Source organism: Rariglobus hedericola, assembly GCF_007559335.1.
GTDB classification, from domain to species: Bacteria; Verrucomicrobiota; Verrucomicrobiia; order Opitutales; family Opitutaceae; genus Rariglobus; species Rariglobus hedericola.
The window spans coordinates 1-57,023 of the sequence record NZ_VMBG01000004.1; the positions used below are offsets into that span (position 1 = coordinate 1).

At 62.2% G+C, this 57,023-nt stretch carries 49 protein-coding genes (1 of these 49 running past the window's edge); 25 read left to right on the top strand and 24 right to left on the bottom strand.

The features are described from left to right. Positions 1 to 214: 214 nt before the first annotated feature. The 7 genes from FPL22_RS16590 to argS all read right to left on the bottom strand — a co-directional run bounded on the left by FPL22_RS16590 (position 215) and on the right by argS (position 8,864). Positions 215 to 502 (bottom strand): hypothetical protein, encoded by a 288-nt coding sequence (locus FPL22_RS16590; protein WP_144354157.1) that lies wholly within the window; start codon positions 500 to 502, stop codon positions 215 to 217. 509 nt (positions 503 to 1,011) lie between these two features. Next, positions 1,012 to 2,532, bottom strand: coding sequence for a TolC family protein (locus tag FPL22_RS16595; RefSeq protein WP_144354158.1), 1,521 nt, complete (start codon positions 2,530 to 2,532; stop codon positions 1,012 to 1,014). Positions 2,533 to 2,596: 64 nt separating this feature from the next. Then, complete coding sequence (locus tag FPL22_RS16600) at positions 2,597 to 2,887, bottom strand: FmdB family zinc ribbon protein (protein WP_238991459.1); 291 nt, start codon at positions 2,885 to 2,887, stop codon at positions 2,597 to 2,599. A gap of 124 nt (positions 2,888 to 3,011) precedes the next feature. Further along, positions 3,012 to 4,658: a peptidylprolyl isomerase gene (locus FPL22_RS16605; protein WP_144354159.1), complete on the bottom strand. Its 1,647-nt coding sequence runs from the start codon at positions 4,656 to 4,658 to the stop codon at positions 3,012 to 3,014. A 71-nt stretch (positions 4,659 to 4,729) separates the two neighbouring features. Then, complete coding sequence (locus FPL22_RS16610) at positions 4,730 to 6,211, bottom strand: YihY/virulence factor BrkB family protein (protein WP_144354160.1); 1,482 nt, start codon at positions 6,209 to 6,211, stop codon at positions 4,730 to 4,732. 16 nt (positions 6,212 to 6,227) lie between these two features. Next, a complete protein-coding gene (locus tag FPL22_RS16615) occupies positions 6,228 to 6,980 on the bottom strand; it encodes a GYF domain-containing protein (RefSeq protein WP_144354161.1) in 753 nt (250 codons plus the stop codon). 108 nt (positions 6,981 to 7,088) lie between these two features. After that, positions 7,089 to 8,864 (bottom strand): arginine--tRNA ligase, encoded by a 1,776-nt coding sequence (gene argS / locus FPL22_RS16620; RefSeq protein ID WP_144354162.1) that lies wholly within the window; start codon positions 8,862 to 8,864, stop codon positions 7,089 to 7,091. Between the two features lie 186 nt (positions 8,865 to 9,050). Between argS and FPL22_RS16625 the strand changes: the two genes are divergently transcribed. From FPL22_RS16625 to can, 3 genes are all read left to right on the top strand, one after another. Then, entirely contained in the window at positions 9,051 to 10,394 is a 1,344-nt protein-coding gene (locus FPL22_RS16625; RefSeq protein ID WP_144354163.1) for a thymidine phosphorylase, read from the top strand. A gap of 93 nt (positions 10,395 to 10,487) precedes the next feature. After that, a complete protein-coding gene (locus tag FPL22_RS16630; RefSeq protein WP_144354164.1) occupies positions 10,488 to 10,649 on the top strand; it encodes a PLDc N-terminal domain-containing protein in 162 nt (53 codons plus the stop codon). Positions 10,650 to 10,739: 90 nt separating this feature from the next. After that, entirely contained in the window at positions 10,740 to 11,390 is a 651-nt protein-coding gene (gene can, locus FPL22_RS16635; RefSeq protein WP_144354165.1) for a carbonate dehydratase, read from the top strand. A 71-nt stretch (positions 11,391 to 11,461) separates the two neighbouring features. Here the strand turns inward: can and efp are convergent, their stop codons facing one another. Further along, the gene (efp, locus tag FPL22_RS16640) at positions 11,462 to 12,019 is read right to left on the bottom strand and encodes an elongation factor P (protein ID WP_144354166.1); all 558 of its coding nucleotides are present in this window, start codon (positions 12,017 to 12,019) and stop codon (positions 11,462 to 11,464) included. 147 nt (positions 12,020 to 12,166) lie between these two features. Between efp and FPL22_RS16645 the strand changes: the two genes are divergently transcribed. Beyond that, entirely contained in the window at positions 12,167 to 13,495 is a 1,329-nt protein-coding gene (locus FPL22_RS16645) for a bifunctional UDP-3-O-[3-hydroxymyristoyl] N-acetylglucosamine deacetylase/3-hydroxyacyl-ACP dehydratase (RefSeq protein ID WP_144354167.1), read from the top strand. 8 nt (positions 13,496 to 13,503) lie between these two features. Continuing rightward, positions 13,504 to 14,289: an acyl-ACP--UDP-N-acetylglucosamine O-acyltransferase gene (lpxA, locus tag FPL22_RS16650; protein ID WP_144354168.1), complete on the top strand. Its 786-nt coding sequence runs from the start codon at positions 13,504 to 13,506 to the stop codon at positions 14,287 to 14,289. 8 nt (positions 14,290 to 14,297) lie between these two features. Here the strand turns inward: lpxA and FPL22_RS16655 are convergent, their stop codons facing one another. The 5 genes from FPL22_RS16655 to FPL22_RS16675 all read right to left on the bottom strand — a co-directional run bounded on the left by FPL22_RS16655 (position 14,298) and on the right by FPL22_RS16675 (position 19,983). Continuing rightward, on the bottom strand, positions 14,298 to 15,446 hold the full coding sequence (locus tag FPL22_RS16655) for a hypothetical protein (protein WP_144354169.1): 1,149 nt from the start codon (positions 15,444 to 15,446) through the stop codon (positions 14,298 to 14,300). Then, positions 15,385 to 16,053, bottom strand: coding sequence for an ABC transporter ATP-binding protein (locus tag FPL22_RS16660; protein ID WP_144354170.1), 669 nt, complete (start codon positions 16,051 to 16,053; stop codon positions 15,385 to 15,387). Before FPL22_RS16660 ends, FPL22_RS16655 begins: the two co-directional genes overlap by 62 nt. A 137-nt stretch (positions 16,054 to 16,190) precedes the next feature. Next, positions 16,191 to 17,357, bottom strand: a complete 1,167-nt coding sequence (locus FPL22_RS16665) for a hypothetical protein (protein ID WP_144354171.1) — start codon at positions 17,355 to 17,357, stop codon at positions 16,191 to 16,193. A gap of 2 nt (positions 17,358 to 17,359) precedes the next feature. Continuing rightward, positions 17,360 to 18,682, bottom strand: coding sequence for a TolC family protein (locus FPL22_RS16670; RefSeq protein WP_144354172.1), 1,323 nt, complete (start codon positions 18,680 to 18,682; stop codon positions 17,360 to 17,362). 83 nt (positions 18,683 to 18,765) lie between these two features. Next, entirely contained in the window at positions 18,766 to 19,983 is a 1,218-nt protein-coding gene (locus FPL22_RS16675) for a hypothetical protein (protein WP_144354173.1), read from the bottom strand. A gap of 254 nt (positions 19,984 to 20,237) precedes the next feature. Here FPL22_RS16675 and FPL22_RS16680 point away from each other — a divergent pair, with 254 nt between their 5' ends. Next, positions 20,238 to 22,412 (top strand): sensor histidine kinase, encoded by a 2,175-nt coding sequence (locus FPL22_RS16680; protein WP_144354174.1) that lies wholly within the window; start codon positions 20,238 to 20,240, stop codon positions 22,410 to 22,412. After that, complete coding sequence (locus FPL22_RS16685; protein ID WP_144354175.1) at positions 22,397 to 23,047, top strand: response regulator; 651 nt, start codon at positions 22,397 to 22,399, stop codon at positions 23,045 to 23,047. Before FPL22_RS16680 ends, FPL22_RS16685 begins: the two co-directional genes overlap by 16 nt. 37 nt (positions 23,048 to 23,084) lie before the next feature. On the opposite strand, the gene hisI is transcribed toward FPL22_RS16685, so the two are convergent. Beyond that, positions 23,085 to 23,543, bottom strand: a complete 459-nt coding sequence (hisI, locus tag FPL22_RS16690) for a phosphoribosyl-AMP cyclohydrolase (RefSeq protein WP_144354176.1) — start codon at positions 23,541 to 23,543, stop codon at positions 23,085 to 23,087. Between the two features lie 111 nt (positions 23,544 to 23,654). Continuing rightward, complete coding sequence (locus tag FPL22_RS16695; RefSeq protein ID WP_144354177.1) at positions 23,655 to 23,957, bottom strand: gamma-butyrobetaine hydroxylase-like domain-containing protein; 303 nt, start codon at positions 23,955 to 23,957, stop codon at positions 23,655 to 23,657. Positions 23,958 to 24,050: 93 nt separating this feature from the next. Here FPL22_RS16695 and FPL22_RS16700 point away from each other — a divergent pair, with 93 nt between their 5' ends. After that, positions 24,051 to 24,353 carry a Dabb family protein gene (locus FPL22_RS16700; protein WP_144354178.1) on the top strand — a complete coding sequence of 101 codons (303 nt, stop codon included), beginning with the start codon at positions 24,051 to 24,053 and terminating at the stop codon, positions 24,351 to 24,353. A 61-nt stretch (positions 24,354 to 24,414) separates the two neighbouring features. On the opposite strand, the gene FPL22_RS16705 is transcribed toward FPL22_RS16700, so the two are convergent. After that, complete coding sequence (locus FPL22_RS16705; RefSeq protein ID WP_144354179.1) at positions 24,415 to 26,151, bottom strand: CIA30 family protein; 1,737 nt, start codon at positions 26,149 to 26,151, stop codon at positions 24,415 to 24,417. Between the two features lie 344 nt (positions 26,152 to 26,495). Here FPL22_RS16705 and FPL22_RS16710 point away from each other — a divergent pair, with 344 nt between their 5' ends. Further along, on the top strand, positions 26,496 to 29,402 hold the full coding sequence (locus tag FPL22_RS16710; protein ID WP_162525359.1) for a hypothetical protein: 2,907 nt from the start codon (positions 26,496 to 26,498) through the stop codon (positions 29,400 to 29,402). Continuing rightward, the gene (locus tag FPL22_RS16715; RefSeq protein WP_144354181.1) at positions 29,378 to 30,130 is read left to right on the top strand and encodes a hypothetical protein; all 753 of its coding nucleotides are present in this window, start codon (positions 29,378 to 29,380) and stop codon (positions 30,128 to 30,130) included. Before FPL22_RS16710 ends, FPL22_RS16715 begins: the two co-directional genes overlap by 25 nt. 92 nt (positions 30,131 to 30,222) lie before the next feature. Here the strand turns inward: FPL22_RS16715 and FPL22_RS16720 are convergent, their stop codons facing one another. Both FPL22_RS16720 and FPL22_RS16725 read right to left on the bottom strand, forming a co-directional pair. Beyond that, complete coding sequence (locus tag FPL22_RS16720; RefSeq protein WP_144354182.1) at positions 30,223 to 31,539, bottom strand: hypothetical protein; 1,317 nt, start codon at positions 31,537 to 31,539, stop codon at positions 30,223 to 30,225. Between the two features lie 43 nt (positions 31,540 to 31,582). Next, positions 31,583 to 33,079 carry a beta strand repeat-containing protein gene (locus tag FPL22_RS16725; RefSeq protein ID WP_144354183.1) on the bottom strand — a complete coding sequence of 499 codons (1,497 nt, stop codon included), beginning with the start codon at positions 33,077 to 33,079 and terminating at the stop codon, positions 31,583 to 31,585. A gap of 236 nt (positions 33,080 to 33,315) precedes the next feature. Between FPL22_RS16725 and FPL22_RS16730 the strand changes: the two genes are divergently transcribed. Next, positions 33,316 to 34,446, top strand: coding sequence for a LacI family DNA-binding transcriptional regulator (locus tag FPL22_RS16730; RefSeq protein WP_144354184.1), 1,131 nt, complete (start codon positions 33,316 to 33,318; stop codon positions 34,444 to 34,446). Between the two features lie 24 nt (positions 34,447 to 34,470). On the opposite strand, the gene FPL22_RS16735 is transcribed toward FPL22_RS16730, so the two are convergent. From FPL22_RS16735 to FPL22_RS16755, 5 genes are all read right to left on the bottom strand, one after another. Next, positions 34,471 to 36,357 carry an acyl-CoA dehydrogenase family protein gene (locus FPL22_RS16735; protein WP_144354185.1) on the bottom strand — a complete coding sequence of 629 codons (1,887 nt, stop codon included), beginning with the start codon at positions 36,355 to 36,357 and terminating at the stop codon, positions 34,471 to 34,473. Further along, positions 36,354 to 38,459, bottom strand: a complete 2,106-nt coding sequence (locus tag FPL22_RS16740) for a 3-hydroxyacyl-CoA dehydrogenase NAD-binding domain-containing protein (RefSeq protein ID WP_144354186.1) — start codon at positions 38,457 to 38,459, stop codon at positions 36,354 to 36,356. The genes FPL22_RS16735 and FPL22_RS16740 overlap by 4 nt, the downstream gene beginning before the upstream one ends. Beyond that, the gene (locus FPL22_RS16745) at positions 38,456 to 39,745 is read right to left on the bottom strand and encodes an acetyl-CoA C-acyltransferase (protein ID WP_144354187.1); all 1,290 of its coding nucleotides are present in this window, start codon (positions 39,743 to 39,745) and stop codon (positions 38,456 to 38,458) included. Before FPL22_RS16745 ends, FPL22_RS16740 begins: the two co-directional genes overlap by 4 nt. After that, positions 39,742 to 41,268, bottom strand: a complete 1,527-nt coding sequence (locus tag FPL22_RS16750) for a phenylacetate--CoA ligase family protein (RefSeq protein ID WP_144354188.1) — start codon at positions 41,266 to 41,268, stop codon at positions 39,742 to 39,744. Before FPL22_RS16750 ends, FPL22_RS16745 begins: the two co-directional genes overlap by 4 nt. A gap of 124 nt (positions 41,269 to 41,392) precedes the next feature. Next, positions 41,393 to 42,604: a patatin-like phospholipase family protein gene (locus FPL22_RS16755; RefSeq protein WP_144354189.1), complete on the bottom strand. Its 1,212-nt coding sequence runs from the start codon at positions 42,602 to 42,604 to the stop codon at positions 41,393 to 41,395. A gap of 141 nt (positions 42,605 to 42,745) precedes the next feature. On the opposite strand from FPL22_RS16755, the gene FPL22_RS16760 reads away from it, so the two are divergent. The 4 genes from FPL22_RS16760 to FPL22_RS16775 all read left to right on the top strand — a co-directional run bounded on the left by FPL22_RS16760 (position 42,746) and on the right by FPL22_RS16775 (position 46,420). Beyond that, positions 42,746 to 43,132 (top strand): hypothetical protein, encoded by a 387-nt coding sequence (locus FPL22_RS16760; protein ID WP_144354190.1) that lies wholly within the window; start codon positions 42,746 to 42,748, stop codon positions 43,130 to 43,132. Between the two features lie 112 nt (positions 43,133 to 43,244). Continuing rightward, positions 43,245 to 45,299, top strand: coding sequence for a TonB-dependent receptor family protein (locus FPL22_RS16765; RefSeq protein ID WP_144354191.1), 2,055 nt, complete (start codon positions 43,245 to 43,247; stop codon positions 45,297 to 45,299). A 34-nt stretch (positions 45,300 to 45,333) separates the two neighbouring features. Then, a complete protein-coding gene (locus FPL22_RS16770; protein ID WP_162525360.1) occupies positions 45,334 to 46,044 on the top strand; it encodes a PepSY domain-containing protein in 711 nt (236 codons plus the stop codon). Between the two features lie 19 nt (positions 46,045 to 46,063). After that, complete coding sequence (locus FPL22_RS16775; RefSeq protein WP_144354193.1) at positions 46,064 to 46,420, top strand: copper-binding protein; 357 nt, start codon at positions 46,064 to 46,066, stop codon at positions 46,418 to 46,420. A gap of 21 nt (positions 46,421 to 46,441) precedes the next feature. Here FPL22_RS16775 and FPL22_RS16780 read toward each other — a convergent pair whose 3' ends face one another. Continuing rightward, the gene (locus FPL22_RS16780) at positions 46,442 to 47,428 is read right to left on the bottom strand and encodes a helix-turn-helix transcriptional regulator (RefSeq protein WP_144354194.1); all 987 of its coding nucleotides are present in this window, start codon (positions 47,426 to 47,428) and stop codon (positions 46,442 to 46,444) included. A gap of 68 nt (positions 47,429 to 47,496) precedes the next feature. Between FPL22_RS16780 and FPL22_RS16785 the strand changes: the two genes are divergently transcribed. The 10 genes from FPL22_RS16785 to murD form a co-directional block, all read left to right on the top strand. Continuing rightward, complete coding sequence (locus FPL22_RS16785) at positions 47,497 to 48,150, top strand: hypothetical protein (RefSeq protein WP_144354195.1); 654 nt, start codon at positions 47,497 to 47,499, stop codon at positions 48,148 to 48,150. Between the two features lie 150 nt (positions 48,151 to 48,300). Continuing rightward, positions 48,301 to 48,750: a division/cell wall cluster transcriptional repressor MraZ gene (locus tag FPL22_RS16790; protein WP_144354196.1), complete on the top strand. Its 450-nt coding sequence runs from the start codon at positions 48,301 to 48,303 to the stop codon at positions 48,748 to 48,750. A 3-nt stretch (positions 48,751 to 48,753) separates the two neighbouring features. Beyond that, positions 48,754 to 48,984 (top strand): hypothetical protein, encoded by a 231-nt coding sequence (locus FPL22_RS16795; protein WP_144354197.1) that lies wholly within the window; start codon positions 48,754 to 48,756, stop codon positions 48,982 to 48,984. A gap of 16 nt (positions 48,985 to 49,000) precedes the next feature. Then, positions 49,001 to 49,927, top strand: coding sequence for a 16S rRNA (cytosine(1402)-N(4))-methyltransferase RsmH (rsmH, locus tag FPL22_RS16800; RefSeq protein ID WP_144354198.1), 927 nt, complete (start codon positions 49,001 to 49,003; stop codon positions 49,925 to 49,927). Positions 49,928 to 49,976: 49 nt separating this feature from the next. Next, positions 49,977 to 50,387 carry a hypothetical protein gene (locus FPL22_RS16805; protein WP_144354199.1) on the top strand — a complete coding sequence of 137 codons (411 nt, stop codon included), beginning with the start codon at positions 49,977 to 49,979 and terminating at the stop codon, positions 50,385 to 50,387. Positions 50,388 to 50,417: 30 nt separating this feature from the next. Further along, the gene (locus tag FPL22_RS16810; RefSeq protein WP_144354200.1) at positions 50,418 to 52,274 is read left to right on the top strand and encodes a peptidoglycan D,D-transpeptidase FtsI family protein; all 1,857 of its coding nucleotides are present in this window, start codon (positions 50,418 to 50,420) and stop codon (positions 52,272 to 52,274) included. Then, positions 52,271 to 53,881: a UDP-N-acetylmuramoyl-L-alanyl-D-glutamate--2,6-diaminopimelate ligase gene (locus tag FPL22_RS16815; RefSeq protein WP_144354201.1), complete on the top strand. Its 1,611-nt coding sequence runs from the start codon at positions 52,271 to 52,273 to the stop codon at positions 53,879 to 53,881. Before FPL22_RS16810 ends, FPL22_RS16815 begins: the two co-directional genes overlap by 4 nt. A gap of 6 nt (positions 53,882 to 53,887) precedes the next feature. Next, positions 53,888 to 55,288, top strand: coding sequence for a UDP-N-acetylmuramoyl-tripeptide--D-alanyl-D-alanine ligase (locus tag FPL22_RS16820; RefSeq protein ID WP_144354202.1), 1,401 nt, complete (start codon positions 53,888 to 53,890; stop codon positions 55,286 to 55,288). Between the two features lie 3 nt (positions 55,289 to 55,291). Next, a complete protein-coding gene (gene mraY, locus FPL22_RS16825; protein WP_144354203.1) occupies positions 55,292 to 56,404 on the top strand; it encodes a phospho-N-acetylmuramoyl-pentapeptide-transferase in 1,113 nt (370 codons plus the stop codon). After that, positions 56,404 to 57,023, top strand: partial view of a UDP-N-acetylmuramoyl-L-alanine--D-glutamate ligase gene (gene murD, locus FPL22_RS16830; RefSeq protein WP_144354204.1) — the beginning only. The gene runs 673 nt beyond the window's last position; 620 of the gene's 1,293 nt are visible here — the first part of the coding sequence; the start codon lies at positions 56,404 to 56,406; its stop codon lies off the right edge, out of view. Before mraY ends, murD begins: the two co-directional genes overlap by 1 nt.

Consider the following 57,023-nt stretch of genomic DNA (forward strand, 5'->3'; position numbering starts at 1 on the left):
GTCGGGGTGGACAAGCCAGCCCTGAGGCACGCCACGCGCGTGCATCCACGCACGGAAGCTTGGATACTTCGGCTTTCGACTTTCCTCGGGCTTTGGAAACGGCCACATGTTTTGATTCTGCCTAACGTTCCGGGTCAGACATGCGGACCCTGTGCTATCGCATTTATGGGGAGCGTAAACCGCATTGTCTGTAGCCGCTGGTTGGGCTCCGTTTTCATTTTAGAATAAGGTAGGATATTCCGATTACTGATCCGAGAACTGCTGGAATCGCAACCGCAGGTAAAATCATATAAAGAAAAATAAATACTCCGGAATCTTTCTTTAGAAACCAATATGCGGCCTTGCTGACCGCAAATGCGGAAATAAGACCGAATCCAAGACCTCCGACTGCGAATAATACGATGATGAGAATAGAGGCCTTTTCCGAATTCGCATACGCTGCCGCTATAAATGCGGAAAATGCGACAATCAACAAAGAGGTAAGGCCTGCGAGATTTAGCATTTTATTTTGCCCAACAGTGTTATTAGCCCTTACTGCGTTTTGCGGACGAAAACGGCAGATTATTGCTAAATAGGGGGTTGCTTAAATTCGGGTGCAGTTTTTTGAATTTTGTCATGGGGAGATCAAAAGCACGCTTTAGGATTTCGATTTGCGATAAGCAGACGGGCGATACCATCAAAGTCGAGTTGATTGATTCGCCCGGGCTTTGGGGTGAGCGGCGATACAAAATCCGTATGAATGGGCGCGCAGCCACACAGGTTAGCGAAGCGACTTTGACGGAGGTCTTCAGTCGTCTGCGACGGTGGACGGTGAAGCGGTCGGAGGGAGCTGACAGAGTCTAGAGCTGAGAGCCCAGAGCCCAAGGCCTAGCGCGGAGCTTTTAAAGTCACTCCGGAGCGCGGTCGTGGGGAGGACTGAGCGGCCCGGAAGAGGGGAGGGTGGAATCGCGGCGTAATGCCGCTCCTACGTGTCGGACTGGGCAATTCGTCGGGCAGTGCTTTGACGCCGGGTTACTGCTCTAGCTTCACTTGGTAGCGGTCCAGGGAGGTGCCTTCGAGGCGGGCGAGTTCGGCCAGGGCGATGCGGAGGTTGACGCGGGCGAGGAGTTCGTTGACGCGGGCGGTGTCGAGGTCCTGGCGGGAATCTTCCACAAAGCGGTAGGTGGAGAGGCCGGCTTCGTAGCGGGCTTTTTCGGTTTCGAATTGTTTCTGGCTGAGCTCGGTGGCGAGGGCCGATACGGCGACGGTCTCGCGGTTGGTGTCGACGGCGCGGACGGCGGAGCGGACTTGGACGAGGAGGCTTTGGTCGATCTGTTGGATGAAGGTTTCCTGACGGTTCAGGTTGGTGAGGGCCTGGCGGTAGCGTGCGCGGCCGGCACGGAGTCCCCAGGGGATGGAGAGGGTGACGTCGACCTGCCAGTTGTAGGTGTCACCCGAAGTGGCGCTGTTGAAGGCGCTGCGGGCGGTGTCGCGGTCTTCGCCGTTGTAGCCGACGGCGGCGCCGAGATCGACGGAGGGGAGGCGGTTGTTTTTGGCGACGGCGAGGTCGAGTTTGAGCTGTTCGGCAACGATCTTGTTGGCGGCGTAGTCGGGGGCGTTGGCGAGGGCGAGGGCGTAGGAGCGGTCGAAGGAGACGGTGGGGACGGGCTGGTCGGAGAGGCTGACGAGGCCGGGGCGGGTGGAGAATTCGAAGCGGCCGATGAGGCGGAGGAGGGCGTCTTCGCTGTCGCTGACGGATTGGTCGGCGAGGAGGAGGTCGCGGCGGGCGTTGGCGACGCCGACTTCGGACTGGAGGACCTCGAGGTTGGTGGCGACGCCGGTGTTGAGGCGGGCTTTGTTCTCGTCGAGGAGGGTCTGGGCGACCTCAAGGCTGAACTTGCGGACGGCGAGTTGTTCGCGGGCGAAGGCGAGGGTGTAGTAGGCGGATTCGACGTTGCGGATGACGGCGAGGACGACGGCTTTGAAGTCGTAGTTGGCGCGGGTGACGCCGAGGCGGGCGCGCTGGATGGCGGCGCGGTTGATGGTCACGCCGAAGCCCTGGAGGAGGGGCTGGGTGATGGAGAGCGAGACGTCGCTGTTGTAAACCGGGTTGAAGAGGGGCGGGGCGGTGTAGGGGCGCTCTTTGCTGCGGAAGAGTCCGGTGCTGACGCTGGCGAGCGCGCCGGAGGAGAGGAACTGGCGGACGCCGACGCTGGCGGATTGTTGCTGGGTGGTCGTTTCGGTGCCGGTGGTGTTGTCCTTGCGGCCGGCGAGGGCGGCGGTGGAAAACAGCGTGGGGTCGTAAATGGCGTCGGCGGCGATGATTTCGTCGCGGGCGTTTTGCGTGGAGAACTGCTGGAGCTGGAGGTCGAAATTTTTATCGAGGGCGCGGGCGACGCATTCTTCGAGCGTGAGCGCAGGGACGGCAGGGGTGGGCGTCACGACGACCGGCGCAGGGGTGAGCGGGGTGGGAACGGGGACCGGCGCGGGTTGCGATTGGGCGAAAGCGGAGAGTGGGGCGAGGAGCGCGAGAGGCAAAAGGCGGCGGAACATGAGAGAGGGAGACCGGCGGACGGGGAAAAGAGTGGGAGCGAGACGGCGGGGACGACGGGCCGGCTTATTGACGTTCGAATTCGTTATCGTTGATGCGTTTGAAGACGGTGAAGCCGGCTTGCTTGGCCTTGGAGACGGACGTGGGGGCGAGAAGTTTCGGGGTGTTGACCGGTTGGACGATAACGCGGGAGACGGCCTGGCCGCAGGTGGGGCAGTCGGCGAGCGCGGGGTCGGATGCATCGTGCCGGTGGTCAAAGCCTTCGCCGCAGAGTTTGCAGGGGGACTTGAGCGGGGCGTAGCGGTAAACGGGCATGAAGATTTCAAGCGAAACCATGCGGGTGGATTTGGCCAGCACGGTTTGCGATGGACGCGAAAACGTCGCGGTGCGTCGGGTGTCGGCCGCGTGAAACCCGGACGCAAAAAAAGGCGGACCGGTGAAGGTCCGCCTTTTTTAGGAGAGCGCCGGCCGGGCCGTGATTTTACGGGGTGGCGGGAGCGGTTTTGGCGAGTTCGGCGTCGACGAGGGCGGCGAGGGCGGCTCCGCCGTTGCGCGAGGCGGTGATGGCAGCGAGGCGGGTTTGGGTGTCCTTGAACTTGTCGGAGCTGGCTTCGGCGACGGGGAGTTTTTTATCGGCGGCGTAGATGATCAGGCCCTGATCGGTGCCGGAGACCATCTGGGAGAGCTGGCCCTTCTGGAGACCGTCGATGGCGGTGTAGACGTTGTAATCGAGGTCTTGGGGCGGGTTGGACAAGGTGAAGGCGGGCCAGGACTTGGTGCCGAGCTTGGCGGGGATCACGTTTGCGGAGGCGGCGACGGCTTTGGCCAGAGTGTCGCCGGCCTTCAGGCGGGTTTCGAGGGCGGAGCGGAGGGTGCGGCCAGCTTCGGCAAAGAGGCGGCGCTTCTCGGACTCGGTGAAGTCGGCGGTGACGCGGGCCTTGACGTCGTTGAGGGCGGGCTGGCGGGAGGGAACGGTTTCGTTCCAGACGAGGATGGCGGAGCCGCGACCGGTGGAGACGGGGTCGGAGAAGAGGCGCTCGGGGCCGGTCTTGAGGGCTTCGGTGACCAGCGCGCGATCGGAGCCGAGCTCGGCGGCGGGGGACTCGGCGTTGAAGGGGGCGACCTTCTTGCTGGTGAGTTTACGCGGGGCGAGGAAGGCGTCGAGGGTGGCGGGGGTGACCTTGTTGTCGTAGAGGGCGACGGCGAAGTCACCGGCGGCGTTGGCGGCGAGGGCTTGGGCGCGATCGAGCTTGTAGGCTTCCTCGACCTGCTTGCGGGCGGCGGCGAAACCGGCGTCGGACGGAGCGGCGGGTTTGTCGTCGGCCGACTTGGTGAAGCGCGAGGAGTTGGCGTTGTAGTAAGCGCGGAGGGCTTCGTCGGTGACGGTCACTTGGGAGACGTAGGCGGAGGCGGGGAAATCGATGTAAGAAACGCCGACCTTGGGGCCGACTTCGTAGCGAGGGGCGTTGTATTCAAAATATTTGGACAAGGCCTCGTCGGTGACGGCGACGGACGGCTTGAAGCTCGCCTGGTCGATTGTGACGGCCTCGAGGGACCAGACGGAGTCGGCGAGGTTGAGCTGGTTTTGCACATCGGCGGGGAGGACGTAGCCGGGGCCGGAGAGGAGCTTGAGAACCTGCTGGTAGGTGACGTCGTCCATGAGGACGCGGGTGACGTCGCTCTCGTGGAGCTGGGGGTTGGTCTTCAGGCTGTCGCGGAAATCGGCGTAGCGCTTGGCGTCGAAGCGGCCGCTGGCATCGGTGAAGGCGCGGAGCGTCTGGATGTGGCGTGCGAGGTCCTCATTGGTGGGAGTGGGGAGGTTGAGCTGGCCGGCGAGGTGGAGGGCGGCGTAACGCTGGAGGGCGTATTGCTGGAACTGGCCTTCGCTTCGGATCTGCATGCCGTGAAGCTGGACGCTCAGCGTGGCATCTTTCACCAGAGCCTGGGTATCCTCGGAGGAGCCGAGGTTAATGCCGAAGAACGGCTTGGCCGGGGCTTGTTTGGCGGTGTGACCGAAGCCGGACGACGCGTTCGTGATGAAGACGAACGAGATGATGACGACGGCGAGCAGGATCAGGAACAGCCATTTGAAGTGCTGTTGGAAGGTGCGTTGAATCCAGGAAATCATAGGGGAAAAGGGGAGATGGTGGGTTGCGGACGGGGCGTTTCAAGAGCGAATACGGGCCGCGCCCGACTCGTTCAGGTGGCCGGAACGGGGTGTTCCGCCAGGAGCTCGTCGAGGGTTTTCTTGAAAAACTCCGTGCGGGCGAGTCCTTGGACGGTCTCGTTATAGCGGGTGACGATGGGGTCGAGATCGGCGAGGAGCGGGCCGGATGGATCGCCGCCGAAGTCGTCGTCGAGACGTTTGAATTCGCCGAGGGAAATACGGTTGAGCGGGCGGGCGGGCTGGTAGCGCAAATCGGTCGAGTCGGCCTCGGGTTTGGGCGGGATGGGCGTGACGAGATTCATCAGCACGAGGCGGTTGATGCACTCGTTGAGAATCTGCGTGGGGACTTTCAGGCGGGTGCTGAGTTGCGACGCGGTGAAGGGCGACTGGCAGGCTTGGAAGCGGCGGCTGACGAGCAGGAGAACGATGAGCGAAAGACGTTCGCGCATGGATTCGGCGAGGGTGTTCCAAGCGGCCTGACTGTTGCGGAAATTGACGTTCTGAACGGCGTAGCTGACCTGTCCGCCGAGCAGGACGAAGAACCAGAACACATAGAGGCCGAACATGAGAATCGGCAGGAGCCCGAGCGAACCGTAGAGGCTTTTTTGGAGGACCACGCGCTTCAGGTAGAGGAACGCGAGGAAGTTGTTCATCACGATCAACGCGGCGACCACGAGTGCGCCGGCGAGGGCGGCGCGCCACCAGACATGGGTGTTGGGAATCGTGCGGTAGAAGATTGTGAGCATCGCCACGAGGATCAGCAGCGAACCGGCGGGCAGGAAGAATTTGAGCAGCGCGACGAACTCGCTGCCGAAGGGAATGCGGGTCTCGAACGCGTTGAACATCGCGCCGGCGCCGAGGCCGGTGACGGCGGCGAAGAACAGCACGGCGCCGAGCGTGAGCACCGTCCAGTAAAGCACGATGCGCATGATCCAGGAGCGGCCGCGACGCACGCCCCAGATCTCGTTGAAGGACGTCTCCACGGAGGTGAACAACTGAAGGACGATGACGATGAGCGTGATCGCGCCGACGGCCCCGACGGTGCCGTTGCGCGAGCTGGCGACGAAGCCGTCGAGCATCTGGATCAGCTCGGGGTTATCGGTGGCGGCGGGCGAGCCGGCGGCCTGGGTAGTGGCGGCAACAATACTGGTGGACGTGGCGTCGGGCGTGGCGGGGAGCTGACCGCTGGTTTCGAGCTGGCGGATCTGCGGCGCGATTTTTTCGATGATGTGGCTCAGGGTTTTCGCCGCGAGATTGGGGTCCTGCTTGTCGAGCATGAAGCCGGCGACGAGCATGGCGATGGCGACGAGCGGACCGAGGCCGAGCAGCGAACTGAAGCTTAGCGCGGCGGCGCGGCTGGCGGAATTGGTTTCAGAGATGCCCGTGAACGTGATCGAGACCACGCGCGAGACGGCGTAGAAGCGGCCGCGCAGGGATTTGTCGCCCAGAAAGCGAGGGTCCCAGATCTCTGCGCGGTAGGTTTTGAGGAGCCTTTGCCAGAGAGGAACGGGCATAAAATCGAGGGCCGTTTCAGGTCGTCAGCGCGAAGAATGCGTAGCCGCCCATGCCGACCAGGCCAAGGCCGGCGGCGAGCCCGACGCCGGCGAAATTCACAAACACGGTGCAGAAATAAAGACCGGCCGAGCCGAGCGCGAAGGCGGCGAGGGGCGTGGACTGCGATTGAGTCCACAGGAGAAAACCGACGAGGCCGACGCCCATCGCGGCGCTGAAACGCACGAGCGGATAGGCTTGGGTGACCTGCAGCCCGAGCAGCACGGCGAGCACGGTATTGAAGGCGCCGAGGATCACGAGCGGGTGCTTGAGGAGGACGACCGGATCGAAGTTGGCGAGGATGTCGATGGACGGAAGCATCAGGGCGGCGGCGCTGATCAACAGCAGGACGATGGCCGAGTAGAGACCGATGGCGGCGGCGCGTTCGCGGGCGATGGACGGATCGAGTTTATCCTCGGTTTCGGCGGTGCGGCCCTCGGCGGCGGCGAGCATGTCATCGACCGAAATGGGAGCGGCGGCGGCGTCGGCGACGTTGAGGGTCTTGAGCTTGGTCTTGGACTTGAGCTTGAGGGAGACCTTCTCGGGGAAAATGACGGCGATCAGTTCGGCGTCCTCGGTGATCGGCACCCACTGTTCTTTGGCGGCGTCGTAGTAGAGCGTTTCGCGGGTGATCTGACCGGTCTCGGCCAGCGAGATCAGGTGCTCGTGGGTAAAGGGGCCGCGGGCTTCGGTTTCGGACGCGTTACGAATGTAGAATTCCTGCGTGGCCATAAGGGGAAAAGTGTGGGGAAAGGTGCGACGGGCGAAAACCGGTCGCAAGAGTTGTTTTACGGGTGCCGCACCCGCTGGCGTGAAAACGCCGGCGGTGCGGCGGGGTGATTACATGCGGTTGACCGTGCGCAAACCGAGGAGATCGAGACCTGTTTCGAGCACGAGCAACGTGCGGGCGCACAGGAGCAGACGACGGGCGCGCACGGCGGGATCTTCGACGGCAACCTTGTCCGCGGCGTAGAATGCGCTGAATTCGCCGGCGAGTTCGTAGAGATAGAGACCGAGGAAATGCGGACGCAGGCTGGACGTGGCGAGGGCGACGGCGTCGGAGAACTTCACGAGCTTGCGGGCGAGGGCGAGTTCGGCGGGCGTCTCGATGGCGTTGGCGCCGGCCTCGGTGGTGGCGTCGCCGGGCGTGGCATCGAGCTTGCGGAAGATCGAGCGAACGCGCGCGACGGCGTAGAGCAGGTAGGCGGCGGTGTTGCCCTCGAGGGAGATCATTTTGTCCCACGAGAACAGGTAATCGCTGGAACGATTTTGGGAGAGATCGGCGTATTGCACCGAGCCGATGCCGACGACCTCGGCGATGCGGGCGCGCTCGGCCTCGGGCAAGTCGGAGCTGCGTTCGTCGACGAGGCGGCGGGCGCGCTCGACGGCTTCGCGGAGGAGGTCCTTCAATTTGATGTTTTCACCGCTGCGGGTCTTGAGCGGTTTGCCGTCTTCGCCGAGCACCGTGCCGAAGGAAACGTGCTCGAGATGCGGGACCTTGCGGTTGGTTTTATCGAACCACTTTTGCGCGGTGAGAAACAGCTGCTGGCAATGGTCGCCCTGACGCGAATCGATGACGTAGGCGGTGGCGTCGGCTTTGAAGTGCTCGCTGCGATAGAGAATCGTCGCGAGATCGGTCGAGGCGTAGTTGGCGGCACCGTCGGACTTGCGCACGAGGAACGGCTGCTCTTTGAAGCGCGGATGTTCGGGGTGGAAAACGACGAGCGCGCCCTGGCTCTCGGCGGCGAGTCCGCACTCGGTCAGTTCGCGGTAAACCTGGTCGACCTTGTCGTTATAAAAACTCTCGCCGAGCGTGTAATCGAAACGAATGCCGAGCAGGTCGTAGATCTGCTGAAACGCGGAGAAACTGACCTCGCCGATGCGTTTCCAGATGGCGGTGTTTTCCGGATCGTGGGCCTGCAGCTTGACGAGTTCCTGCTGGGCTTCCTTGAGGACGGCGGGATCGGCGTCGGCGGCGTTGTTGCCGACTTTGTAGAGGCGTTCAAACTCGGCGAGTGGCTCGGCGGCGAGCGCGGCCTCGAGGTCGGCGGGGGCGGTGACGAGGGCTTGTTTGTAGGCCCAGATGATTTTGCCAAACTGCGTGCCCCAGTCACCGATGTGGTTGTCGCGAATGACGCGCGCTCCGCTGAAGGCGAGCAGGCGGCACACGGCCTCGCCGATCACGGCCGAGCGCAGGTGGCCGACGTGCATTTGCTTCGCGGTGTTCGGCGAGCTGTAGTCCACGACCCACGTCTGGCCGGAGTAGGCGACGGCGGCGCCGGCGGTGAGCTGGGCGCGGGTGGAGAACTCGCGCAACCACGCTTGGAGTGCGCCGGGCTTCAGCGTGAAGTTAATGAAGCCGGGGCCGGCGATGACCACATCGGAGCCAGTCAGGACATCGGCGGGGAGGGCGGCGACGAGTTTTTCGGCGAGGGCACGGGGGTTCTGTTTTGTGCGCTTGGCGTAGGGGAGAACGCCGTTGGCCTGAAAGTCGCCGTGCTTGGGATCTGCTGTGCGCACCTCGGGCGAAAAGTCCGCGGCATCGAAGCCGGCGGCGGTCGCGGCAGTCTTGAGGGCCGCGTCAAACGTGGCGGCGAGGTTGAACGAAACGTGCATCCATCACTCAACGAAGCCAGCGCATGCTGGTGCAAGCGTGGAGTTGGCCAGCGTTTGCGAGGCGTGGCGGACACCGATCCCCTAGGTGAGGTGGGTAATTTTGGCTCGACATTCCTAGGGGGGAAGTTCTCTCTCTAAACTTTTCCGGCCAACGGCCAGACCCGATATTTCACATACACCTACTACATGACCAAACGCACGATCCCATCCCGCAGGTTTATCAAGCCGTCGTTCAATTCTCTCATCGAAAAGAAACGCGACGGTCAGGAGTTTACCCAAGAGGAAATTCGCTATATCATTGATTCCACGCTCGATGAGGAGATTCCGAAGCACCAGCTGGCCGCGCTTTTGGTCACGATTTTCTTCCAGCAGATGTCCGCCCAGGAAACCGCCATCCTGACCGAAGAGCTGATGCTTTCCGGCGAAGTCATCGACCTTTCGCACATCGCCAAGCCCAAGATCGACAAATACTCGACCGGCGGCGTAGGCGACAAGACCTCCCTCGTTCTCGTTCCCCTCGCGATGGCGAGCGGCGTGGTGGTTCCCATGATGAGCGGCGTCGAACACGACTACATCATCAGCCCCCTCGAAAAGCTCTCCTCGATCCCCGGCTTCAAGAGCCACCTCTCGATCGACGCTTTCAAATCCCAGCTCGCCAAGATCGGCGGCGCCATCGTCGAACAAGACGAAAAACTCGCTCCGGCCGACGCCAAGTTCTATGAACTGCGCAAGGAAACCGGCACCATCCCGTCCCTCCCGCTCATCACCGGCTCCGTGCTCTCGCGTAAACTCGCCGAGGGTTCCGAAGGCCTCGTGATTGATGTGAAGTGGGGCAACGGTTCCTTCATCAAGGATCTCGAGCAGGCCAAGCAGCTCGCCCGTTCGATGACCCGCGTCGGTCGTTCGCTCAAGCGTCGTTGCGTGGCCCTCGTCACCGACATGAACCAGCCGCTCGGCGACACCGTGGGCACCGCCCTCGAAGTCAAGGAAGCCATCCAGCTCCTCAAGGGCGAAGGTCCCGAGGACATGAAGGAGCTCGTGCTCAAGCTCGGTATGGAAATCGTGCGCCTCGCCGGCGTCGCGGGTTCCACGCTCTCGGCCAAGCAGACCGTGCAGCGCCACCTCACCGACGGTTCGGCCCTCGAGAAGTTCAAGGAGCTCGTCAAAGCCCAGGGCGGCGACGTTGCCTACATCGACAATCCTGACAAATTCCCGGCCGCGAAACACATTCGCAAGCTGCCCGCGCCGAAGCGTGGTTATGTCCACACCATCAACGCGGCGATGATCGCCCGCGGCGTGCACCTCCTCGGTGCCGGTGTCGAGAAGGCTGGTGACAAGGTCGATTACTCCGTCGGCGTTTCTGAGATCAAGAAGGTCGGCACCCAGGTCAAACAGGGTGAGCCGCTCATGATGATCCACTATAACGACGAGTCGAAGCTCGAGACCGCGCTCAATTACTTCAAGGACGCCTACCGCCTCGCGCCCAAGCGCCCCACGCCGCCTCCGCTCGTCGTCGAGCGCGTTGCTTAAGCGTTCGATATCTTGCTTTAGCCCAAGGCCGTCCGGATTTTCCGGACGGCTTTTTTGTGGGAACCGATTTATGCGCCGCGCTACCATTCCGCCATGGTATACAATCTTCTTGGTCTTCTGGTTCTGATTCTCTGGATCTGCGCGCTCGTGGACTGCATCAAAAGCAGCAACCCGAACAAGATCGTTTGGATCATCGTGATCATCCTGGTGCCCCTGCTGGGCTCGATCCTGTATTTCCTGTTAGGCCGCAAATAAACGGCGGTTTAGGCGCGCGAAGCCGGCGCGCCATCCGGGTCAGGAAAAAGCATCGACAACCCTGCGTTCACGCAAAACGTAGCGGCTGCTATGCAATCGCTTGAACACCTGTTTGCCCAAAACAAAGCCTGGGCTGAAAGCATCACCGCGAAGGATCCCCAGTTTTTCAAGAAACTGGCCGCCCAGCAAAATCCCGAATATCTCTGGATCGGCTGTTCCGACAGCCGCGTGCCTGCGAACGAAATCCTGGGTCTTTTGCCCGGTGAAATTTTCGTTCATCGCAATATCGCCAACGTCGTCGTTCACACCGATCTGAACTGCCTTTCGGTGATCCAATTCGCCGTCGATGTGTTGAAGGTGAAACATATCATGGTGGTCGGTCACTACGGCTGCAGCGGCGTGGGTGCCGCGCTCCGCTGCGAACGCGTCGGTCTCGCCGATAACTGGCTGCGCCACGTGCAGGACGTGAAGGAAAAACACGACGCCTGCCTGTGCCAGGTTCCGGACGGCTCGGCCCGCGCCATGAAGCTGTGCGAATTCAACGTGATCGAGCAGGTCGACAACGTCTGCAAGACCTCGATCGTGCGCGATGCGTGGGCCCGCGGACAGGAGCTGCACATCCACGGTTATGTTTACGGCCTGAAGGACGGTTTGCTCCACGACCTGCACTGCACCGCCAGTGATGTGGACGGGGCGTCGGTCAGCTACAAGGCGGCCGTCGCCGAGTTGAATATTCTTTGATGATGGCACGAAAAAACCCGCGACGTGAGTCGCGGGTTTTTTTGTGAGTCGGAAGGTCCGGCTGGTTCGACTCAGGCGCGGCCCATGTAGGAGCCGTCGTCGGTGCTGATGCGGATGATTTCGCCTTCCTTGATGAAAAGGGGAACGTTGACGACCAGGCCGGTCTCGAGGGTGGCAGGCTTCTGCACGTTGGAGGCGGTGTCGCCCTTGATGCCGTCGGAGCTCTCGGTGACCTTGAGGTTCACGGACGAGGGGAGTTCGATGGTGAGAGGCTTCTCGTCGACGAAGAGGACGTCCACTTTGCCGTTGGCGGTGAGATAGTTTTTGGTGTCACCGATCAAGGTGGCGGAGAGCTCGATCGTCTCGAAGGTCTCCGGATCCATGAACGCATAGGAGTCGCGGTCGACGTAGCTGAACTCGAGGCTCTTCTTCTCGGTGGGGAGCACTTCGATGGTGTCGGTCGAGGCGAAACGCTGGTCGAGCGCCTTGCCGTAACGCAGATTGCGCATCTTGACCTGCACGAAAGCGCGAAGGTTGCCCGGGGTGCGGTGCATGGTCTCCATGACGAGGTGGGGCTCGCCATTGAATTTGATTACTTGGCCTTTGCGGATGTCGTTGGCGGAGGGCATGTCGATGTGATGCGTCGAGGGTTTCGAGTTGTAGAAAGGTTAATGGGGTAACGCCGCGCCCGAGGGGGTGTCAAGTGCGCGGGCGAGGGGCCGACTCGGCGCTTGCACTCGCCCGTCCTGCTTTCGACACTGGCCGATTAAACCTCTATGAAACAACGCACGCTCGCGCGCGCCGTGTCCATCCAAGGCACCGGCTTGCACACCGGCAATGCCGTCACCCTGACTTTCAAGCCCGCGCCGATTGACCACGGCGTCGTGTTCAAGCGCATGGACCTCAACGGGCAACCCGAGGTCAAGCCGCGCATCGAGTTGATCGGCGACCTCGTGCGCAACACCACGGTGCAGGACGGCCACACCAAGATCCATCTGGTCGAACACGTGCTCAGCGCCCTGAGCGGCTGCGGCATCGACAACGTGCTCGTGGAAATCGACTCCGCCGAACCGCCGATCATGGACGGTTCCGCGAAACCCTTCGTTAACCTCATCCTCGAGGGCGATCCCATCGAACAGGACAAGGACCGCGAATACTTCATTCTCGAGGAAGCGGTTTCCGTCACACGCGGCAACTCGTCGGTCATCGCGCTGCCGTGCGACGAGCTCAAGATCACCTGCACTTCCGCCGACGACCGCGGCATCCACACGCAGCATCTCACGCTCACGATCGACCCCGACGTTTACATGACGCAGGTCGCCGCCTCGCGCACGTTCACCGTTTACGAAGACATCGAGGAGCTGCTTAAGCTCGGCAAGATCAAGGGCGGTTCGCTCGATTGCGCCGTCGTCATCAAGGGCGACAAGATCCTCTCCAAAGAGGGCCTGCGCTTTAAGGACGAATTCGTCCGCCACAAGATCCTCGATATCATCGGCGACATCGTGCTGCTCGGCATGCCGCTCAAGGCGCACATCATCGCCACGCGTCCCGGCCACGCGATCAACGCCGAGCTCACCAAGCTCCTCTTCGCCAAGCTCGAAGAGAAACGCAAAGGCCCGAAGAAAAAGCCGCGTCCGTCCAAGGTTCTCCCGACCGAGACCGAATTGGATATCCGCCGCATCCTCGACACGCTCCCGCACCGTTATCCGTTTGTGATGATCGACCGCGTGATGGAATTCATCGGCGAGGACGAGCTCGTCGCGATCAAGAACGTCACCATCAACGAGCCGTTTTTCCAAGGTCACTTCCCCGGCAATCCCGTCATGCCCGGCGTGCTTCAGCTGGAGTCGATGGCGCAGGCCGCCGGCATTCTCATGCTTCGTCGCGGCAGCAGCGAAGGGAAGACCTCCCTCTTCATGAGCGCCGACAAGGTCAAGTTCCGCAAGCCCGTGCGCCCCGGCGACCAGATCATCATCAACGCCAAGCTCACCAAGTCCCGCGGCGACAAACTCGCCCAGGCTGCCTGCGTCTGCACCGTGGACGGCTCGGTGGTGTCTTCGGCCGAACTGATGTTCGCGATCCTGAACAGCAGCGAGGTCGATTGATCGAACCCATGTCCGCACGCATCCACCCCACTGCGGTGATTGAAGACGGTGCCGAACTCGGTGCCGACGTTGAGATCGGCGCCTTCGCGTTTGTCGGCGCCGGTGTGCGGCTGGGTGCGCGCACGCGCCTGCACCACCACGCATCGGTCGAGGGCAACACCCACCTCGGCGAGGCGTGTGAGATTTTCCCTTACGCCAATATCGGGGCGAAGACGCAGGACTTGAAATACAAGGGCGGCAACCCCGGCGTGCGCATCGGTGCGCGCAACGTGTTCCGCGAATACGTCACCGTTCATGCCGCGACCAACGATGGCGACATGACCGTCCTGGGGGATGACAACACGATCCTCGCCTACGGCCATATCGCGCACGATTGCGTGCTCGGCAGCCACATCGTGACGAGTAACTCGGTGATGCTCGCGGGTCATGTGATCATCGAGGATCATGTCGTGATCGGCGGCGGCGGCGGCGTGCACCAGTTCTGCCGCGTGGGCGCGCACGCGATGCTCTCGGCCATGGCCAAGCTCGTGCAGGACCTGCCGCCCTTCTTCATTGCCGACGGCATGCCGGCCTTGGTGCGTGCTTACAACAAAGTCGGCCTCGAGCGTCGTGGTTATACCCAGGAGCAACTGGATCGCGTCCGTCACATCTACCGCGTGCTCTATCGCGACGGCCTCAACCGCTCGCAGGCCTTGGAAAAAATGGCCGCTCACCCCGAGGCGCAGACCGAAGAGTTTCAGCGCGTCCTCGCCTTCGCCGCCAAGAGCGAACGCGGCATCGTCCCAGGCGCCTGAACCGACGGTTATTGCAGGATTTTTCCGACCGGCTGACGCAGGGCGAAACTGATCGGCACCACGGACAGCACGGCGCCGATCAGGAGCCAGCGCAACTGGTGCCAGAGCTCGGGCCACAGGTAAGGATCAAGCAGCCTGCGATCCAGCAAACCCGGTTCAAAGCCGGCGAACCCGAAGAGCCAGCCATGGAGGTTGATGGCGATCAGATGTGCGCCGGCTCCCGCCAGGGCGAGCAGGATGACCGCTTCCACGACGTAGCGCAGGAACACGATCACGGCAGGGGCTCCGAAACTGCGCAGCAAGGCGACAATGTATCGGTTTTGTCGATACTCTAGGCCGGCGATGGCGCCGAACACCAGCGCGAGGACCACGCCACCGGCGAGGCCGGCGGCGGCCTGGGTGCGCTCGCGGGTGACATTCAGTTTGTTGATTTCGGCGAGCAATGCTTCGGGGCTTTGCAGCTGGGCGGTGTCACGATGCTCGACCACGAGGAGCGTTCGCACGGCTTCGGCGAGAGCGCCGACGGCCTCGGGTTGGTTGGGGTCGGCCAAAAGCAGGCAGAATTCCAGGTGTCCCTGGCGAAACCAGTGCGCGGCCTGCTCGTCGGGCAGGATCAGCAGAGGATTTAACAGTGGCAGGCGGTCGAGCCAGGCGGGCGGGGCGACCGTGACGACTTCGCGCACCACGCCGTCGAGTTCGATCTCGTGGGTGATGCCGGCCGGCAGATCGCGGGTGACATGGTGGATGCCGGACGGCGGCACGCTTGCCAATGCAGGGGCCAGCGCGGCGTGCGTTGCGCGACCATAGGCGAGCACGAGGCAGTCTCCTCGCAAAGGATCGCGGGCGACCACGAGCAGTTGGCGGAAGGCGAGAAGCTCGGCCCGTGCACCGAGCGGGGCGAGGATTTCGCCGAGCGGTGCACGATCTACGCGGTCGGGGCCGGACACCTCGGTGATGAGCAACGTGCCCGCACCGAGGCGGGCGACGCGCGTTTCGAGCGAGCGTCCGGCCAGGATGAAGCCGGCTTGGGCGAAGAGCAGCAGCGCGGCCAGCAACACGCCCACGAGGAGGCGGGCCAACACGGTGCCGGGATGCTCAAGCCAGCGCGACCAGATGTCTTTCGACAGGTAGAAAGCGATTAAAGTCCAGGCCTTCATGTGGGAGGTCGGAGAGACGTTGATCGTGCGTGGCGACGAGGCACACGCAGGCGGGCGGGAGGTGGCTGCCGAGAAGTTTCATGATGACGCGGCAGTTGAGGTCATCGAGGCCGGAGGTAGGTTCGTCGAGCAGGAGGACGGTGGGTTCTTTGATGAGGGCGCGGGCGATGGCGGCGCGTTGTTGTTGTCCGCCGGATAGCGTGGAGGGCAGCCGGTCGGCGAAAGCGTCGAGCCCGAGCAAGGCCAGGTATTTGTCGGTGCGTGCGTGCACGTCGGTGCGGGACAGGCCGGCGAGGGTGCCGACGAGTTCCAGATTGCGGCGCAGGCTGGCGAGCGGGAGGAGGTTGAGTTGCTGAAAAACGAAGCCGAGCGAATGGCGTTGAAACGCGGAGTCGGGCCGGCCGCCGCCGGGGATGGCCAACGTGCCTGAGGTGGGCGCGAGGTAGCCGGCGATGAGCTTGAGCAACGTGCTTTTCCCGCAACCCGAGAACCCTTTGACCAAGGTAAGACCGGGAGCAAAACGGGCATCAAAATGTTCCAGCACGCGCGTCTTCCCATAGCCAAAGCCAAGGTCACGACAGATAATCTCAGCAGATACTCCGTTCATGAATAAAACGGTTTTTTAGATTTCATAAAATCAACGTGAAAAGAGGGAAAGGCAGGTTTGTAACTTAATAAGTTACAAATTGGGTTGGGTAAAAAAGGGTGTGTGCAGGAGGGAGGGGAAGTGCGGGAGGGGAGTTTTCAGGGGGAGATGGCCAGGTGGGTTTCACCGAGGGCGAGCAGGCGGGCGCCGGGAATGACGGCGGCGACACCGGCTTCCCAGCCGGCGTCGCGGAAGGCGGCGGGGGCGGCGAGGATGAGATCAATCTTGGGTATGATGCGGGCGGGTTCGTTCAGGTTGAGCACGAGCTGCATCATCACCTGGCCACCGGTCAGCGGGCGGGCGGCGGCGCGGTGGATTTCGGGGAATTGGAAGACGTAGACCAGTTCTTCGCGTCCGGAGGTTTCCTGCACGAGACTGCGTTGGAACGAGGAGGTGAGCGGCTTGCGTCCTCGTCCGGCGTAGCGGAGTTGAAGCTGGGATGGATCGATGACACGCCACTCGGTGCGGCGGATAGGCACACGGGCTTGAATCGCGGAGAAGTCCTGGATGAGCGCGAGATCGGCACCGAGGGGAACGCGCAGGGGTTTTCCGTTAGCGGGCGGCGGAGGAATGAGCGACACTTCGCCGTCGAAGGGCAGGGCCAGGCGGAATTCGCCGAGGCGTTGGGCGACTTCGATTTCCTGGGCTTTTAATTTGAGTTCGAGGGCGCGCTGTTCGAGTTCGTTTTCACGCGGAGTGCCGGCGTAGAGCAGCACATCGTCGATCAACGCGAGCTGGGTTCGCAGGCGTGTGGCCAGCGCGGTGATCTCCTGGGTGCCGAGCGCGGATTTGGCGGGCGGTTTTGATTCACCGGGTGCGGTCATCAGAGACTCGCTTGCGTAGAGTTCGGCCAGCGTGGGGTCTTCGGCGATACGGGTGAGCATGCCGGCCTGTCGTTCGAGCTCGGCCCGGCGTTCGGCGAGTTCGGCTGCGGTGCGGGCGAGGTCGAGGCGCAGCTTGGGGGTTTCTTTTTCCGTGAGGAGTGTGCGGGCGAGGGCGACGGCTTCGCTTTCGAGCTGGAGGCGTTCGGGGTCGAATTCGCCCCAGATGGTTCCCTCGGGCAGGCGGGTGCCGGCGGCGGGCAGGTGGAGCGTCAACAAGCCCTCGGTGGGGGATTTGACGCGGACGCTTCGTATGGGGTGCACGTCGGCCGGGAGTTGAGCCAGGACGAGTTCCGATGCGGTCGGGTAACGGGAGACATCGAAGGTGGCGAATGCAGCAGTAACAAAGGCGCAGGACAGGGTGGCGAGAGTGGCGAGGCGCATGGTCAGGATTGGGGGGACGCGGTCCAGTCGGGGCGCGTCCAGCGGGTTTCATCGAGTAGCCAGAAGAGGTGTTCGAGGCGGGCGCGTTCGAGGAGGAGAGTGGTGCGCTGTTCGTCGAGACGGAGCAGGCGGTCGAGGTTTTGGCGGACGCTTTCGGGCGATTGGGTGAGCGGGAGCGTGCGCAGACCCTGGAGGCGTAGTTCGGCGATGCGCAGGCGGCGGGATGTGAGCGTGAGGGCGTCGCGAGAGGCGGAGAGGCGCTGCAACGTCTGGTCGAGCTGCTCGGCCATGCGGGCGAACTGGAGATCGCGTTGGCGACGGGTTTCGCGGAGCTGGCGGGAGATGTTGCCCTGAATATCGATGGGGACGGTGGAGTTGGCCGAGAAGAGGACCTGATCGACATCCCAGTTTGTGGTGGTGCCGCCGTTGTTTTGATAGAGGGGCGGACTGGAAAGGCTGAGGCGGATGTCCGGCCAGTATTGGAGTTTTACACCGCGCTCGCGCAGGTAAACAGCTTCGATGTCGAGGGCCTGGAGTTGGCGAAAAAGTTCGCCGTAGCGCGTCGTGTCGGCGAACTCGGGGAGCTTTTCGGAGTAGTCGAGCGCAGGCAGGTCGGAGAGGTCGGGCTGCCAGAGGCGGGTGTTGTCGCCGATGAGCTGGGAGAGGGCGAGCTGCAGGGCGTCGGTCTCGGTGCGAAGCGCATAGAGAATGGATTCACGCTCAATGCCGCGCGGGTCGGCCTCAAGACCGGCGAGGGGCGAGGCCGCGGTTTCCCATTGGAGCGAGGCGAGCAGGCTGCGGCGGCGGGTGACGAGAAGGTCCGCGCGCAGAAAAGCCTCGCGGAGCTGGACGGTGAGTTCGCGCTCTTTGAGTTCGCAGGTCCAGCCGGCGCGGAGAAGTTCAAGCTGCGAAGCATAGTGGCGCAGGCGCAGCTGGATAAGGCCGGGGACGTTGATGTAGCCAAAAGCCGAATACGCGAGATCGGAGCGGGATAGGTTGGCGAGGTCGGTGACGGAACGGGACAGGCTGGCGGAGAGGTTGGCTCCGGGAAGCAGATCTTTGAAAACCTGGCGGGCGTTTTCCTCTGCGCTGACGACGGCGAGGCGGGCGGCGCGGAGTTCGAGGTTGTTTTTTCGAAGGGAGGCGAGGGCGTCGGTGAAGACGAGCGGCGCGGGTGCAAGGGTTTCACTGCGACCGGCGGCTTCGCGGTAGGCTTCGGCGCGGTCAGCGGTGCGTCGGGCGACGTTGTCACGTGCGGACTGGCATCCGGCGGCAAAGACGAACAGCGCAAGCGATGCGAAGGCGAAGGGACGAGGAGGACGCAATGTGTGGGAAGTGAAGCGAGCTAAAACACCCTCCGCCCGGGAGGACGGAGGGTGTTGGGATAAAAACTATCGCAGTTGTCGGGTTACTCGGCGGGGACCGGCGTGAAGGTGTAGGTGACCTGGGTGGTTTTTACGGAAGGCGTCACCTGATTGCGGACAATGTAAATAGAGACGTTGGTGGGTGCGTTGGTGGTGGTATTCTTGCTGATGGTAACCGTATTGGTGCCAAGCGGATTGCCGGTGAGCACCTGGACGTAGGTGACCGCGGTGATGTCGGCGGCGGAGTAGGGGATGACCATGAGGGAATCGCCGACGATGAGATCACCGTTGTTGGCGATCTCGAATTTCAGCTGGCCGGTTTCGGGGACGTTCGGGGTAGACAGGTGTGGCGTGGAAGGCACCGTGTCAGGGCCGGTTTTGGTGTTCAAAGTGGCGTAAAAAATCGAACCAGCGACGAACTTGCCGTCGCCATCGACGGAGACGCTGCCACCACCACCTTCGTCGGCACGGTCGTTATATTGACCGTAGAAGGCGACGGACGAGGCGGAGTAGGGGCCCTGGACGTTGATTTCGTTGAGACCGCCGCCGACGGCTTGGGAGACGGCCCACCAGATGGAGCCGTCCTTGAAGAGCCACTCGAGGGTGTTGCCGTTATAGAAAACAGGATCGGTCAGCGTGCGGCCGTTGAAGGCGAGCGTGCGTGCGCCGATGGTGAAGGTGGTTTCGGTTCCGTCGGCGGGAACGCCCGAGATGGCGGTGGTTTCGCTCTTGTGGAACGTCAGCACATGCGAGCCCTGCATCGCGGAAGGAATGTCGGCCGCGCGGGTTTCGCCGGTGCTGCCGCCACCACTCGGTGCGGGTTGATAGGCGGTGATCGTGCCGGTGACGGTCACGGGGTAGCTTTGGCCGCCCGAACGTGCGGTGAAGCCGGTGACGTTGGTGCCGTTTCGGGTGAAGCTGGAGATATCCAAAACGATGGGATCGGTGATACCGGTGACGTTCATGGTCAGGGTGCCCTGCGTGAACGAGGCGTTGGGCGTGTAGGTATAGGTGCCGGCGGTGGCGACGGCCGCGGCGGGAAACGGCGAACCCACTTCCGTGTTGAGGTAGGTGAGGGTGTTTCCTGCGAGGAAATTGACCGTCGGGTTAAACGAGATCGAAGCTCCGGAAAATGCTCCGGCACCGGAGGGACCGGTCGCGGCACCGTTGCTGTCGCTGTCGTTGCAACCGGAGAAGGCGAGAGCCAAGAGGCCCGTGACCAAGCCGGCGAAGAGTGATTTGATATGTTTTTTTGTGTGCATGGGCAGAGGAAGGAAGTGTGTCGGGCATGCGGCGATTGATGCCGGCATGCGCATATTAAATGTAACGCTCTGGCATTGACTTGGGTATCCCCTGTTCAGGGTATATAGGGTGAAACCCCTTGAAAACCGGCTGCGGATAATTGTCCTGAACGCTGTGAATTTTGGTAATCACCACGCGAAGACTCACCTATGAATGATATGACGATGTCGTTGAATCCGAGGGCGCGTAAATCCGCAGGTGGAGGTCGCGGAGAATGAGAACGAGTTTGTTTCCGCCCGGCAGATTGTTGGGCGCGGTGGTGCTGTATGCATTGTTAACCGGTGTGGTGGTCACCTTGCTGGCTGTGCACCGTCCGTGGCTGGGACTGACGCTTTCATTTGATGGCGAAGCGGGAGCCGCGGTGGTGACCAAGGCGGCGGGGCCTTCGGCGGCGATCCCGGTGGGCACGGCGTTCACGGAGGTTTCGGCGGAAGGGCACGGACGGCTGCGCCTGGTGGCCCGCGATTTTATTCCGGAGACGGACGGGGTTCTGGAAACCTACGAAATCTACGACGCTTTTTTGAGCAAACAGAGCGCGCTGGCCGCGATCCAGTCCGCGCCGCTGGTGACGTTCACCGATGTCAACGGCCGCGACTGGCCGGTGAATCCCCGGGCGGCACGTCCCATCGGATCGTTGCCCCCGGAGTTTTGGGTGCAGCTGGCGGTGGGTGTGATTGCGTGGCTGATTGCCGGAGGCGTGTGGGTGTTCCGTCGCTCGGAGATGAGTGCGCGCTATCTGCTGTTGAGCGGTTGGAGCACGGCGGTCTTCGCTCCGCTGCCGGCAGTTTATTCGACGCGTGAACTGGGTTTGCCGGGCGAACTTTTCCGCTGGCTGAGCGATTTGAACTTCATGGGCGGGAGCCTGTTTGCGGGCACGATGGTGGCGCTGCTGTTGTGTTATCCGCGCAGGATCGGGCCGGTCTGGCTGCCGATGGTTTTGGTGCTGGTGCAGTTCGGCTGGTTCATCGCGCAGCAAGTGGGGGTGTTTGAATCAATGATTTTTGCGCGCCGGATGCTGGTCATGGTGTATGTGGCGGCGACGTTCGTGCTGGCCGCGGTGCAATGGCGGGGCACGCGGCGAGATCCGGTCGGCCGCGCCGCGCTGCGTTGGTTTTTATTGTCGTGGCTGGTGGGCAGCGGGGTGTTCTGTCTGCTGATCCTGCTTCCGCAGATGTTCGGTTTTGATACGACGAGTGTGCAGGGATATTCGTTTTTGTTGTTTGTGCTGGTTTATGTCGGACTGGCTTTTGGAATCCTGCGCTTCGGCCTGTTCGGCCTGGATGCGTGGTGGGTGCATATCGTCACCTGGATCGGCGCGCTGCTGATGCTGGTGGTGCTCGACCTGTTGTTTTTGCTTCAGCTGCACCTGTCCTCGAGCATGTCCATGAGTCTGTCGCTGCTCATCTGCGGCGTGGTGTGGCTGCCCTTGCGAGGGTTCATGGCCAACCGGTTTTTATCCCGTCCGAAGCGCAACCGCCAATATGCCTTCAAGGCGGTTGTCGACGTGGCGCTCACTCCGCACGCGGGATCGCGCGAGGATCTATGGAAGCAATGCCTGCGGGATAATTTTGACCCGCTGCATATTGTGGCCGCGCCCTATCCGGGGCTGGAGCCCGCGGTCGTGGACGACGGCCTGGCCTTGTTGATTCCGCCGGTCGGCGACCTTATGGCCTTGCGGTTGGAATATGGCCGCGGCGGGCGGGCGTTGTTTACACCGAGGGATCTGGAAGTGGCCGGTGAATTGATCGGCATGCTGCGTCACGTCATCGAGAGCCGCCATGCTTACGAGAAGGGGGTGTATGTGGAGCGCGGCCGGATCGCGCGCGACATTCACGACAACATCGGTGCACAACTCCTAAGCGCCCTGCACAGTCGTGAAGAAGGACATCGCGACGACGTCCTGCGCGGAGCCCTGGCCGATCTGCGCGGCATCATCAACGATGCATCCAATCCCGGTTTATCGGTGGACGAGGCTCTGGCGGACCTGCGTTATGAGACCGCCGGACGGCTCTCGGCGGGAGGGGTTGAGCTGGACTGGAAGGTGGATGATGCGGTTCAAGGAACCGGATTGCCGGCCAAGACGATGCATGCGCTCAGACCTTTGATCCGCGAGGCGGCCAGCAATGTCATCAAACACGCCCGTGCAAAGCGGGTGGGGGTGAAAATCCTGCGGGATGCGGACAGCCTCACGGTGAGCATCGAAGACGATGGCAACGGCTTTGATCGTTCGCTTGTCATGCGCGGCAACGGGCTGGGCAACATGGCGACCCGGGTCACGGCACTGAACGGGCACATTGACTGGTCCGCTGGCGGCGACGGGCAGGGCACGAGGGTGACATTCCGGTTTCCGCTTAATTCCGAAAAGGAGCCGCCATGCGACGCGTCTTGATTGTTGAGGATGTTTGCGAGACGCGGGTGTGGCTGCGTGAGCTCGTGCTCGCGGCTTTCCCTGAAAGCAGTGTGGACGAAGCCGGCACGCTGCGCCGGGGATTGGAGCTGTGCGCGAAGAACGCTTACGATCTCGCGGTGGTGGATCTCGGACTTCCCGACGGCTCGGGCCTGGGGGTGCTGCGAATGTTGCGTGCGACTCATGCAGCCACGCTTTCCGTGGTCACCACCGTGATGGGCGACGATGCGCACATCGTCACGGCGCTGTCGGCCGGAGCTCAAGGCTACCTCTTGAAAGATCAGCCGCGGGAGATGCTCATCCGGCAGTTGCAGCAAGTGCGGGAGGGGATCCCCGCGTTGTCTCCCCCGGTGGCGCGGCGGATCATGGATCACTTCAAGTTGACGGGACCCTGCGAAGAACCCGACGCAAAACTTACCACGCGGGAGCTGGAGGTGCTGGGGTTGATTGCTCGGGGACTGCGCATCGCCGACGCCGCCTGCGCGCTGGGACTCGCCGAGGGAACCGTGGCCAGCCACATCAAGGCGATTTATCGGAAACTCGGCATCAATTCACGGGCTGAAGCCGCGCTGCATGCCAATCGTATGGGCCTGCTGGGCGCCGAGGGCAGGACATAAAAAAGCCCGGCGGCGTGCCGGGCTTTTTTGTGCAGGCTTACTTCTTTTTATAGACCTCTTTCGGGTCGAAGAGCGGCTGGGAATTGAACGCGAGTTTGAAGTTCGTGCCGGTGGCGGCTTCGTCGAGGCTCTCCAGCTGGCGGTAGAAGCAGCTCTTGTAGCCGTTGTGGCAGGAGGCGTTGGCTGCGCCGGTTTGCTCGACCTTGATGAGGAGCACGTCCTGGTCGCAGTCGGTGTAGAGTTCCTTTACCCACTGGATGTTTCCGGACTCCTCGCCCTTGCACCAAAGCTTGTTGCGGGAGCGGGACCAGTAGGTGGCTTTCTTGGTTGTGAGCGTGTGTTGCAGGGACTCCGCGTTCATGAACGCGAACATGAGGACCTGGCCGGTGGCGATGTCCTGCGTGATGCAGGGGATGAGGCCGTCGGAGCCGAACTTGGGTTGCAGGGTGGCACCGAGTTCGATCTCGGCGGTGTTGGTGCGGGCGGGAAAGGACATGGTCTGAAAAGGAAGTAGTGAGTAGCGAGTAGCGGGTAGTGAGTAGACGAACCGGTAGGCGGGCAAACGCGCGCGGGGCGCGGAGACGGGAGAGGGCGCGAGTCGCGCCTATCAATGTCGTTCGGCCAGCTGGCGGAGGAAGTCGTAGCTGAAGAGGCCGGTTTTGTGGCCGTCGCTGAAATCGAAGCGGATGGCGTAGTTGCCGACGATCTCCCAGCCGAGAACCGTCACGCCGGGGAATTTCTTGGGGCCGTCGCCGCCGTATTGGTTTCCAAGGATGTCGCGCTCGCCGATGTTGGCGGCGCTAGGTGACGCGGCGCGCAAGTCTTCCATCGGGAAATACGACTCCGCACCGTCTTCCCAGACGATGGCGACTTCGTTGCCGATGAGTTGGATGTTGGCGGGCGATTTCACGTGGCGAAGGGGCAACGTGTCACGCGTCGGCGTCGGGCGCAAAATCAAATTTTGGCTCGCCGACATCTAACGGGGCCGGTGGGGTGATGGCTCATGCTCGTCCATACCGTCCTCTTTTACCTGCGCTCTGACCTGACCGACGCGCAGAAACTCGAATTTCGCAACGAAGGCCTGGAGTCGCTACGGCCGATTTCCTGCGTGAAGCAATACTTCGTCGGCGTGCCGGCTTCGATTCCCCCGCGCGCGGTGGTGGATCTGAGCTTCACGTTCTCGATCACGGCGATCTTTGACGATGTCGCCGGCCACAACGAGTATCAGGTTCACCCGACGCACAAGGCGTTCATCGAGCGCTTCAAGAGCTTCTGGACGAAGGTGCAGATTTACGACGCGGAATAATCCGGACGCAAAAAAGCGCCCCTCGGTATAACCAAGGGGCGCGATGGTCGGTGTCGTTCGTTTACGGGATCAGTTTCACGTCATCGAAGAAGAACTGGCCGGTGCTGCCGACCGGAGAACCGGTGGTGCTGATGCGCAGCTTGGTGATGGCTGATTTGTTGACGGCGGCCGTGTTGGTAAAATCGCTCCAGCGCAGGGTGCGGGTTGCGTAGGTTGCCTGCGCGGGCAGGGTGGCGGTCATCGCGGTCGTGCCGTCCATCAGGAGCAACGACCAGGCGGCCGGGCCGGAGTTCTTGTAGGTGATTTTGATGCCGCCCCAGACCAGGATGTCCTCGGCGGGTGACAGCGAATACACCGTCGAGGCGGAGCCGGTCGGGCTGGTGATCGTGTAATCAATCCGGGTGTGCTTGGTGCCTTCCGGAGGCGAACCGGTCGTGACCTCGGTCGAGGTTGTCTGCACCGAGTAAGGATACAGCAGACGGTTGACGGTGTCGTTGTAGAGTGGGCGTGTCGCGGCGATCGAGGTGTCATCGAAGGCGGCCGTGCCGGCGATGAGGCTGTCCCAGTAAAACAGGTTCGCCCAAGCCGACAGCGCCTGCGCCGAGTTGTTGACGGTGAAATACTGGTTGTAGGTCGCGCGCACCTTGGTGGCGATGGTCGGATCGAATTGGGACAACCAGAGCCATGACTTCGTGCCGATCGACGCCGTCTGCGGGCCGCTTCCCTGGACGGTGCCGGAGCCGTCGATGAAGTTGTCCACGTCTTTTGCAGTGGGGTTGTAGAACAAGTTGAACGTCTGAACCAGGCGGGAAACGTGTGACGTGGTGATTCCGTATCCGCCGATACGATACGCCTCCTCGATCAGTGAGAGGGTGACGGCGGCGTGGTTGACGTCCTCAAGTTTGTTGTGGTTGGCCGCGAGATTATCCAAGGGGGCATATTGCCAGACGGCGATTGTCGGGCGGGTGGAGTCGAGCGAGTTCAGGTAGTAATTGATGATGCCCTGGATGTTCGTCTTGTAGGTGGTCGTTCCCGTCAGGCTGTCGTAACCCAGCATCGCCCGGGCGAAGGTGCAGTTGTGGTTCATCGGGGTGATGCCGCTCCAAGTCACCGGAGTGGGTGAAGCGGGGGCGCCGCCGGTCGTCTCATCCCGCCAATATCTGAAGGCCTTGGCCGCGAGCGTGTGCGTGTAGTAGTGGCCGGAGGGTATCAGCTGGGTTGTCTGGATGTCCTTCAGGGAAGGCAGGTGCATATCCAGAGTCTCCTTCACGAGCGGAAGGTAGCCCGTGACGGCGGATGCGTATTGGGGAAAACCGCGGCGGGCCAGTTCGCACCAGAGGATGATGCTTTCGCAGATGCGCCCGTCGATCAACTGCGAGATTTCGCCGAGGCCGTTGCCGCCCAGACGCCGCCAGCCCTTGGCCGGAACGCCGTTGTAGTAGAGATAGTAGGTCGGTGCGGTCCAGTATTCGGGTGTCAGCGTCGTGAAGCGTTTGTCGTCCCGCTTCGAGATCTCGTAGTCGATGATCTCCTTGGAGGTCGCCATGTATTTGGCGTCACCTGTGCACTGGGCCATGGCGACATAGGCCTCGATCCACATGAAGCCGGTCCAGGCAAACGTGTCCTGGTCGGGCAGGTAATTCTGGGACTTCACGGGAACGAAGTTGGCGCCGTAATAGCCAACCATTGCCGAGTCCCACTGCGCCGCCGTGGTGATGGCGGCGGCTCGCGAGACGGAGGTGGCGGTGAACAACAAACTGCATGCGCAAAGCGCACGCCAAACGGTAGCGGTTTTCATGGGGTATGGGGTTGGGTTGAGGATTGAATCCTTCTGCCGCGAAGCCTCGGAAAGACCTCTCGGTAAAACGTTGAATAAAATTACACTCAAATAAATCAATAAAATACTAAAATGGTAAAAACGTGAATAATTTATGCTTAAAAATCGTCATGGTCTAAGATTAAGTTGATGTGATTTTAGCTTATTAACTAGGTAAAATGATGCGTCTAACGCGTCGCGTTGGAGTTAATCAATTATTTACTTGTTTAAGTCACAACAAGTGGGATTCTTGGTTTCAATCTACCCTGACGCGCTTTTCACCCCGAGCCTGCGCTTTGCCTGTGACTCCGTTTACCAATACCCCTTTGAATTTGACTGCCCCCGTTCACGGTCGCCGCGCGCGCGTCGGCCGGCGTAACGCGGGGTTTGCGTTGTTGATCACGATTACGCTGCTCGCGTTCTTGGTTCTGCTGTTGGTGTCGCTCGCTTCGCTCACCCGGGTGGAGACGCAGGTGGCGACCAACTCCCAGAAGATTTCGCAGGCCCGGCAGAATGCGATGCTCGCCCTCAATGTGGCAATCGGGAGCCTGCAAAAACAGGCGGGCCTGGACCAGCGTCTGACGGCCCGCGCCGACCTCACCTCGACCGCCACTTTGCGCCAGCCCTATCTGACCGGTCTGTGGGAGTCCGTCGCCGGTGTGCCGACTTTGCGTTCGTGGTTGGTGAGCGGCAACGAGGGCGCGAATCCACTGAGCCTCACGCCAGCCAACGCACCCGATCCCGCGGTTGCCGCCGGTGCAGACGAGGTTTTTTTGGTGGGTGAGGCCACGGTCGCGACATCGGCGGAGCGGGTGAAGCTGGTTCGCCAGCCCTTGGTCGTGCCGTCGGCGCAAATCCCGGGTTTCGGCTCTGCGGGCGCCGATGTCGTCGTCGGGCATTATGCCTACTGGGTCGGCGATCAGGGCGTGAAAAGCAGTGCCGCCCTCAACGACCAGTCCGATACGCTCAACTACGACGACACGCGACCGGCGGCTGCCGCCATCGCCAACGCCTCCGCCTCCGGCAGCAATTGGACGGCCGACCCCGTCCAGCGCGCCCGTCTCCGCCAATTGTCCCAGCCGCGCCCGCGCAGTGAGAAACAGTTCACGTCGTTTCTGCCCGACTCGGTTGCCCAACTTGCGAACGCGCTCACCTATCAGCAACTCCCGCTCGGTGGCGGCATCACGGCGAACGAAAGCCGCGCGCGGTTTCATGATGCCGCCGCCGTGAATTACGCGGTGTTGGTGGACCACAGCGTCGCCAACGGCGCGTTGCGGCAGGATTTCTCCGACTCCACCCAGACGGCGTCGTCAGCGATCAAGAACTACATCCGCGAACGGCCCGCCACGATCACGGGACTGCAGACGTTTCACGATCAGAAGCAGGCGGAGAGCAAAACCGACACGATCTTCCCCATGTTCTCCAAGGGGCCGGTGCTCACCGAGTGCGCGATCAGGTTTCAGTTTTATCGCAACGGCACGAACCAGCTCGCCCTCAAATACGAAATCCAGGCCGAGCTCTGGAATCCCTATGCGGTCACGATCAACGCGAGCGCAGATCTGAGCCTTCAGTTCACGAATCTCCCGGTCGTCACGGTCACGGTCGGCACCTCTTCATACGCGGTGGATCTGAACGCCCAGCTGCTGCAGGGCAGCACCTACATCCCGATCGTGGCGACGGTGAGCAACAACGCGTCCACGGGCATCACGACGTGGGCTCCCGGACAGATCAGGGTCGTTCGCGGTGGTGGTGGCGGCAACGTTCTCAGCGTGTCCGGCGGAGCGGCCCGCAGCGCGGTCGCGAATGTAGGGACCGCGACTACTCTGGCCACCGCAACGCTTCCGCCCGGCGTCATCCCGGGCGGACTCATCGTGAGCATCCCCGCCATCGACGCCACCGCGGCACCCTTCACCGTCGAGGTGAAAACCAAGGGAAACACGCTCGGTTTTTATCGTCCGGCCATAGCGTTCACCGCGGCAACGGTTTCGCGGGTTCCTCCCGAGGATCTCAGCAGCAACGCCGGATTTCTCTTTGGCTACGCCTACGATTTCCGCGACGAGCCCGCGTATTGGACCGATGGCTCCAGCGGCACCGCGGGCAATCCTCCGCAAGATCCCCGTCGCACCAATCTCGGCGGTGCGTTTTATGATGCGAGCTTTCCGGTGTGGAGCACCGGTCCGGCCGATAATCTTGGTGACATCAACCAGGCGTCCTCGGGTGGTTTTTTTAACGCGGCGAAGCGTTACTCGGCCTTCGACCTCGGCGCGCAGGAGCCGTTTTCCCTGGGCTCGCTCCAGCATGTGATCGGCGAAAAACCCAACATGCTGGGCAACACCTGGGGCGGTGCGGCCAACGACTATTTCGACAAGTATTTCTTCTCCACGATCCCGCGCTGGTTTGCGTGGGATCCCGCCGCGCCTTCACCGCTGCCCAACCGCTACACGGCGCTCTACGTCGCTCCCGGTAGTGCGCTTCCGGCTATCGGTGATTCCAGTCCCGGTGTAACCGACGATTCGTTGCGCGACCGGCTCCATTCCGCGAAGCACCTGCTCATCCGCGGCGCGTTCAATATCAACTCGACCTCGGAGACCGCATGGCGCGCCGTGCTCGGAGGCGTCAAGATTCCCGCCTGGTCCTACGGCGGCGCCAGTCCGTCGGCCGCCGCGCTCGACAACGCCCATTTCCGTTTCAGTGCTTCCGCGCAGGAATTTTCAACCGACCCCGCGCTGGCGCCCACCTCGACCGGCGACCAGGATTTCAATCGTGGCGTGCACGTGTTGACGGATGCGCAGGTCTCCGCGCTTGCGACCAGCGTGGTGAATTCATTGAAAGCCCGTGGCCGGCCGTTCCCCACGCTCGCCAGTTTCGTCAACGCCGGCGTGCTCGCCCAAGCCATCACCGACGCCGGCATCAATCCCGCCGGTGTCCGCGCCTATTCGCCCGGCTGGCTTTCGCAGGCGGATATTCTCACGTCGATCGCGCCGTTTATCACTCCGCGGTCCGACACGTTTGTCATCCGGGCCTACGGAGATGCTGTGAACCCCGTCACCGGTGAAACCGAGGGGCGCGTCTGGTGCGAGGCGATCGTGCAGCGCACGCCGGATCTGACGACGCCCGCCACCGGCACCACCAACGTGATGACCGATCCGCTCGCGCCCAATCCCGCCAAGTATCCCTTCGGCCGAAAATTCCAAATCACCCAATTCCAATGGCTCTCCTCAACCGATATTTGATCCTGTTCGTTCTCAGCGTGGCCACTGCCGCCGGTGTGTCCGCCACACCATCCGCTCCTCGCACTTTTTCGGTGCTCGCCGGTGCGGCCGGCGACTGGGCCAAACTCGACTACGCGCGCAGTCCGTCGGCGATCATCCCACTGGTGCTGGGTCGTCAGGTGCGTTCGCCCGAACAGACGGCGGCGTCCGGCGAGACGTGGGAAGTAGGACGCGCGATCATAGATCCCATCACGGGGATTCCCGCCCGTAAGATCGTCGCCCGCACGACGTGGCCGCAGGGCGTGCGCACCGCGTTGTTTGTGCTGGTTCCCAAACTCGCGCCCGATGCCGAGGGACTGGAATTTGATGTGCTTGCCAGCGACGACAGCCCGACGGCATTTCCGCCCGAGACATTGCGGGTTATCAACGCGACGCCCGCCAATCTCGCCGGGCGCATTGGTGCCGAACAGGTGTCGTTGCCGCCCGGTGTTTCGCGCACCTTTGCCACCACGGCTTTTCTCGCGCCCGATGAAGACCACGATCCCGGCATGCCGGTGGGTCTGGCCGTGCACATGCCGGCGGGCTGGGTCGCGCTCTATGACGCGCCGCTGTCGGTCAGTCCGAATACGCGCGTGCTGGTGATCGTCCTTCCGCCGAAGAATGCAGGCTCGACCCGCATCCAAGTGCGCGCGGTGCATCAGACTCTGCCGCCGCCGGTGACGGGTGTTCCGCTGGTGTCCAATCGCTAGAGCTAAGGCCGGTCTGCTCAATCCCGTAAACGAAAAGGTCTCCCGCGATTCGCGGGAGACCTTTTTCAGCCGGGTATCAAAGGCGCTTGGCCTTATCGTCCGCCCGGTTTGATGGCCGGTGTCTTTGGCAGAACGATGGCCGCTTTCCCAGCGAGCACGCTTTCCGCATAGAGCAGATTGCCCCAGCCGCCCATCGTGAATCCAGAAGGGCCGCCGGTGAAGTAAGTTTCATAGGTGGCCCGCACTTTGACCGCGATGGTCGGGTCAAATTCCGCCAGCCAAAGCCAGGAGGCGAAGCCGATGGCGGTGCGTTCGCCGTAGTTCTTGCGCGGCAGGTCGCCGGGTTTTTTCGGACCGCTGATGTTGAAATACACGTCGTGAGTCGGCTCGTAGTAGAAACCGTGGAACGTCTTCACCAGTCGTTTGACGAGGGCGTCGTCGATACCGTATCCGCCTGCCCGATACGCGGCCTCGACGAGAGAGAGATCGATGGCGGCGTGACCGACATCCTCGATGTCGAACCGGTCCTTGCGGGCCGGATCGTATTCCCAGAGGGCGCGGTCCTTCACGGCGGGGTCGATGGAGTTGAGGAAGAAATTCACGACCAGCTGGACTTTGTCGCGATAGACATCGGTGCCGCGCAGACGCCCGTATCCGAGCATCGCCCGCGCCATGGTCATGCTGTGGTTGAGGGGAATCTGCCCGCTGTAGGTGCGGGGCGCCTCGGAAGCCGGCAGTGTCAGCTCGTTGACATGCCACCAATGACGGAAGCCCCCGGCGGGGCGGGTGGCGCGATAGGTGACTTTTACGGGATCGACCTTGATGACGTCGAAGAACGAGGGGAGATGCATCTCAATGGTCTCCTGCACGCGGTCGAGGTAGCGTTTGACGTCGGCCTCATAGACACCGGGGAAACCCTGGCGCGCGAGTTCGCACCATTGGATGAACATTTCGCAGATGCGGCCGTCGATGAGCACCGACACGCCCTTGGCCGGGGCCGGCCCCGAGCCGCGGCGCCAGCCCTTGGCGGGGGTGCCGCGGTGAAACATGTAGGTGGTCGGCGCGTAGTGGTAGATTGCGTCGAGCGGCTTGTCGGCGAAGCGGATGTCGTCCCGGTTCGTGAGCATGTAGTCGAGGATCTCCCTCGAGTCGTTCATGTATTTGCGGTCGCCGGTCACGCGGGCGAGGGCGAGATAGCCTTCGATGTAACGGGCCGCCTGCCAGGCGTAGTTGTCGTCGTCGGGCAGCCAGGCTTCGCCTTTTACGGGTAAGCCTTTGGGAACCTGGCTGATTTTGAGATCCCAGTCGGCGGGGGTTTTGACGGATTGGGCCGGTAGCGCGGCCGGCCATACGACGGTCAGTGCCAGCGTCAGGACAGGGAAAAGCAGGGAACGGGAAACAAGGGGCATCGGAAGATTTTTGACGGGACGAACAAACGAAAGAAAATCCGGATCAGGCGGCAACTTTTACGGTGCGACGGCGGCGGAGAATGCCTGCGCCCAGAGAAAGCAGACCCGCCGCGGCAGCGTAAGTCGAAGGCTCGGGAATCGCGTTGTAGGACAGCGTGCCGATGCCGGTGGTGCTGTTGTAGTTGAAACTGTAGTTGGGGTTGGCGCTGCCGTTGACCGTAATACCGACGAAGCTGCCGCTGATCGAGGACGGCACGTCGGAGGTGAGGATGTCCAGGGCGAACGAAGACGAGGGCGTGAAGCCGTTGACGAGATTGATCGCGAGCGTGGCGTTGGTGAGAGCCATTTGACTGGACTGCAGCGCGATCACGTCGAACTGGCCGCCGGTGGTGCCACCGATGTCGAAGACCAACGAGGACGTGGTGACGCTGTGGGTAATGTTAAAATCAATGAAGGTGAGCGTCCCGACGGAGGTGAGTCCGGAGCCGTTGGAGCCGTTGCCCGCGGCGATGATACCCGAGTTGGTGAAGATGAGATCGGAGCCGGCGCTGACCTCGTGATCGTAGTTGAGCGAGTCGCTCGTGGTGCTGCCGCGCAATGTTCCCGTGTTGGTGAAGACGGTGACGGCGGTGGAAGCGGTGTTGGTGAGTTTCTCGATCACGCCCGAGCCGGAGACGGCCCAAGTGCCGGAATTCGTAATCGTGCTCGGGCCGCCGCCGCCACGGGAGCTAGTGGTGACTTTGCCGCTTTGGGTGAGGGTGCCGGAATTCGTCAACGCGACACCCGCGCTGCCGATGCCAGCAGCCGAAGTGACGGCCAGCTTAAGGGTGGCGCCCGAGGCGATGGAGGTGGTTCCTTGAAGGGTTGTGGTGACGCTGCCGACGCCGCCGAATGTTCTGGCACTGAAAAACTCCAAGGTGCCCGAGGTCACCGTCAAGGTTGACGCGGCGCCGAAGGTGGCACCGAGGGTCTGTCCGGTGTTGGTGTTGGAGATTTGGGCGATTCCGCCGGAACCCACCGCGACGTTGACCGCGCCGCCAAACGTGAAGGCCGGGGTGGCTGATGCACTGATGCTGCGGATGATCGCGCCATTGTCTGTGAAGTTGAGTCCGGTGTTGATGGCGAAAGCGCCAGTTCCACCGGTGAACTCAATCGTGCCGCCGACATTGACCGTGGTGGTGCCTGCGGTGGGGGCGGCCCAAGTCTGGCTTCCGCTTAGTCCGGTGAGGAGGCCGCCCGAGGCAATCGTGAGGATGTTTGAACTGCCGCTAGTGGCCTGGTCGAAGATGAGGCGGCCGGCATTGGCGGTTTCGCCGTTTTTGATTGTGACCGTGCGTGAGCTGCTGGTGACGTTGCCCAACGTGGCGAAGTCGGCGCTGGTAGGGTAAGCGGACCAGTTGGAAGGGGTCACCCAGTCACCGCTATTATTGGCGTCGCCATTGCCGGTCCAAGTGACGGGCGCGGCGGAAAGCGAGAACGGAGAAAGTGCAGCCAGAAGAGAGGCAACGAGCAACGGGAAGCGGAGGTATTGCGAATTCATGGGGTAAAAGAGCGAACGGTTTCGGGTGATGAATAAAACTTTGATCAGTTCATGTATATATTTTACCTAGTCAAGTATGTTTCAGCTATCTCGCGAACTCCAAGATGAGTGTTGGGGGAGAGTTAACGCCTTGGTTTTATGACGATTCACAGTGGTATTTATACTCGGGTGACATCGAATAGTGATGTATCTGTAAAAGATTGACGGAAAACTCTCACGCGTCATGCAGTGGAAGTATGTCGAAAGTCGCTGCTTCCACCGTTGTCTCTGCCGCCGAACCGTCGTCCGAGGGCTCCCGGGGACGTGCGGTGACCGTTACCACGATTGCGCGGATCGCCGGCGTGTCGGCCGGAGCGGTCTCTTCGCTCCTTACGAGCGCGGACGGGCGCGGGCGGGTGAGTCCGCGCACCCGCGATGTGATCCTGAAGACCTGCCGTGATTTGGGTTATCAACCGAAGGATCCGAAGGCTCTGAACCTCATTTATCCCGAGTTGGGCGGTTATTGCTTCCTGTTGCCCAAATCTATAGAGAACGGTCTGCACGGTTCGTCCTACTACTCCCACTTCTTTTCGGGTGTCGTCGAGGCGCTGGCCGACCAAGCCGGACAGATCACGTTCTGCCAGTTCGATGAGCACATGGACTACCACGCTCATCCGGAGGCCTTGCCCGCCCCGCTCCGTAGCGGCACGGCGACCAAGTTTTTGTGTGCCGGCCAGGCCAACCTAAGCCTCCTCGAATCCATACAGGCCATGGGTGCCCGTGCCGTTTACTTGGGCCAGTATCAACCGCTGCAAGGCATGGCCTCCGTGGTGCCCGACTACGCCAGCGGCACGCGGCAGATTCTCACTCATCTGATCGGATTGGGGCACCGCCGGATCGCCTTCTCGCTGGGACCGCTCGGCGCCAACGCCTACAATATTCTGGAACAGCGACGGACCATCGAAGCCGTTCTGGCGGAGCAAAAGATCAACCTTCCGCCGGACTACAGCTTTTTTGGCGTGCTGGGTGCGGAGGGCGGAATCGCCGCCATCGACAACATCATGCGCTGCAGCGAACGCCCCACCGCGCTTTATTGCTTCAACGACTCCTCCGCCGCCGGCGCCATCGGTCGTGCCCAGCAGCTTGGGCTGCGCGTCCCCGAAGACATCAGCATCACCGGTTTCGACGATGTTCCGTTGGCGGCTTCACTGCATCCCTCGCTCACCACCGTGCATACGCCCATCACGGAAATCGGCCGCACCGGCGTGTGCGAACTCCAGGCGATGCTGACGCTTGACGAAGAAGATGTCTCCAAACGCCCTCCGCGCAAAGTGGTGATTCCCACCACGCTGGTGATCCGCAACTCCACGGCACGTCCGTCCATGTAAGGAGATGCGGTGACTTAGCGCCGGTTATTTCACGATCCCATCGCGCAGCCCGGCGTGACGGGCATCGTCGAGCAGCGTCTGGGCGAAGGTGTAGTCGGTGGAGTCGTGATTGTGCGACAGGCCGGCGAAGGCCGCGGCGATGCGGCTTCGTGATTGATCGGTAAAGACGCGGACGAGGGATTCGAGGTCTTCCTTGGAATGCGTGGGATCGTCGCGTTTGAGCAATGCGTCCGCGTAAAGCGCGGTGGCGGTGATCGCGAAGAGTTCGCTGCCAATGTCCACGACGCGGCCGAGCAGGAGCTGGCGTTTTTCGAGGGCCGGGCCGTAGCGCGCCATCGCATGAAACAGCGCACGGGCGAGGCGGTGACTTGTGCGTGACACGTAGCGTAACGCGGGGCGGCAGGCGGGCGAGATGTCGGAGGGAACGCCGCCCGATGGCAGGTAAAGGCGAGGATACCACAGCGCGTAGAAGCCACCGGCTTTAAGCGCGGCGGCGGCGCGTTTGCCGAGCGGCTGGCGCGAATCGAGGACGGTGCCGACGACTTTGAGGTGCGGGTCGAGCGCCTCGCGGGCGAGGAAGAGGCGCATGATTTCGGAGGAACCTTCGAAGATGAGGTTGATGCGGCTGTCGCGCATCATGCGCTCGACGGGGACGGGTTTCTCGCCGCGGTTTTTGAGCGAGGCGGCGGTTTCGTAACCGCGACCTCCGCGGATTTGCAGGAGGTCGTCGATGGACTGCCAGGCGGCTTCGCTGCCCCAGAGTTTACACATGGCGGCTTCAAGGCGGATGTCGGCCTTGTCACGATCCACGAGCGACGACGTGAGCATGACCATCGCCTCGGTGGCGAAAGTGTTGGCGGCCATGCGGGCGAGCTTTGCAGCGATGGCGGCGTGTTCGCCGATGGGGGCGCCCCATTGCACGCGGGCGGCGGACCACTCGCGGGCGTAGCCGAGGCTGCGCTTCATGAAGCCGACGCAGGCGGCGGGAATGGTGAGGCGCCCGGTGTTGAGCGTGGTGAGCGCGACTTTGAGGCCGCGACCCTCGCCGCCGACGATGGCGTCGCGGGAGAGCCGGACGTTGGTGAAGCGCACGACGCCGTTGTAGAGCGCGCGCAGGCCCATGAAGTGGCAGCGCGTGACCAGCTCCACGCCGGGCGTGTTCATCTCGACGAGGAAGGCGGTGATCTGGCTGCGCGGTTTGCCGTGGACGACTTTGTCGGGTGTGCGCGCCATCACGATGATAACACCGGCCTTCACGCTGTTGGTGCACCAGAGTTTTTCGCCGTTGAGGATGAAGTGTTCGCCGTCGGGATCGGGCTCGGCGCGGGTTTCCATGCGAGCGGGGTCGGAGCCGACGCCGGTCTCGGTGAGGGCGAAGGCGGAGATTTCGCCCTTCGCGACGCGCGGCAGGTATTTGGCCTTCTGGTCTTCGGTGCCGAAGAGTTTGAGCGGCTGGGGCACGCCGATGGATTGGTGGGCGGAGAGGAGCGCGGTGAGATTGCCGTCGACGCTGCCGAGGAGTTGCGCGGCGCGGGAGTAATTGGTCTGCGAGAGGCCGAGGCCGCCGTAGTCTTTGGGGATTTTGATACCAAACGCTCCGAGGCGCGCGAGACGCTCGATCAACGCGTCGGGGATTTCGCCATCGGCATCGATCTGATCGGGATCAGTTTCGTCGCGCAGGATGGTTTCGAGTTCAGTCAGAAAGGCGCGTCCGGCCTCGACGTCGGCGGCAGGTTGCAGCGGGAACGGGTAAATGTGATCGAGCGAGAAACGTCCCATGAACAGATCACCGGCAAAGCTGCGGTAGGCGCTCACGCTGCGGGCGGACTCGGTCATCTCGAGCGCCTCGCGCTGGCCTTGGGTCATCTTCGAGGTGTCGATGGTGCTGGGAGTGTCTTCGGTGGCGTTCATGGGGCCGGGGGATAAAAGGTGAGGTTGTCGCCGCTCATCGCGCGCAGACGGTCGCACGGTGCGAAGTGCGGGGCGATGTCGCGGGCGAGTGCATCAAGACGCGAGACCACGGAGGCGACGCCGAGTGAGTCGGCATAACGGAGGGGGCCGCCGCGGAAGGGAGCCCAGCCGGTGCCGAGAATCATGCCGAAATCGACGTCTTCCGGAAAGGCGACGACGTCCTCGGCGAGACAACGCGCGGCTTCGTTGACCATGATGAGCACGAGACGGTCGCGCAGGGTATCTGCGGAGGATGGCGACGAGGAACGGGAGGGGCGGGGGATCAGAAAACCGAGATCGGGATTGGGGGCAGGGTGGCGGGAACGGGTATTGTGGATGTAGAAGCCACGACCGGATTTTTTGCCGAGCCAGCCCTTGGCGATCATTTGGTCCAGTGTGTCGTCGAGCGGGCCGGAGCTGGGCAGGCGTTGTGCGAGGTCCTTGGCGACGTGAAGGGCGACATCGAGACCGACCTCGTCGGCGAGGCGCAGCGGGCCCATGGGCATCCCGAAGTCGAGCATCACGTGGTCGATGGCGGCGGGTGAATGGCCTTCGCGGAAGAGTCGCACCGCTTCGACCAGATAGGGCATGAGAATGCGATTCACGAGGAAGCCGGGCGAGTCGTTAACGATGACGGGGAGCTTGCCGAGGGCCTTGGTGAACTGGAGCGCGGTCGCCACGGTATCGGGAGAAGTCCGCGGACCTCGCACGATCTCGACGAGCTGCATGCGGTGAACCGGGTTGAAAAAATGGATGCCGATGACGCGCTCGGGATGAGTCAGGGTTTGCGCGATGGCGTCGATGGAGAGCGCGGAGGTGTTGGTCGCGAGCACGGTGTCGGGCCGCACACGGGTTTCGAGGTCGCGGAAGATGGCCTGCTTGGCTTCGAGTTTTTCGACCGCGGCCTCGATCACGAGATCCACGGAGGTGAGGGGAATCGCGGTGCTGACCGGAGTGATGCGATCAAATCCGGCGGTGGCTTCCGCGACTGTGAAGACGCGGCGTTTCGCCCCTTCGCGATAGACGGTCTCGATAGTGCGCAGACCGCGGGCGAGGGCGTCGGGCGCGACATCCTTGAGGATGACGGGAAGACTGCGGGCGCTGCTCCACTGCGCGATGCCGGCACCCATGACGCCGGCACCGACCACGGCGACGCGGCGGACGGGATGTGCAGTGGAACCGGCAGGAGCGGGAAGTTTTTTGGCACGCTCTTGCAGGAAGAAAACGCTGAGCAGATTGCGGCACTCGGGCGTGCGGATCAGTTCGAGAAAGGCGGCCTTTTCGAGCGCGAAACCCTCTTCGAGGGAACGGCCGAGAGTAGCGGTGCAGACCTCGATGGCCTTGAGCGGCGCGGGATAATGCCCGTGGGTTTTGGCGAGGACATCGCGGCGGGCTTTGGAGGCGACGAGGTGTTTGAGCGGTGTGCTGCTGGCGAGCGATACGGCTCGCGGTGTGCGTTTGCCGGCGGCGAGGAGTTTGCGGGCGGTGGCGAGCAGGTATTCAGGATGCGCGAGCTGGTCAACGAGACCGAGCTTGAGGGCTTGGGCGCCGACGAGCTGGCGACCGGGGAGAATCATGCCGAGGGCGGCGGGCAGGCCGATGAGCGCGGGCAGGCGGATCGAGCCGCCCCACGCGGGAATAATGCCGAGCTGCGTCTCGGGCAGGCCGATCTTGGTGGGCTTGCCGGTCGAGGCGACGCGCCAGTCGCAGGCGAGGGCGAGTTCGCAACCGCCGCCGAGACACGCGCCGTGAATCGCGGCGACGGAAGGCACGGGTAGTTTTTGCAGACGCGTAAAGACGCGGTGACCGAGATCGACGATGCCGCCGAGTGATTCGGGATCGGGTGAACGCACAAACTCGTGCAGGTCCGCGCCGGCGATGAAGATTTTGTCCTTCGCGCTCGCGAGAATGATCCCGCGGAGGGCGGGCTCGTTTTCGAGTGACGTCAGCAAGGCGTCGAGCTGCATGAGCGTGGCGCGATCAAAGACATTGGCGGACGAACCCTCGCGATCAAAGGTCAGCGTGCAGATGCCGTCGGCGTCGAGTTGGCGGGTGATGTTCATGAGGCGGCCTCCAGCCAGAGCGCGCCGCCCTGGCCGCCGCCGACGCACAGCGTGACGAGGGCGCGACGGGCGCGACGGCGTTGCAGTTCTTTGAGGGCGGTGAGCACGAGACGGGCGCCGGTTGCACTGACCGGATGGCCGAGCGCGATGGCACCGCCGTTGACGTTGAGGCGCTCGTCGGGGATCTCGCCGAGTGCGTGATCGAGACCAAGGTGTGTGCGGCAAAAATCCGAAGAGCGTGCGGCCGACTGGCAGGCGAGAACCTGAGCGGCGAACGCTTCGTTGATCTCGATGATGTCGGCGTCGGCGAGCCCGAGACCGGTGCGTTGTTCGGCACGAGCGATGGCATGAACCGGCCCTAAGCCCATGCGTGCGGGCTCGCAGCCGGCGTAGGCGTAATCGACGAGGCGGCCGAGCGGGGTGAGGCCGGTGCGCTTCAGGGCGGCTTCGCTCATGACCAGCAAGGCGACCGCGCCGTCGGTGATTTGCGAGGCGTTGCCGGCGGTCACCGTGCCGCCATGACGATCAAAGAGCGGACGAAGCTTTTGCAAGGCTTCGAGCGTCTGCGTTTCACGCACGCCGTTGTCGGTCAAAACCGCGGAGGGTTCTCGGGCGTTGCGTGGATAAATGGCAGTGATTTCGTCGGCGAGACGCGCGCGGGCGGCGGTGGCGCGTTGGTGGGACCGAAGTGCGAAATGATCCTGCGTATCGCGGGAAAGCTGCCAATCGCGGGCGAGGAGCTCGGCGGTCTGGCCCATGTTAAGACCGCACACCGGATCGGTGAGCCCGAGTTGCAGGCTGATGCGGGGAGAAAAATCGGACGGACGAAAACGGAGGAATGCCGCGAGTTTCTGCGGAAGCGTTTTGGCGCGGGAAAGGGTCGTGAATTTGCGAGAGGCGCTGTCGTTGTAGATGAGCGGATAACGGCTCATGCTCTCGGTGCCGCCGACGAGAAAGATGTCGCCTCGGCCGGCGGCGATTTTTTGGGCGGCCTGAGTGACCGCTTCGAAGCCGGAAGCGCAGTTGCGATGGACGGTGATGGCGGGAACGTGGGCGGGAATGCCGGCACGCAGGGCGAGCACGCGGCTGACGTTGGCGGCATCGATGGGCTGGCCGACACAGCCGAAGATGACCTCGTCGATGAGCGCGGGATCGAGGCCGGTTTGCGCGAGGACGGCGGAGGCGGCGGTGCGCCCGAGTTCGACGGCATCGGACGTGGCAAGGTCGCTGCCCATCTTGCAGAAGGGAGTGCGAGCGCCGTCGACGATGTAGAGCGGAGCGTTCATGGTTTCGGACGAAACGGCTCCGCCGTTCCGCTACGTTCGGTGGCTGAGGCTTTCGAGCGGTTGTCCACGACCTTCTGTTCCTTCAGTGCGACCCCGACTTTTTGGAGGGTGCGCATTTCTTCCTCGGTGTGGGTGACGATTTTGTTGGGCGTGAGTTCGAAGTGTGCGTGAAGGAGCTCGCGCACGTTTTTTTCGATGCCGGCGGTGTTGCCTGAAGTGGCGGGCGAGACGTGGACGTTGAGTTCGTCGAGATCGAGCGGATCGTCGTGGGCCTTGCGAAGTTCGATCTGCCAGGCCCCGAGCTCGGGGAGATCGTCGAGGGCGCGTTCGAGCTCATTGAAGTCAACGATGGTGCCTTTGACCTTCTGGAAACGCAGGGAGTGAACGTCAGACACGCGGGAGATTTTTCCGACGAGACGCGGCATGCGGCGGCCGCAGCAAGGACACGGATCCCATGTGATGCCATTTTCGCAACGGTCGCCGGTGCGATAGCGCAGCACGACGGTTCCGCGCTGGTCGAGAGGCGTCCACACGATCTCGCCACCTTGGCCATCGGGCATGACTTCGCCGGTTTCGGGATTGATGATCTCGATGATGCCCTGATCGGCGTAGAGATGATAGCCCGGCGGCGGTGTGCCGGGCGTGATAGGGCATTCGGTCCACGCGAGTTTGCACTCGGTGAAGCCGTAGGTGGCCATGATCTGCACATCGGGCGAACCGAGCTTTTTGCAAAGATCACCGAGCTTGCGACGCGTGCCGTCGGGGACTTTGTCGCCACCGAGAACGAGCAGACGAATCCCCTCGAGCTTGAGGTTTTGCTCCACGGCTTGCTGGAGCACGTGGTAGAGAAACGTAGGCATCGCGACGATGACCTGGGGCTTGAGCTTCACGACGGCGCGCAAGTTTCCCTCGGTGCCCATGACTTTGCCGCCACCGGTGGCGAGGGCGAAGATGTTACGATCCATGCCCGCGTAATACATATACCAAAACGCGAGGTGAGGGGCGAAGGGGAACATGTTCACCATGCGCTCCTCGGAGCGGACTCCGCCGATTTCGACGATGCGCCCGCCGCCCAAGCCGAGGCGCGCGATGTCGTGCTGAGTATAAAGAAATGGAACCGGTTCGCTGGAGCGTCCGGTGGTGCTCGTCATGAAAACGGGCCGCCATTCGTGATCCAGTTCGTCGCGCACCTGCTCACGTCCGTGGCGCAGCGCCCAAAGGATGACCGATAGCCGGCGTGAAAGAACTTTGGGGTCGGGCTTGAGAACGAAGTCGAGGGTGCGCTTGGGATTCTCCTTCGTGGGAAGCAGGTCCTCCTTGGTGGTGAAGGGAATTTTAGAGAGATCGGCGACGCTGCGGATGTCGGCGGCGGTGAGCCCGCGTTCTTTAAACAACCGCTGATAATGTAATGAAAAAGGCAATACGCAGTCGCGCAGGTAACGATGCAGTTGTTGCCCCTGCCATGCGATCGTGGAGTCCCGATCGAGGTCTTGCCAGTGATGAGTGCATCGTGGAGTCGGCATGGGAGTAAAAGCCGGACATTGGGGTGATCGGCGCCGCTTTTTTTGGGGGTAAGCGGGCCGCGTGAAGAAAGGTGACTTTGTTTATGACATCTATTCCTGAAAGGGGTTCGGCGCAAGGGGGGATTCAGGTGAGCACGGGAGCAAGAAAGCGGGCGATTTCGTCGTGACGGCGATCACCATCGGCTTCGCCGAGGGCGATGAGGCGGCGGATGTAGCCGGGTTGAAACATGAGGGTCGCGAGCATGTCCGCGCGGCGGGTTTCGCGGGTGCCCAGACCGCGCGTGGCGAAGCGAAATGTGCGCGGGAGCTCGGACTCGAATTCGTTGGCGATCACGCTCAAATCCATTGACGGACGGATCAGCAGCAGATCGACCGGATGCAGGCCGGTTTCGTGCGCTGAAGGGTGTGAGGCGAGCAGGCTGTTGACGCGTTCGATGCTCAGGGCGTCGTAATCGAGCATATCGAGAAAAATGGAATCGAGGAGCAGGCCGATGATCGTAGCCGGTGGCGGATAAGCGCGCGGCTCGTTGCTGATTCTGGCGGAAGGATCGCCGGCGTATTGGGTCGAGATCGCGATCATGCGACGGGCACCCAGGTGAAGGGCGGGGGACAAGGGAGCGGTCAGGCGCACACCGCCGTCACCATGCCAGTCGTGGCCGATTTTTCCGGCGGGGAAAAACAACGGCAGCGCGCACGACGCCATGATGTGGTCGACCGTCAGCTCGGTTGAGAAACTGCGGCGCCCCGGGCGCTCCCACATGTTGAGATGCTCACCTTGCACCCAGCTGTTGGACTGGCCGGTCGTGTAATTGGTGGTGGTGATGCCGACGGCGGAAAGATGTCCGCTGCGGAGTTTGTTGCCGATTCCACTTAATGGTCCGCCGCCGGGAGCGAGGGCCTTTTCGAGCACGGCTCGCAGAGGATCCGTATCAACGAGTCCGTGCGCCGGCGTCGAGAGATTGACGCCGCCGGAGACGAGCCGCATGGCCCAGCGCAACATCGTGAAGACCAGCGCGGGCAGATCGGTCCGGAAGACCTGATCAATCGTGATGCTTTCCCACAGGTCGGTGAGCTCCTCGACGGCGACCGGCAAGGTGCCGCAGTTGTTCGCGAGATGGGCGACGTTGATCGCGCCAGCCGAGACGCCGGTCATGATGGGGAATTCCAGTTCGGGAAACGATTTGGCGAGACTGCGCAAAAATCCCACTTGATACGCGGCGCGCGCGCCACCACCCGCCAGCACCAAGGCCAGTTTTACGGGGTCTGGGTTCACGCCCGGAGTCTGTCCCGTGCCGGATGAATTGTGAAGCGGGGAATGCGCGAGCACGTCGGCCATGACGCAAGTTAAGACACGGGTGATGCGGAGCGGTTCGTCAGAAGCACCGGGTAAATGGACAAAAGGCCGGCTACTGTGCGCGGGCTGGTTGAACCCACGGCTTGCCAACGCGGGATCTGATTACCAGCGTTCGCGTTTCTTATGCGCCGGAAACTCTCCCTCATCACGATGCTGACCGCGTGGCTGCTGGCCACCGGAAGCCATTGGGATTTGGTGCAGACGTTTGCCTGGGGACGCATGATCGCGAACTACTCGCAGTCGATGTCACTCGCGCAAGCGGTGAAACTGACCTTCACGCCGGACAACTTGTGCGGCGTGTGCGAAAGTGTGAGCGAGGCCAAGCAACATCAGGATTCCGCGCTGCCGTCCGACGCGAAGTCGACGGGCAAGATTCTGATGGTGTTTCAACCGCAGCCGGTGTTCTTCGCCACGCTGCCGGTGATCGGCAAGTGGACGCCGTCTGTAACGAGTCCCGTGATGCGGGATCGTTCGCCTCCACCGGTTCCACCGCCACGAGAGCTGGTTTGATTGTCCGTTGGTAGAGCGCGTGCCGTGACGGTGCGCGTTGGTGACATCATTCCACATTGGGCCCCGCGTTGACGCTGTGCGCACGCGTAAAAGGGCCCGCCCTCTCGTATTCATGAAACCGATTTTTTTATCCGCATCCGCATTGCTCGCGTTGGCCCTGGCCAACGCTACTCACGCCGAAACACCGGTGGTCCTCGACAGCGTCGAGGTCACCGCCCGTCCGCAATCACTCACGATTCCCTCGCTCGAAACCGCGCGGGTCGAAATGGCCCTCACGGCCGGGGGCACCGAGGTGGTGGACTCCGATCGCTACCTGAAAGGCCGCGCCAGCACCCTCGCCGATACGTTCGCTCTGTCAGCCGGTGTGTTCGCCCAGCCGCGTTTCGGCTCCGACGAAGCCCGTCTGTCCATCCGTGGCTCGGGCCTGCAACGCACCTATCACGGCCGTGGCATCCGCGTCCTCCAAGATGGCGTGCCTATTAACTTCGCCGACGGCGCGTTCGATATGCAGTCACTTGAGGCGAGTGCCGCCGATTACATCAACGTCTGGCGCGGGGCCAACGCGCTGGCTTACGGCTCGTCGACTCTCGGCGGCGCCATCGACTACGTGTCCCATACCGGACGCACCGCGCCGGGCGGTTTTGCGCGTCTCGAAGCGGGATCATGGGGCTATTTCCGAAGCACCTTGGCGGGCGGTTCATCCCAAGGCGCACTGGACGGCTACGCGTCGTTTACCGAGCAACAGCAAAACGGCTTCCGCGATCACGCCGATCAGGAGAATCAACGCCTCTTTGCCAATGCCGGTCTGCGCCTTTCTCAAAATGCGGAGACGCGCTTTTATGTGACCGCGATCCGCGCGGATTCCGAACTGCCGGGCACGCTCACGAAAACCGAGTTGGAGAATGATCCGTCGCAGGCGGACAAGTCCTTCTTTGGCGCCGTGCGTTATAACAACAAACGCGACTACGATCTGCTGCGCGTCGCCAACAAGACCAGCGTGCAGATCGGCGACACACTCGTGGCGCTGTCCGCTGCCTGGACTTACAAGGATCTGGATCATCCGATCACTCCCTTCGCCGGGGTGTTTGATGTGCTGACCAACGATCTTTTGCTGGGGCTCTCGGCCACCAACACGAGCGATTTATTCGGGCACGATAATCGCGTGCGGGCGGGCGTGAACTTCACGCGGGGTGAGTCGAGGAACTCGACCTATCAGAATGTTTTCGGCGCCCGCGGTGCGTTGACTGCACGCTCCGAGCAGACATCCACGAACACCGAGTTCTTTGTCGAAGATCAGTTCACGTTGGGACGTGGTTTCACGGTGGTTCTCGGAACGACCGTGGCGCACAACACCCGTGAAAACGATCAACTGCTTGGCGCGGCCGCCAGCTACGACCGCAGCTATGATAACGTTTCGCCCAAAGTCGGTCTGCGCTGGGACGGGCGTGATGTGCAGCTCTACACAAATGTATCCGGAAGTTATGAGCCGCCCTCTGCCGGGGAAACCGGTGGCGCGGTGGCGAATGACGCCCAGAAAGCCGTCAGCGTGGAAATCGGCACGCGCGGCATGCGCGGTCCGGTTCGTTGGGATGCATCGGTCTATGCGGCCCGCATCGATGGTGAGTTTTTGTCCCTCAACGATGCCTTCGGCGCTCCCTTGGGAACGATTAACGCCGACAAGACCACGCATCAAGGCGTGGAGCTTGCCATGGACATCGATGTGCTCGGCCAGAGCTGGCACGACAAACCCGACAACCGCCTCGTGCTGCGCGGTGCGTGGACTTACGGCCGCTTTAAGTTTGATGATGATGCCGTGTATGGAAACAACACGCTCGCCGGCATTCCTCCCCATCTGATTCGCGCCGAGCTCATGTGGGAAAATGCGGCGGGCTGGTATGCCGGTCCGACCGTCGAATGGGTGCCGGTCAAGTCGTATGTGGATTTCGACAACACGCTCGCGGCCGATCCTTATGCGCTCCTCGGCTTCAAGCTGGGCCGCCGTCTGGAGAAGGGTATCTCGTGGTTCATCGAGGCGAAGAATCTCTTCGATAAAGACTATGCCGCGACCCACGACGTGATCGCCAGCGCGCCACTCGGCGATGCCACGCGGGCATTTTACCCGGGCGACGGCCGCGGTTTTTACGCCGGTATCGAATACCGCTTTTGATCTCACTGCACCTGTAAATCTGGATTCAATTAACATGGCCTTATCTCCCTCCGTCATCCGCCGCCTCCATCGCTGGATCGGCCTTACCTGTGCTCTCACCGTCATGATCGCCTCCGGCAGCGGAGTGATCCACATGGTGATGACCTGGACCCAGTCACCGCCGCCGCGACCGCAACCCGGTGATCGCATCAACGCAACCGCCGTCCAGGTCACGCCCGCCGATGCGCTGGCCCGCCTCGGCCGCAGTGATGCCGCCGTGCAATCAATGTCGCTGCGAATGATTGGAGGGCAGCCGTGGTATCAAATGTTGGTGGCCGGTTCGCCGGTTCCGCTCTACGTGAATGCCGTGGATGGTCATGAAGATCCGGATACCGATGCGACCTACGCCAAGGAAATCGCCACGCGCTACGTCGGAGGTTCACCGGTGAAATGGGTCCGTCGCATGGACTCCTTTGACGGTGAATACATCGTTATTTTCCGCATGCTTCCCGTTCACCGCATAGAGGTGGAAGACGGCAGGGGCACCCGTCTCTACGTGAGCACGCTCACCGGCAGCGTGGCGCGGCACACGGATAACCGCCGTCAGTTTGAAGCGAATATTTTCACGTATTTCCACAAATACGCCTTCATCTCCAGCAAGCCTTGGCGCGATGGAGTCCTGGTTGGATTTACCAGCCTCGCCTTCCTTGCTTCTCTCTCCGGCATCGTGCTGTTTTTTGCGACCGCCCGTCGTCGCGTCTCCTGAAACTCCCTGAACATCTCTTATGAAATCCGTTTTTTTAATCCTTCTGATCTCTTCCTTTTTGACCCGTGCCTCGGCGGATGACTGCTGCGCCGCACCGGTGGCCGGCGTGGCTGCCACGGGCACTGAAAAGGAAATTGAAACCGCTCCTGCGCGTCATCCGCTCAAGGGTGTGGTGCTCGATGTGCTCGCCGAAAAATCCGCGCTGCTGGTGAAGCACGAGGAAATCCCCGGCGTGATGAAAGCGATGACGATGCTCCTCAAGGTCGATGCCGAAACGCTCAAATCCGACGCCGCGAAAAAGGGCGCCGCCATCACTGGCCAGCTGGTGCGCAAGACCGATGGCTGGTGGCTGGAGTCTTCGGTGATCGCGAAGTAACCTGGCGTTTTAGCGAAGGATTTATTGGCGATACACCGTCTGCATCTCGATGCAGGCGGTGCTGATTTTTTCGCGCAACGCGGCTGGTTTCACGACCTCGGCGGAGGAGCCCCAGCCGAGGACCCAGCGTTCGATTTCGGCGAGGGCGCCGAGGCGGAGCGTGAGCTCGAGTCCACCGCCGCGGAGCTCGCGAATCTCCTGTGACTCGTGCCATTCGCGTTCGCGAACTAGATCGGCGGCTTCGGGCTTGAAGCGGATGACCACTGTGAAATTCCCGTCTCCGCCGAGGACACCGAGGGCGTTGGCGAAGAATTTTTCGGGAGTAAAGTCGTCGGGCTTTTCGAAATGCTGTTTGGTGACGGCGACGTTGGTCAGGCGGGGCAGGGCGTAGGTGCGGAGAGCATTTCGCTCCAAGTCGTGCGCGATGAGATACCAAAGGTTTTCGCGGTTTGCCAAATGATAGGGACGCACGCGGCGACGTTCGGCGGCGGCGGAGCCGGGCTTGCGGTAGTCGAACTCGACTTCGTTGAGCTTGAGCACGGCGCCGCTCAAGGAGTTGAAGACGGTGAGGTCGGCTTTGCCGAGGCCCATGTTCTTAAACGAGACGGCGCGGAGTTCGTCGGCGGGAGAGAAAGAGATTTTGTCCTTCAGGCCGCCGGCGAGTTTGTCGAAGGCGATCTCCAGCTGGCGGTGAAATGGAGTGCCGCGATATTGTTCGAGCGCGCGGCGGGCGACGAGGAGGGCGAGGAGTTCGCCCTCGGTGACCTGCACGGTGGGAAATGAGTTTACCGGATGGGTGTAACGATAGGCCTGGATTTGCGCGTCGTATTCGATGGGCAGATCGAGGCGGTCGCGCATGAAAGCGATGTCGCGGACGATCGTCTTGCGACAGACTTCGAGGGCTTTGACGAGCTTCGTGCAGTTGACGAGCGTGTTGCGGCGGAGCTCGTCGTGGATGCGCATCATGCGTTCGAGCGGCGGGCGGGAAAGCTGGGCGCGCGGATTCATTGGAAAATAAAATACAGATTATTGAGGCTGGGACAAGCAATGTCCCATGCGGCTGGTAAGATGAGCGCATGAAAACCCGCACCACCCGTGCCAAAGCCATCCCTCGTTCCGCATCCCGCGTTTCTGCTCCCGTGATTGAACTCAGCTGGTCTCATTTTGGTATTTCCTACCGTGTCGGGACCTGGCCCGACGTGGTGTTGGAGCGATTGATCGGCGACCGCTGGGAGCCGGTGGCGATCAGCGAAGGACTGCTGGCGTCCGGTAGTGTGCAACTGGATACTCCGGCGTGGCGGCGCTATCTGGACTTCGTGCCGGCGGGCGAACGGATGTTTTTGGAGAAGTTTCGCTTCGGCCGTCTCGGGGCTTTGCTCATCGTGGCCAATTGCCCGGGAATGCTGGCGGACCTGGACGAAACTCCGGCGCTGGTTTCGTTTTTGGCGGCGCATGACGAACTGCGGGGAACCGGCGAACTGCGTTGGGACGAAGTGGCGGCGGTGCATGAGCGGGGAGGAGTCTTTGCGGTTCTGGAGTGGCTGGGCTTGCCGGCATCACGCCAGACATTGGCGATTCTTCGCAATCTGGTGGATCCGGACGTGCCGCGCCGGTTGCTCGAGCCGCTGCGGGCGCTGCTCTGGCGTCCGGAAGCGACCATGGTTTTGGAGCGGTCGCCTGAACTGACCGACCGTCAATTGGCGCGCTACTGCCATGCGCTTGCAGCTTAATGCGGGCGATTGAACATGGGGCAATGCACCGACTGTGAATAAGTTTTTCCCCCAAACAGGGGTTAAATAGAGGAGATGTCTTGACCGGTGTGGGGTAAAATGGGTTGAAATGGGGCACTGTGGGGGCCTTCGCGGCTTTCCTATGTCCTAATGGTCCTTTCCGGCACAAGTTACACCGGCCTTTTCAGGCACACGCTCGACGACAAAAATCGTGTTACGATTCCGTCTGCGTGGCGCTCTGCGCACGGTGAAGGGGAGCAGTTCCTCGCGACGCCGCATCCGGACGGTTACATTGCCATTCTGCCGCCCGCCGAGGTCGCCAAGTTGCGCACCAAAATCGAGGCCATCGCGTTGTCCGACGGCTCGGGACAGGACTTTGCCGCCCGTTTTTTCTCGCAGACGCAGACCATCGGCTTCGACAAGCAGGGGCGCATCATGGTCAACGGCGACCTGCTCACGCATGCCGGCATCTCGAAGGATGCAGTGCTCGTGGGTTCGCTTACGAAATTCAGCCTTTATAGCCCCGACCGTTGGAGTCGGGTGGAGCAGCGGACCGCCGGGGAGAACTTCGGCGATCTCATGCGCCGCATCGGAATATAACCCATGCGTCCAAGTCGTCCCCTTCTTCCGATCCGCTCGCTGGAACTACCAGCCCGACTCGGCCGCCGCCAGCGTTGGAGCGTTCCGTCGATTGCCGCCACGGATGTCCGCGTTCGTTTCGAGCAGAGCAACCGCGCTGTCGCCATGGCCGCCCGTCCGGTGTGGCTGCGCGGTCCGCTCTTCCGTTATTCGCCTTCGCAACCGTCGTCCGCCCCCGCGCGCCATGCAGCCTGAGGCCGCCATTGTTGCCATGACGCCGACTCCCGGACACCAGCCCGTTCTCCTTCGCGAGACGCTCGACCTGCTCGCCCCGCGTTCCGGCGGCCGCTACCTCGACGCCACGTTTGGCGGCGGCGGGCACACGCGTGCAATTCTGGAAGCCGCCCCCGGCGTCAATGTCGTGGCGCTTGACCGCGATCCCGCTGCGCAACCCCGCGCCGAAATCATCAGCATGGAATTCGAGGGCCGGTTCGCGCTCATCGACCGTGACTTCGGTCGCCTCGGTGAACTTCCTGTGGATAAGTTCGACGGCATCCTCTTCGACTTCGGTGTTTCGTCCTTCCAACTCGACGATGCCGAGCGCGGTTTTTCGTTTCGCAACGACGCTCCTGCCGACATGCGCATGGACCCGCGTTCGGGCGTATCCGCCGCCGTGTGGCTAGAGACCGCCACCGAGGAGATGCTCGTCCGCGCCATCCGCGAATACGGCGAAGAGAAAAACTGGCGTCACGTGGTGCGCGCCATCATGGCCGCCCGTGGCACCGGCACGCTCAGCCGCACCGCCTCGCTGGCCACGCTGATCTCCGAGGCGATTCCTCCCCGCGACCGTTTCACCTCCAAGATTCATCCGGCAACGCGCGCGTTCCAGGGCATCCGCATCGCCGTGAACGACGAACTCGGTGCCATCGAGCGTGCGCTGCCCGCCGCCTTCGAACGTCTCGCTCCCGGCGGCGTGCTCTGCGCGATCAGCTTCCATTCGCTGGAAGACCGCATTGCCAAACAATACTTCCGCCATCTCGCCGGTTTGCCCGAAGGCGAGGACGACCACCGTCCGCAAGACCTGCGCGTGAAACACGCCGATCTCCTTTCCCGCCGTCCGATCACGCCGTCCGCCGACGAGATCGCCGCCAATCCCCGCAGCCGTTCCTCCAAGCTGCGCGCCCTCCGCAAACTGTAACCAATCCCCACCGCCTAAAACCTCTCCGCGCCCAAAGCGCCTCCCCGCCATGAACAAGAAAGACACCCACGCCTTCGTGAACCAGCTCCTCATCTACACGCTGGTTATGATCTGCTTCAGCGGATCCATCGGTCTGGGCACCGTCTGGCTGCGTCACCAGATTTCCCTTACGGCCAATAACACCAAGCTCCTTGAGCAGCGCATCGTCGAGGCCGAGCGCCACCTCTCCGAACTCAACACCCAGGTGACCGGTGAGCAGTCCATCGACGTGCTCGCCCGTCGCAACACCGAGTGGAAGCTCGGTCTCGTTCTCCCCAAGGAGCCGCAGGTCGTGCGCGTGAGCGAATCGCCGGAGCGCCGTCTCGCCTCGCGTAACAACGCCGAGGTCTTCGCCCCCGAAGCCGTCATCACGGGCACGGTTACTCCCGTGCGTTTCCGCCTCGCCAACAATTCCCGCTAACAACCGCTCCGCCTCGCGCCGCTCTGATTCATGTCCAAAGGTTTCGCATCCAACTACCGTATCGTGCTTCTCGGAGCTGGCATTCTTGCCTGCTTCGGTTGCATAGGTATCCGGTTGCTGGATCTGCACGTGTTCGAGCGCGAGCGGCTGATGAGCTTTGTTGAACGCGCGCGCCGCCAGATCACCGTCGAGTCTGCCAAACGTGGCGACATTCTGGATGACAAGGGCGACCGTCTCGCCACCTCGCGTTCCCTGATCGTTCTCGGCGTGGATCCCCAGGCTCTCCTCAAGGCCGACGAACCCAAGTGGCCCGAGCTCGCCCGTCTGCTCAACATGCAGCCAGCCGAGCTCGCCCGTATTTTCAACACCAAGACCCGCGGCAGCGTCGCGGCTCCGTCCACCGCCGCGACCGCCGAATCCACCGAGGCTTCGGCCGAAGAAGTGTCCGCTTCCGGTGAGCGCCTGATCCGTTGGGCCAAGCTCAGCGAAGCGGTGGAGGAATCCACCTACGACCAGATCAGCAAGCTCGGCATCAAGGGCGTTTACGGCAACCGCACCTACACCCGCGCGTATCCGCACAACCAGCTCGCCGCGCACTTGATCGGCTTCGTTAACAAAGCCGGCGAACCGGCAGCCGGCGTCGAGGCCTTCGCTGATTTCTACCTGCGCGGTCAGGACGGCTGGCGCGAATCCGAGAAGGATGGCCTGCGCCGCGAGCTCGCCCAGTTCCGCAATCGCGAAGTCTCCGCGACCGCCGGCTACACCGTGCGTCTCTCCATCGATTCAGCCATCCAGCACATTGTGGAGCAGGAGATCGACGAGATCGTCAAAAAGTTCAACCCGAAGAAGGTCACCGTCATCGTGAGCGATCCGCACAGCGGCTTCGTGCTCGCCCTTGGTAATTACCCGACCTTCAACCTCAACGAATACAACGAGCTTTCCAAGGACGAGATGGGGCAGATGCGCAACGTCGCCATCACCGACATCCTCGATCCCGGTTCGACCTTCAAGATCGTCGCCGCTTCCGGCGCGCTCAACGACGGCCTCGTCCGTCCCGATACGCGTTTCAACTGCTCGATCGACTCCATCGAATACAAGGGCAAGCCGCGCCGTTTCATGCGCGATGACCACGAGTTTGATCATCCGCTCACAGTCGCCGAGATCATCAGCCACTCCAGCAACGTCGGCGCCGCCCAGCTCGGCATGCAGCTCGGCGAACAGAAACTCTACGACTACGCCCGCGCTTTCGGCTTTGGCGAGAAGAGCGGCTTCCCGTTTGGCGGCGAAGTTTCCGGCTACCTCAATACGGTGGATAAATGGAGCGGTGTGGATATCACGCGCATTCCCGCCGGTTACAGTATCTCGGCCACGCCGATGCAGATTCACATGGCGATGGCTACGATCGCCAGCGGCGGCATGCTCATGCGTCCGCAGGTCATCCGCCAGGTCACCGATGAATCTGGAGAAGTTGTGTATAACTTCACCGGCTCCGTCCGCCGCCACGTTATCTCGACCAAGACCGCCGAGCAGATGGCGCGCATGCTTCAAGGCGTCGCTTCCAAGGAAGGCACCGCTCCGATGGCCGCGATTCCCAACTTCGAGGTCGCGGGCAAAACCGGCACCGCCCAGAAGCTCATCAACGGCCGCTACTCCGAGCGCAATCACGTCGGTTCCTTCGTCGGCTTCTTCCCCGCGAGCCGTCCGCGCGTCGTAATCACCGTGATCGTCGACGATGGCAAACCCGCCAATGGTCGCGTCGGTTACGGTTCGGTCGTGGCCGCCCCGAGCTTCAAGCACATCGCCGAGCAGCTGATCCAATACATGGATATCAAGCCGGTGATCGAACCAGGTCGCAATCTGCTGGTCATGGATGGAGGCCGTCGATGATCGGCTATCTCACTCAAAACCACGCGCTCATCAGCGCGTTTCAACAGCAACCCCGCGCCGTGGCTTTCACCCGTCGCGCCTCCGATCCCGTCAGCAACCGCGTCTTCAAAATGGCACCCAAACTCTCCGAGTATTTCAGTGAGAACGAGGCGATTGCCGTCAAAGGCTCCCTCGACCGTCCGATCTCCGGCCTCGTGATGGACAGCCGCCGCGTCGTGCCGGGCACGCTGTTCTTCGCTTTGCCCGGACTTCGTTCCGATGGCGCCGGTTTCATCGACGAAGCAATCAACCGCGGTGCCGTTGCCGTCGTCACCCAGAAAATCCCCACGCCTACGCCGGCCAAGGTGACCTTTATCCAGGTTGCCGACGCCCGAGCGACGCTGGCCGCGGTCGCCCGCCGTTTCTACAAATTCCCCGACCGCGATCTTCAGGTTGTCGGCGTCACCGGCACCAACGGCAAGACCACCGTCACTCATCTCATCAAGCATCTGCTCAACGGTGAGCAGCGCGTGGGCTTGATCGGCACGATCAACTACGACCTCGGCGCCCGCACGGTTCCTTCCTACAAGACCACGCCCGAGTCGCTCGATATTTTTGGCATGCTGGCGCAGATGCGCGACGCCGGCTGCAAACAGGCCGTGATGGAAGTCAGCTCGCACGGCATTGATCAACAGCGCGTGCTCGGTCTCGAATTCGGCGCCGCCGTCTTCACCAATCTCACCCGCGACCACCTCGATTATCACAAGTCGATGGAGGCCTACTTCGATGTGAAGACCCGTCTTTTCACCGGCCACACCGGTGCCGAGCCGAAAGTCGCCATCGTCAACATCGACGATCCCCACGGTGTGCAACTTGTGGATAAGATCCACGCCGCTGTTCCCGGCAACCGCGTGGTCACCTACGGCGAACATGCCTCCGCGCAAGTCCGCGCCGAGAACGTCTCGCTCAACTTCAAGAACACGACCTTCAAGCTCGTCTGGCCCGAGGGCGAAGTGCTCGTCGATTCGCCGCTCATCGGCCGCTACAACGTGAGCAACCTGCTGGCCGCGCTCGCGACCGCTTACGGGCTCGGCCGCGATCCGCGCACCGTGCTCGGACGTCTCCGTGATTTCGCCGGAGTTCCCGGGCGCATGGAGCGCATCGAGGAAGGCCAGGCTTTCAATGTGCTCGTGGATTACGCGCACACCGATGACGCGTTGAGCAACGCCCTCGGCATGTTGCGCACCATTACTCCGGGCCGCCTGCTCGTGGTGTTCGGCTGCGGTGGAAACCGAGATCGCGCCAAGCGTCCGATGATGGTCAAGGCCGTGCAGGAATACGCCGACTTCGCCTTCGCGACGGCCGACAATCCGCGCAACGAAGCGCTCACCCAGATTTTCAACGACATGCAGTCCGGCGTCACCGCGCCGCTCAAGATGACGTGGATCGAGGACCGCCGCCGCGCCATCAGCCTCGCCCTCGACATGGCCAAGCCCGGCGACTGTCTGCTCATCGCCGGCAAGGGCCACGAGACGTATCAGGAATTTGCGGACACCGTCAGCCCGTTCGATGACCGCCAGGTCGTGCGCGAGTTGATCGAGATCAAACAAATCAACCAACACGCGTGATCTGCCGTGCCCGTCTTCACCCCAGAAACCCTCGCCGCCTGGACTTCCGGTAAATGGACGTCGTTGCCGTCGTCGCCGCTGACCGGCTACACCACGGACACGCGCCAGCTGCGCAACGGACAGGTTTTCGTCGCGCTCAAGACCGACAAACGCGACGGCCACGATTTTCTGGCGACTGCGCAAACCGCCGGTGCCAGTGCTGCGCTCGTCGCGCGCGCCAATCCGGATATTGCGCTCCCGCAACTCGTCGTCGCGGATCCGCTCCTGGCATTCCAGGCAATCGCCCGTGAACACCGCCGCACATTCCGCGGCCCCGTGATCGGCATCTCGGGCAGCGCGGGCAAGACCTCGACCAAGAACCTGCTCGCGCTGTTGCTCGGCGGTGAAGCGGGCGGAGTGCTGGCTACCGAGGGCAACCTTAACAACCATCTCGGAGTTCCGCTCACGCTCACACGCATCGATCCCGAGCGTCATCAATTCGCGGTGATTGAAGCCGGAATCAGCGGCCCCGGTGAAATGGAAGTGCTCGCCGGCATGATCGAGCCGGACTTTGGAATCATCACGCTGGTCGCACCTGCGCATTTGCAGGAACTCGGTGGCATCGAGGGCGTCGCGCAGGCCAAGGCCGCGTTGCTGGCCGGCGTGCGCACGGGGGGCTCCGCATTGTTTCCCCAATCCTGTCTCGCGTTCGAAGCATTCCGTTCGCTCAAGGCCAACACCTGGCGTCTCGGCCGCGCTGATATCGCACTGCAGTCCGATCTGCCGCCGGCCAACACGTTTTTCACGCTCATCCAGTGCGCCGAGGAAACGCTCATCGCGATGCGCGATTCAGTCACGGGCAAGGCGCTCAACTTTGCCCTGCGTCGCGTCTCCGACGGCATGGCGCAAAACGCCGCGCTCGCGATCCGCGCCGCGCTGTTGCTCGGCGTGCGCGCCGACACGATTCGCGAACGTCTCACCCACTGGCAGCCGGCCGCGTTGCGCGGCGAACTTCGTCACGAGGACGGACGCTTGCTCTATATTGATTGTTATAACGCCAACCCCGCGGCGATGGGTGACGCGCTGGATGCGTTCTACGCGCTCGCGCCGGAAACCGAGCCGCGCCTGTTGGTCATCGGCTGCATGGGCGAACTCGGTGCGGACTCGGCCATGTATCACCGCGCGCTGGGTCGCTCGATCCGGCTGCGTCGCACCGATCGTCTGATGATCATCGGCGACGATGCTGAGTTGGTGCGTCAAGGTGCGTTGGAAAACGGAGCCGTTGCCGCGCAGGTCGACGTGGTTGCTTCGCTGGATCCCGTGCGCGCCCGACTCGACGGATTCAAGGGTGCCGTGTTCATCAAGGGCAGCCGTCGTTATCAGCTCGAAACCATTTTAACCGGGGAGGCTGCGCTCGCCGCGCATTAAACCATGTTAAGTTACCTTGCCGATTATGAACAATACTGGGGGCCGCTGCGTGTGCTGCGGTTCATCACGCTGCGCACCCTTCTCGGCGCCGGCACGGCCACGCTCATCGGTTTCATCATAGGGCCGTGGTTGATCCGCAAGCTGCGCGCGCTCAAGTTCGGCCAGCACTACGATGACGACCGCACGGGTGAACTTGCCCAGAAGTTCGACAAAAAGAACACGCCCACGATGGGCGGATTGCTGATCTTTTTCTCGGTGTTCATCAGCACCGTCCTTTGGGCCAAGCCTAATATCTGGGTCGTGGTCGCGCTGTTTGTTTACGCCGCACTCACTGCGGTCGGCTTCCGTGACGACTACCTCAAGGTCGTCAAAAAGAACCGTGACGGCATTTCCTCGCGCGAGAAAATCGTGTGGCAGACGCTCATCACAATCATCGCCCTGGCCGCGCTCGTATGGCACCCGATGAGCGCCGACAAAATCCGCGAGCTCTGGGTCCCGTTCCTCAAGTATCCGATCCTCACGGCCATGCCGGTCGCGGCTTTGTTCGTGTTGGTGTTCTTCTGGGTGGTCGGCTTCAGCAATGCGATCAACCTGACCGATGGTCTCGACGGTCTCGCCATCGGTTGCACGATCACCGTGGCGCTGGTCTACGGCATCATGGCCTACGCGGCGGGCAACGTGAAAATTGCCGAGTATCTGCTCATCAGCCACGTGCCCGGCACCGGCGAACTTGCGGTGATTTGCGGCGCACTGGTCGGTGCGGGCATGGCGTTCCTGTGGTATAACTCCTATCCCGCCGAGCTCTTCATGGGTGACACCGGTTCCCTCGCGCTGGGTGGCCTGATCGGCATGATCGCCTTCATGGTGCAGCAGCCGCTCACGCTGGTAATCGTCGGCGGCGTGTTCGTGGTCGAGGCGATCTCGGTGATCATCCAGGTCGGTTTCTTCAAATACACGAAGCGTCGTTGCGGTGAGGGCAAACGCTTCTTCCGCATGGCGCCGATTCATCACCATTTTCAAAAAGCCGGCTGGCCCGAGACGAAGGTCGTTCTTCGTTTCTGGGTGATCTCGCTCATGTGCGCACTCGCCGGACTCGGCACGCTTAAACTCCGCTGATGTCACTCATTATACCCGAATTCATCGATCCGCTTCTTGCGCATCCCGTGGCCATTTTTGGCGGCGGGGTGAGCGGACGCGCGCTCGCGGCGCTCGTCGCCAAGGTCGGCGGCACCGGGGTGATCTTTGATCAAAAAGGTCTGGACGGTGCGCTCACTGAATTTCGTGGTGCGGCCGCCTCAGCTCATCAGCTGGTGATTTATTCGCCGGGATTTCCTCCCACGCACCCGTGGATATCCGAAGCGCGTGCGGCCGGTGCGGTGTGTTTGTCGGAGTTGGATTTCGCCTCGTTGTTCTGGCGCGGCTCGGTCGTCGCGATCACCGGCACCAACGGCAAGACCACGCTCACGGAATTCCTGACGCACGCGCTGCGCTCGGTGGATCGTGACGCTTACGCGACGGGCAACATCGGGTTCTCGTTTTCACAACTCGTCACCGAGCGTGACGGCGGCGCGCCTGATTCCATCGCGGTGTGCGAAGTCAGTTCGTTTCAATCCGAGACGCTCCGTTACTTCCGCGCCGATGCGGCGTTGTGGACCAACTTCGCCGAAGATCACCTCGAGCGTCACGGCACGATGGAGGAGTATTTCCAATCCAAGTGGCGTTTGTTTGAACGCAG

What these genes read in the sequence shown, in the direction of transcription:
- FPL22_RS16590 (WP_144354157.1), bottom strand. Translation starts at nt 502, where the DNA reads ATGCTAAATCTCGCAGGCCTTACCTCTTTGTTGATTGTCGCATTTTCC.
- FPL22_RS16595 (WP_144354158.1), bottom strand. Translation starts at nt 2,532, where the DNA reads ATGTTCCGCCGCCTTTTGCCTCTCGCGCTCCTCGCCCCACTCTCCGCT.
- FPL22_RS16605 (WP_144354159.1), bottom strand. Translation starts at nt 4,658, where the DNA reads ATGATTTCCTGGATTCAACGCACCTTCCAACAGCACTTCAAATGGCTG.
- FPL22_RS16610 (WP_144354160.1), bottom strand. Translation starts at nt 6,211, where the DNA reads ATGCCCGTTCCTCTCTGGCAAAGGCTCCTCAAAACCTACCGCGCAGAG.
- FPL22_RS16615 (WP_144354161.1), bottom strand. Translation starts at nt 6,980, where the DNA reads ATGGCCACGCAGGAATTCTACATTCGTAACGCGTCCGAAACCGAAGCC.
- argS (WP_144354162.1), bottom strand. Translation starts at nt 8,864, where the DNA reads ATGCACGTTTCGTTCAACCTCGCCGCCACGTTTGACGCGGCCCTCAAG.
- FPL22_RS16625 (WP_144354163.1), top strand. Translation starts at nt 9,051, where the DNA reads ATGACCAAACGCACGATCCCATCCCGCAGGTTTATCAAGCCGTCGTTC.
- FPL22_RS16630 (WP_144354164.1), top strand. Translation starts at nt 10,488, where the DNA reads ATGGTATACAATCTTCTTGGTCTTCTGGTTCTGATTCTCTGGATCTGC.
- can (WP_144354165.1), top strand. Translation starts at nt 10,740, where the DNA reads ATGCAATCGCTTGAACACCTGTTTGCCCAAAACAAAGCCTGGGCTGAA.
- efp (WP_144354166.1), bottom strand. Translation starts at nt 12,019, where the DNA reads ATGCCCTCCGCCAACGACATCCGCAAAGGCCAAGTAATCAAATTCAAT.
- FPL22_RS16645 (WP_144354167.1), top strand. Translation starts at nt 12,167, where the DNA reads ATGAAACAACGCACGCTCGCGCGCGCCGTGTCCATCCAAGGCACCGGC.
- lpxA (WP_144354168.1), top strand. Translation starts at nt 13,504, where the DNA reads ATGTCCGCACGCATCCACCCCACTGCGGTGATTGAAGACGGTGCCGAA.
- FPL22_RS16655 (WP_144354169.1), bottom strand. Translation starts at nt 15,446, where the DNA reads ATGAAGGCCTGGACTTTAATCGCTTTCTACCTGTCGAAAGACATCTGG.
- FPL22_RS16660 (WP_144354170.1), bottom strand. Translation starts at nt 16,053, where the DNA reads ATGAACGGAGTATCTGCTGAGATTATCTGTCGTGACCTTGGCTTTGGC.
- FPL22_RS16665 (WP_144354171.1), bottom strand. Translation starts at nt 17,357, where the DNA reads ATGCGCCTCGCCACTCTCGCCACCCTGTCCTGCGCCTTTGTTACTGCT.
- FPL22_RS16675 (WP_144354173.1), bottom strand. Translation starts at nt 19,983, where the DNA reads ATGCACACAAAAAAACATATCAAATCACTCTTCGCCGGCTTGGTCACG.
- FPL22_RS16680 (WP_144354174.1), top strand. Translation starts at nt 20,238, where the DNA reads ATGAGAACGAGTTTGTTTCCGCCCGGCAGATTGTTGGGCGCGGTGGTG.
- FPL22_RS16685 (WP_144354175.1), top strand. Translation starts at nt 22,397, where the DNA reads ATGCGACGCGTCTTGATTGTTGAGGATGTTTGCGAGACGCGGGTGTGG.
- hisI (WP_144354176.1), bottom strand. Translation starts at nt 23,543, where the DNA reads ATGTCCTTTCCCGCCCGCACCAACACCGCCGAGATCGAACTCGGTGCC.
- FPL22_RS16700 (WP_144354178.1), top strand. Translation starts at nt 24,051, where the DNA reads ATGCTCGTCCATACCGTCCTCTTTTACCTGCGCTCTGACCTGACCGAC.
- FPL22_RS16705 (WP_144354179.1), bottom strand. Translation starts at nt 26,151, where the DNA reads ATGAAAACCGCTACCGTTTGGCGTGCGCTTTGCGCATGCAGTTTGTTG.
- FPL22_RS16715 (WP_144354181.1), top strand. Translation starts at nt 29,378, where the DNA reads ATGGCTCTCCTCAACCGATATTTGATCCTGTTCGTTCTCAGCGTGGCC.
- FPL22_RS16720 (WP_144354182.1), bottom strand. Translation starts at nt 31,539, where the DNA reads ATGCCCCTTGTTTCCCGTTCCCTGCTTTTCCCTGTCCTGACGCTGGCA.
- FPL22_RS16725 (WP_144354183.1), bottom strand. Translation starts at nt 33,079, where the DNA reads ATGAATTCGCAATACCTCCGCTTCCCGTTGCTCGTTGCCTCTCTTCTG.
- FPL22_RS16730 (WP_144354184.1), top strand. Translation starts at nt 33,316, where the DNA reads ATGTCGAAAGTCGCTGCTTCCACCGTTGTCTCTGCCGCCGAACCGTCG.
- FPL22_RS16735 (WP_144354185.1), bottom strand. Translation starts at nt 36,357, where the DNA reads ATGAACGCCACCGAAGACACTCCCAGCACCATCGACACCTCGAAGATG.
- FPL22_RS16740 (WP_144354186.1), bottom strand. Translation starts at nt 38,459, where the DNA reads ATGAACATCACCCGCCAACTCGACGCCGACGGCATCTGCACGCTGACC.
- FPL22_RS16745 (WP_144354187.1), bottom strand. Translation starts at nt 39,745, where the DNA reads ATGAACGCTCCGCTCTACATCGTCGACGGCGCTCGCACTCCCTTCTGC.
- FPL22_RS16750 (WP_144354188.1), bottom strand. Translation starts at nt 41,268, where the DNA reads ATGCCGACTCCACGATGCACTCATCACTGGCAAGACCTCGATCGGGAC.
- FPL22_RS16755 (WP_144354189.1), bottom strand. Translation starts at nt 42,604, where the DNA reads ATGGCCGACGTGCTCGCGCATTCCCCGCTTCACAATTCATCCGGCACG.
- FPL22_RS16760 (WP_144354190.1), top strand. Translation starts at nt 42,746, where the DNA reads ATGCGCCGGAAACTCTCCCTCATCACGATGCTGACCGCGTGGCTGCTG.
- FPL22_RS16765 (WP_144354191.1), top strand. Translation starts at nt 43,245, where the DNA reads ATGAAACCGATTTTTTTATCCGCATCCGCATTGCTCGCGTTGGCCCTG.
- FPL22_RS16770 (WP_162525360.1), top strand. Translation starts at nt 45,334, where the DNA reads ATGGCCTTATCTCCCTCCGTCATCCGCCGCCTCCATCGCTGGATCGGC.
- FPL22_RS16775 (WP_144354193.1), top strand. Translation starts at nt 46,064, where the DNA reads ATGAAATCCGTTTTTTTAATCCTTCTGATCTCTTCCTTTTTGACCCGT.
- FPL22_RS16780 (WP_144354194.1), bottom strand. Translation starts at nt 47,428, where the DNA reads ATGAATCCGCGCGCCCAGCTTTCCCGCCCGCCGCTCGAACGCATGATG.
- FPL22_RS16785 (WP_144354195.1), top strand. Translation starts at nt 47,497, where the DNA reads ATGAAAACCCGCACCACCCGTGCCAAAGCCATCCCTCGTTCCGCATCC.
- FPL22_RS16790 (WP_144354196.1), top strand. Translation starts at nt 48,301, where the DNA reads ATGGTCCTTTCCGGCACAAGTTACACCGGCCTTTTCAGGCACACGCTC.
- FPL22_RS16795 (WP_144354197.1), top strand. Translation starts at nt 48,754, where the DNA reads ATGCGTCCAAGTCGTCCCCTTCTTCCGATCCGCTCGCTGGAACTACCA.
- rsmH (WP_144354198.1), top strand. Translation starts at nt 49,001, where the DNA reads ATGACGCCGACTCCCGGACACCAGCCCGTTCTCCTTCGCGAGACGCTC.
- FPL22_RS16805 (WP_144354199.1), top strand. Translation starts at nt 49,977, where the DNA reads ATGAACAAGAAAGACACCCACGCCTTCGTGAACCAGCTCCTCATCTAC.
- FPL22_RS16810 (WP_144354200.1), top strand. Translation starts at nt 50,418, where the DNA reads ATGTCCAAAGGTTTCGCATCCAACTACCGTATCGTGCTTCTCGGAGCT.
- FPL22_RS16815 (WP_144354201.1), top strand. Translation starts at nt 52,271, where the DNA reads ATGATCGGCTATCTCACTCAAAACCACGCGCTCATCAGCGCGTTTCAA.
- mraY (WP_144354203.1), top strand. Translation starts at nt 55,292, where the DNA reads ATGTTAAGTTACCTTGCCGATTATGAACAATACTGGGGGCCGCTGCGT.